General features: G+C 60.7%; 33 protein-coding genes and 1 pseudogene (2 of these 34 cut by a window edge). 13 read left to right on the top strand and 21 right to left on the bottom strand.

The window, feature by feature from the left end:
- On the top strand, positions 1 to 165 hold the 3' end of the coding sequence (fapE, locus tag ACA065_RS12905) for a fibril amyloid subunit FapE (RefSeq protein ID WP_497694845.1). Its footprint begins 585 nt before the window's first position; the window shows 165 of its 750 coding nt (coding positions 586-750); its start codon lies beyond the left edge, outside the window; the stop codon is at positions 163 to 165.
- Positions 166 to 214: 49 nt separating this feature from the next.
- Positions 215 to 1,525 carry a fibril amyloid transporter FapF gene (fapF, locus tag ACA065_RS12900; RefSeq protein ID WP_497694844.1) on the top strand — a complete coding sequence of 437 codons (1,311 nt, stop codon included), beginning with the start codon at positions 215 to 217 and terminating at the stop codon, positions 1,523 to 1,525.
- A 113-nt stretch (positions 1,526 to 1,638) separates the two neighbouring features.
- Here the strand turns inward: fapF and ACA065_RS12895 are convergent, their stop codons facing one another.
- On the bottom strand, positions 1,639 to 2,964 hold the full coding sequence (locus ACA065_RS12895; RefSeq protein ID WP_497694843.1) for a sigma-54 dependent transcriptional regulator: 1,326 nt from the start codon (positions 2,962 to 2,964) through the stop codon (positions 1,639 to 1,641).
- Positions 2,965 to 3,309: 345 nt separating this feature from the next.
- On the opposite strand from ACA065_RS12895, the gene ACA065_RS12890 reads away from it, so the two are divergent.
- Positions 3,310 to 3,570, top strand: a complete 261-nt coding sequence (locus ACA065_RS12890; protein ID WP_497694842.1) for a DUF1652 domain-containing protein — start codon at positions 3,310 to 3,312, stop codon at positions 3,568 to 3,570.
- A gap of 90 nt (positions 3,571 to 3,660) precedes the next feature.
- Here the strand turns inward: ACA065_RS12890 and ACA065_RS12885 are convergent, their stop codons facing one another.
- Genes ACA065_RS12885 through gnd form a run of 3 tightly spaced genes read right to left on the bottom strand, consistent with a single transcriptional unit; the run spans position 3,661 to position 6,985 of the window.
- Positions 3,661 to 4,485: a Cof-type HAD-IIB family hydrolase gene (locus tag ACA065_RS12885; RefSeq protein WP_497694841.1), complete on the bottom strand. Its 825-nt coding sequence runs from the start codon at positions 4,483 to 4,485 to the stop codon at positions 3,661 to 3,663.
- Entirely contained in the window at positions 4,482 to 6,005 is a 1,524-nt protein-coding gene (gene zwf, locus ACA065_RS12880; protein WP_497694840.1) for a glucose-6-phosphate dehydrogenase, read from the bottom strand. Before zwf ends, ACA065_RS12885 begins: the two co-directional genes overlap by 4 nt.
- Positions 6,002 to 6,985: a phosphogluconate dehydrogenase (NAD(+)-dependent, decarboxylating) gene (gnd, locus tag ACA065_RS12875; RefSeq protein WP_497694839.1), complete on the bottom strand. Its 984-nt coding sequence runs from the start codon at positions 6,983 to 6,985 to the stop codon at positions 6,002 to 6,004. Before gnd ends, zwf begins: the two co-directional genes overlap by 4 nt.
- A gap of 284 nt (positions 6,986 to 7,269) precedes the next feature.
- On the opposite strand from gnd, the gene ACA065_RS12870 reads away from it, so the two are divergent.
- From ACA065_RS12870 to ACA065_RS12855, 4 genes are all read left to right on the top strand, one after another.
- Positions 7,270 to 7,431: a DUF6026 family protein gene (locus ACA065_RS12870; protein WP_497695339.1), complete on the top strand. Its 162-nt coding sequence runs from the start codon at positions 7,270 to 7,272 to the stop codon at positions 7,429 to 7,431.
- Positions 7,432 to 7,583: 152 nt separating this feature from the next.
- Positions 7,584 to 9,326, top strand: a complete 1,743-nt coding sequence (locus ACA065_RS12865) for a phosphoethanolamine transferase CptA (RefSeq protein WP_497694838.1) — start codon at positions 7,584 to 7,586, stop codon at positions 9,324 to 9,326.
- 129 nt (positions 9,327 to 9,455) lie between these two features.
- Positions 9,456 to 11,696 carry a TonB-dependent siderophore receptor gene (locus ACA065_RS12860; RefSeq protein ID WP_497694837.1) on the top strand — a complete coding sequence of 747 codons (2,241 nt, stop codon included), beginning with the start codon at positions 9,456 to 9,458 and terminating at the stop codon, positions 11,694 to 11,696.
- Positions 11,697 to 11,837: 141 nt separating this feature from the next.
- Entirely contained in the window at positions 11,838 to 12,059 is a 222-nt protein-coding gene (locus tag ACA065_RS12855; RefSeq protein ID WP_497694836.1) for a hypothetical protein, read from the top strand.
- 128 nt (positions 12,060 to 12,187) lie between these two features.
- Here the strand turns inward: ACA065_RS12855 and ACA065_RS12850 are convergent, their stop codons facing one another.
- From ACA065_RS12850 to ACA065_RS12790, 13 genes and pseudogenes are all read right to left on the bottom strand, one after another.
- Positions 12,188 to 12,679 (bottom strand): GNAT family N-acetyltransferase, encoded by a 492-nt coding sequence (locus tag ACA065_RS12850; protein ID WP_448651617.1) that lies wholly within the window; start codon positions 12,677 to 12,679, stop codon positions 12,188 to 12,190.
- 158 nt (positions 12,680 to 12,837) lie between these two features.
- On the bottom strand, positions 12,838 to 13,944 hold the full coding sequence (zapE, locus tag ACA065_RS12845) for a cell division protein ZapE (protein ID WP_497694835.1): 1,107 nt from the start codon (positions 13,942 to 13,944) through the stop codon (positions 12,838 to 12,840).
- A gap of 15 nt (positions 13,945 to 13,959) precedes the next feature.
- Positions 13,960 to 14,097: pseudogene (locus ACA065_RS12840) on the bottom strand (nuclear transport factor 2 family protein); the annotation flags it as partial.
- Between the two features lie 161 nt (positions 14,098 to 14,258).
- Positions 14,259 to 14,939: an anti-phage Hailong system nucleotidyltransferase HalB gene (gene halB / locus ACA065_RS12835; protein WP_497694834.1), complete on the bottom strand. Its 681-nt coding sequence runs from the start codon at positions 14,937 to 14,939 to the stop codon at positions 14,259 to 14,261.
- Between the two features lie 8 nt (positions 14,940 to 14,947).
- Entirely contained in the window at positions 14,948 to 15,970 is a 1,023-nt protein-coding gene (gene halA, locus ACA065_RS12830; protein ID WP_497694833.1) for an anti-phage Hailong system effector protein HalA, read from the bottom strand.
- 254 nt (positions 15,971 to 16,224) lie between these two features.
- Positions 16,225 to 18,882, bottom strand: a complete 2,658-nt coding sequence (pepN, locus tag ACA065_RS12825) for an aminopeptidase N (protein WP_497694832.1) — start codon at positions 18,880 to 18,882, stop codon at positions 16,225 to 16,227.
- A gap of 13 nt (positions 18,883 to 18,895) precedes the next feature.
- The gene (locus tag ACA065_RS12820; protein WP_497694831.1) at positions 18,896 to 19,726 is read right to left on the bottom strand and encodes a DUF2797 domain-containing protein; all 831 of its coding nucleotides are present in this window, start codon (positions 19,724 to 19,726) and stop codon (positions 18,896 to 18,898) included.
- Entirely contained in the window at positions 19,723 to 19,983 is a 261-nt protein-coding gene (locus tag ACA065_RS12815; RefSeq protein ID WP_497694830.1) for a YeaC family protein, read from the bottom strand. Before ACA065_RS12815 ends, ACA065_RS12820 begins: the two co-directional genes overlap by 4 nt.
- Before the next feature lie 79 nt (positions 19,984 to 20,062).
- The gene (locus ACA065_RS12810; RefSeq protein WP_497694829.1) at positions 20,063 to 20,986 is read right to left on the bottom strand and encodes a tetratricopeptide repeat protein; all 924 of its coding nucleotides are present in this window, start codon (positions 20,984 to 20,986) and stop codon (positions 20,063 to 20,065) included.
- Positions 20,986 to 21,471, bottom strand: coding sequence for a hypothetical protein (locus tag ACA065_RS12805; RefSeq protein ID WP_497694828.1), 486 nt, complete (start codon positions 21,469 to 21,471; stop codon positions 20,986 to 20,988). The genes ACA065_RS12810 and ACA065_RS12805 overlap by 1 nt, the downstream gene beginning before the upstream one ends.
- Complete coding sequence (locus ACA065_RS12800) at positions 21,471 to 22,820, bottom strand: ATP-binding protein (RefSeq protein ID WP_497694827.1); 1,350 nt, start codon at positions 22,818 to 22,820, stop codon at positions 21,471 to 21,473. The genes ACA065_RS12805 and ACA065_RS12800 overlap by 1 nt, the downstream gene beginning before the upstream one ends.
- Before the next feature lie 38 nt (positions 22,821 to 22,858).
- Positions 22,859 to 23,833, bottom strand: a complete 975-nt coding sequence (locus ACA065_RS12795) for a metallophosphoesterase (protein ID WP_497695338.1) — start codon at positions 23,831 to 23,833, stop codon at positions 22,859 to 22,861.
- Entirely contained in the window at positions 23,830 to 24,720 is an 891-nt protein-coding gene (locus tag ACA065_RS12790) for an NAD(+) kinase (protein WP_010210870.1), read from the bottom strand. The genes ACA065_RS12795 and ACA065_RS12790 overlap by 4 nt, the downstream gene beginning before the upstream one ends.
- A gap of 144 nt (positions 24,721 to 24,864) precedes the next feature.
- Here ACA065_RS12790 and ACA065_RS12785 point away from each other — a divergent pair, with 144 nt between their 5' ends.
- A complete protein-coding gene (locus ACA065_RS12785) occupies positions 24,865 to 25,812 on the top strand; it encodes a DUF1853 family protein (RefSeq protein ID WP_497694826.1) in 948 nt (315 codons plus the stop codon).
- On the opposite strand, the gene pvdP is transcribed toward ACA065_RS12785, so the two are convergent.
- Positions 25,805 to 27,424: a pyoverdine maturation tyrosinase PvdP gene (gene pvdP, locus ACA065_RS12780; RefSeq protein WP_497694825.1), complete on the bottom strand. Its 1,620-nt coding sequence runs from the start codon at positions 27,422 to 27,424 to the stop codon at positions 25,805 to 25,807. The genes ACA065_RS12785 and pvdP overlap by 8 nt on opposite strands.
- A gap of 142 nt (positions 27,425 to 27,566) precedes the next feature.
- Between pvdP and pvdM the strand changes: the two genes are divergently transcribed.
- From pvdM to pvdO, 3 genes are read left to right on the top strand one after another with little or no spacing between them, the layout of a single operon-like run.
- Complete coding sequence (gene pvdM, locus ACA065_RS12775) at positions 27,567 to 28,916, top strand: pyoverdine-tailoring dipeptidase-like protein PvdM (protein WP_497694824.1); 1,350 nt, start codon at positions 27,567 to 27,569, stop codon at positions 28,914 to 28,916.
- An 18-nt stretch (positions 28,917 to 28,934) separates the two neighbouring features.
- The gene (pvdN, locus tag ACA065_RS12770) at positions 28,935 to 30,215 is read left to right on the top strand and encodes a pyoverdine-tailoring periplasmic protein PvdN (RefSeq protein WP_497694823.1); all 1,281 of its coding nucleotides are present in this window, start codon (positions 28,935 to 28,937) and stop codon (positions 30,213 to 30,215) included.
- Positions 30,216 to 30,246: 31 nt separating this feature from the next.
- Positions 30,247 to 31,119 (top strand): dihydropyoverdine dehydrogenase, encoded by an 873-nt coding sequence (gene pvdO, locus ACA065_RS12765; RefSeq protein ID WP_497694822.1) that lies wholly within the window; start codon positions 30,247 to 30,249, stop codon positions 31,117 to 31,119.
- A gap of 1,195 nt (positions 31,120 to 32,314) precedes the next feature.
- Here the strand turns inward: pvdO and ACA065_RS12760 are convergent.
- Positions 32,315 to 33,142 carry a N(5)-hydroxyornithine transformylase PvdF gene (locus tag ACA065_RS12760; RefSeq protein ID WP_497694821.1) on the bottom strand — a complete coding sequence of 276 codons (828 nt, stop codon included), beginning with the start codon at positions 33,140 to 33,142 and terminating at the stop codon, positions 32,315 to 32,317.
- A gap of 198 nt (positions 33,143 to 33,340) precedes the next feature.
- Here ACA065_RS12760 and ACA065_RS12755 point away from each other — a divergent pair, with 198 nt between their 5' ends.
- Both ACA065_RS12755 and ACA065_RS12750 read left to right on the top strand, forming a co-directional pair.
- Positions 33,341 to 34,993: a cyclic peptide export ABC transporter gene (locus tag ACA065_RS12755; RefSeq protein ID WP_497694820.1), complete on the top strand. Its 1,653-nt coding sequence runs from the start codon at positions 33,341 to 33,343 to the stop codon at positions 34,991 to 34,993.
- Positions 34,994 to 35,102: 109 nt separating this feature from the next.
- Positions 35,103 to 37,544 carry a TonB-dependent siderophore receptor gene (locus ACA065_RS12750; protein ID WP_497694819.1) on the top strand — a complete coding sequence of 814 codons (2,442 nt, stop codon included), beginning with the start codon at positions 35,103 to 35,105 and terminating at the stop codon, positions 37,542 to 37,544.
- A 209-nt stretch (positions 37,545 to 37,753) separates the two neighbouring features.
- Here ACA065_RS12750 and ACA065_RS12745 read toward each other — a convergent pair whose 3' ends face one another.
- Positions 37,754 to 49,606, bottom strand: coding sequence for a non-ribosomal peptide synthase/polyketide synthase (locus ACA065_RS12745; RefSeq protein WP_497694818.1), 11,853 nt, complete (start codon positions 49,604 to 49,606; stop codon positions 37,754 to 37,756).
- 3 nt (positions 49,607 to 49,609) lie between these two features.
- On the bottom strand, positions 49,610 to 57,671 hold the 3' portion of the coding sequence (locus ACA065_RS12740) for a non-ribosomal peptide synthase/polyketide synthase (RefSeq protein ID WP_497694817.1). 5,987 nt of this gene lie beyond the right edge of the window; the window shows 8,062 of its 14,049 coding nt (coding positions 5,988-14,049); the start codon falls outside the window, past its right edge; its stop codon occupies positions 49,610 to 49,612.

Here is a 57,671-nt window from a genome sequence, read left to right as displayed (position 1 = left end):
ATCGGCGGTGGCAACGTCCTGCAAGGCACGATTATTCAAGGCAACAGCAATTTCGTGAACAACCTGACCCAGCTCAATGTTGTCCTGGGTAACAACGGCTTGAACAACATCACGCAGAACCTGAACCTTGATCAACTCAAGGGCCTTCGCCCTGCAGGTTATTGAACTACGCTGATCCACGACACTTACGCATTAGAAAGGGACGGCTTATTTCATGCATCGATCGTTATCGTTACGTGCCGTGGTTTGTTTGAGTACGCTCCTCCCCGCATCCGTGCTTTATGCCGCGCCGGATACCGACATTGAAAGTTTGAAACAGGAGCTGATGGAGCTCAAGCAACGCTATGAAGTGCAGCAAAAAGCACTGGCCGTATTGGAGCAACGTGTTCGACAAGTAGAAGACCAGCCCGCCACACCCGCCCCGAAACGCTTGGCCAAATCACCTGCCGACTTCCAGAAAGGCGGCACCACGGTGGCCGGTAATACGCGCGGCGTCGGCGCCGCTGCGGCCTCCGGCGGCGCAGCGGGTGGCAGTTCATACGGGCAGAGCCTGAAGGACGACTCCGCCCCGGCGCAAAGCGTGAGCAACTTGTACAACGAAGCCAGCGGCTTTTTTGGCAACGGCAAGTTCAGCTTTGAAACCGGCATCACCTATGCCCGCTACGACGCACGCCAGTTGTCACTAAACGGTTTTCTGGCGCTGGACTCGATTTTCCTCGGCAATATCAACCTGGATCGAATCAAGTCGGACAGCTGGACCCTGGACCTCACCGGCCGTTACAACCTGGATAACCGTTGGCAGTTCGACTTGAACGTGCCGGTGGTCTACCGCGAGTCGACCTACCAATCGGGGGGTGCCGGCGGCAACTCCAACGCCACATCGGAAGGGACGGTCACCCGCGACCCGACCATCGGCGATGTCAACTTCGGTATTGCGTACAAGTTTCTCGACGAAAGCGCCAGCCTGCCGGATGCGGTGGTGTCGGTACGCGTCAAGGCCCCTACCGGCCAGGAACCGTATGGCATCAAGCTGATCGAGCAACCTGGCAACGATAACCTCGCCGTACCGGAAAACCTGCCTACGGGTAACGGTGTGTGGTCGGTGACGCCGGGCATTTCCCTGGTCAAGACCTTCGACCCGGCTGTGCTGTTCGGCTCGCTGTCCTATACCCACAACTTCGAAGACTCGTTCAGCGACATCAGCCCCAACGTCAACCAGAAAATCCCCGGCAAAATCAGCCTGGGCGACAGCTTCCAGTTCGGCGTGGGCGTAGCCTTTGCCCTCAACGAGAAGATGAGTATGTCGTTTTCGGTTTCCGACCTGGTACAACGCAAAAGCAAGGTCAAGCAGAGCGGCCAGGACTGGCAGTCGGTGGTGTCCAGCGATGCCAACGCCGGTTATTTCAACGTGGGCATGACGATTGCGGCGTCGGATAACCTGACGATTGTGCCGAACCTGTCGATTGGGATGACGGATGATGCGCCGGACTTTACGTTCAGTTTGAAGTTTCCGTATTACTTCTAGGGACAGCGGGACGCGGAGCGTCCCAAGCTACATTCCTTTGCTGCGCGTGGGAACGATCAAGGAAAAGCCCCGCAACGATAAGGGTCGTTGCGGGGCTTTTCGGTTTACCCGCCCTAGCGGATCTGGTGTTTGTGCAGCAACCGGTAGAACGTCGGCCGGGAAACCCCCAGCACACGGGCCGCGACACTCAGGTTGTCGCTGTGCCGGTTGAGCACATCGCACAGCGCCTGACGTTCGGCGCGGTGCTTGTAATCTTCCAGTGTAGCCATCGGCGGCGCGAATGCCTGCTCGCCTTGCAGTCCCAGATCAACGGCTTCGATCTGGCGCCCTTCAGCCAGCACCAGGCCACGGCGCACGCGGTTGGCCAACTCGCGCACATTGCCCGGCCACGGGTGTTGCCCCATCGCCACCAGCGCATCTTCGCTGAAACTGCGCGGGCGCCGGCCGGTTTCCTGGCTGTAGAAGCGTGAAAAGTGATTGGCCAGCATCGCCACGTCACCATGGCGCTCGCGCAGCGGAGCGGTGATCACCTGCAGGACATTGAGTCGGTAATACAGGTCTTCACGAAAGGTGCCCTTCGCAACTGCCGCCTCCAGGTCGACGTGGGTCGCCGCCAGTACGCGCACATCCACCGGGATGGGTTGGCTGCCGCCGACGCGCTCGATTTGTTTTTCCTGCAGAAAACGCAGCAGGTTGGCTTGCAGCTCCATCGGCAAATCGCCGATTTCATCGAGAAACAGCGTGCCGCCGTGGGCCGCCTCAATGCGCCCGACTTTGCGCTGGTGCGCGCCGGTAAACGCACCTTTCTCATGGCCGAACAGTTCGGACTGGATCAGGTGTTCGGGAATCGCACCGCAGTTGATCGCGACAAACGGCTTGGCATGGCGCTGGGATTGGCGATGCAGGGTCTTGGCCACCAGCTCTTTGCCGGTGCCGCTGTCGCCGCGAATCAGTACCGGTGATTCCGTGGGCGCGAGCTTAGCCAGCAATTTGCGCAGTTCGCGGATGGGGCGGCTATCGCCGAGCAACTCATGTTCGGGCTCGTCGACCAACGCGTAGCCTTTGCCCCGCAGGCGTGCCATACCGAATGCGCGCCCCAGCGTGACCTGCACGCGTGCGACATCAAACGGTAGCGTGTGGAAGTCAAAAAACCACTCACACACAAAGTCCCCGACATTTTGCAGGCGCAGGACATCCTGGCTGAGCACGGCGATCCATTCGGTGCCGCTGCGGCTGATCAACTCCTTGACCGCTTCAGGGCGCACCAGATGCTCGGGCTGCAAACGCAGCAAGCCCACGTCACAGGACCGATCACCCACTGCGCCTAACGCGCAGCTGTCCACTTCCCAACCGGCGGTGCGCAGGCCGGGCAATAGCTCATGGCAGTCGTCACAGGGATCGACCACCAGCAGGCGACGTTGCACAGGTGTAACGACCATGACTATTCCTTGGCGCCAGAATTATTAAAATTATTTAGAAACAAGGGCTTGTGAAGCCTGGCGCTAACACTAGCAAGGTATTGACGCGCGCCTTGTACCGTTTCGCTATAAGTGTTGGCAAAAAGCCACTTCCGCAATTTTCGGGGTAAAAACTCAAGGCGCGTTAAAACGTTCATTCAGCTTCCAAAACAGGCGCTTACATGACGTTAATCACGAAAAGTTGAAATTTCTTGCTCTAACATGTGACCCGTACCCCGCCATCGTGCATCAGTACAAGTAACTCACCGTTTGGCCCGCCCAACCAACGGCACACACTTGAATGGGCATTTTAGAGAGAAGACCCACATGAACGCCCCGCTCCGCATCAACGAAGCTCTTTTGATCGCAGACCGTGCTTTCCAGCCCTTTCAGTGCGTGGCCTGGCACGATGGCAACGGCGCCCTCAGCCTGAGCGTCATCGACCGTACCAATACCCGTATCGGCAGCAAACAGCTGTCTTCGAGCACCTATACCGACCCGGCGCAACTGGAAGACTTGTTGTTGCAGGCGCGCGCCGAACTCGACAAAGATGGCCACCAGTTACAGTCGTGGGCAATGCCGAAGTAAGTCGATGGGGTAACTTCCGATCATTGCCCTTAACCAGAAACAATGATCGGAAGTTCGCTGTTAGAGCGGCGGTTATTCAACTGGGCGCCGTTATCGCGCCGCGAGAATAAACCGCTCTATTGCTTCTGCCGCGCCATCCTCGACATTACTGCCGGTGACGACACTGGCTTGACGCTTGACCACTTCCTCCGCCTGGCCCATGGCAATCGACAACCCTGCCACGTGAAACATCGCCGGGTCGTTGCCGCCGTCACCGATGGCCAGTGTTTGCTCAAGCGGCACGCCAAGGTGCGCGGCCAGGGTTTTCAAGGCTTCACCCTTGTTGGCGAGCATGGCGGTCACGTCGAGGTACACCGGTTGCGAGCGCGAAACATGCGCCAACCCTTCTACTTTGGGTTGCAACTGCGCTTCCAGCGCTTTGAGCAGCGGCGCGTTGTTACTGGCCGCGACGATCTTGTCGACTCGATCCAGGTAGGGTTCGAAACTCTCCACCACCACCGGCCCGTAACCCAAACCGTCCGCTTCCCGCGCGACCATCGGGCCAGGCGGGTCACGGCGCAGCCAATCACCGTCGGCGAACAGCCAGACTTCTACGTCAGGCTCTGCGCTGAACAGCGCCAACGCCACCAACGCCGCTTCTGCCGGCAGGTGATGCGCCAGCAGGATGCTGCCATCGGGGTTGACCAACGTACCGCCATTAAACCCCGCCACCGGCACATCGATGCCGAACGCCTCGACCATCTGCATCATGGCCTTGGGCGGCCGCCCGCTGGCCAGGCTGAAGAACACCCCCGCATCGCGCAATGCGCGCACCGTGTCGATGGTGCGCTGACTGGGGGTGTGATCGGGACGCAGCAGTGTGCCGTCCATATCACTCAGTACAAACCGGATGGGGTGGATCGCAGCGTCACTCATCCGAGGCTATGCCAGGTACGGCCATCGCGGGCCAACAAGGCATCGGCGGCGGCTGGGCCATCTTCACCGGCCTTGTAGGCCTGGATGCCGTCGTCCTCTTTCCAGGCATCCAGGAACGGCTGCACCGCACGCCATCCGTTCTCGATGTTGTCGGCGCGCTGGAACAGGGTCTGATCACCGGTCATGCAGTCGTAGATGAGGGTTTCGTAACCCGTCGACGGCTGCATCTCGAAGAAGTCCTTGTAGTCAAACCCCAGCTCGATATTGGCCATCTCCAGGGTTGGCCCAGGCTTTTTGGCCAGCAGGTCGAACCACATGCCTTCGTTCGGCTGGATCTGGATCTTGAGGTAAGTGGGCTTGAGCTCATCGACTTCGGTATCGCGAAACTGCGCATAGGGCGCGTGCTTGAAGCAGATCACGATTTCAGTGTCGCGAATGCTCATGCGCTTGCCGGTGCGCAGGTAGAACGGCACGCCAACCCAGCGCCAGTTGTCGATCATCACCTTGAGGGCAACAAACGTCTCAGTGCTGCTATCGGGCGCCACGTTGGCTTCTTCGCGGTAGCCGGGCAGCGACTTGCCGCCGATTTGGCCGGCGGTGTACTGGCCGCGTACCGAGTTGGCCCGCGCATCTTCCAGGGACCAGGGCCGGATGGCACCGACGACCTTGGCTTTCTCGCCACGCACCGCATCGGCGCCAAACGCCGCCGGCGGCTCCATGGCCACCATCGCCAGCAACTGGAACAGGTGGTTGGGCACCATGTCGCGCAGGGTGCCGGTTTTTTCGAAGAAATTACCCCGGGTTTCCACGCCGACGGTTTCGGCCGCGGTGATTTGTACGTGATCGATGTAGTGGTTGTTCCAGAACGCTTCGAACAGCACGTTGGAGAAACGGCTGATAAGAATGTTCTGCACCGTTTCCTTGCCCAGGTAATGGTCGATGCGATAGATCTGCTTCTCGCTCATCACCTTGAGCAGGCATGCGTTCAGCGCTTCGGCAGTGGCCAGGTCGGAGCCGAAGGGCTTCTCGATCACCACACGGCGAAAGCCCTCATCGGTTTCGTTGAGCAAACCAGCGCTACCCAGGCGCTGCACCACTTCACTGAAGAAGCGCGGTGCAGTGGCCAGGTAGAACACCGCATTGGCCGTGCCGCTGTCGGCGATTTTCTTGCCGATATCGGCGTAGGTGCTGTCGTCGAGGAAATCGCCCTCGACGTAGCTGATGCCTTTGGCCAATTGCGCCCACAGCTCAGGGTCCAGGGCGTTATCGCCATTGCCCTTGACCTTGCTCGCGGCCTCGGTGCGAATGAAGTCCTCGAGTTTCTTGGCAAAGTCAGCGTCACTGATGGCGTTGTGATCAACGCCAACAATGCGCAAGCCGTCGCCCAGCAAACCATCACGACTCAGGTTGTACAGCGCCGGCATGAGCAGGCGCTTGACCAGGTCGCCATGGGCGCCAAACAGAAACAGCGTGGTGGGTGGAGCGGGTTCGGCCTTGGGTTTCTTGCCGTTAACGGTCATTTTTTGGAAGTCTCCACATGGCCGCCAAAGCCGAAGCGCATGGCAGACAACATTTTGTCACCGTAGGTGCTCTGCTGGCGGGAACGGAAACGCGCGAACAACGAGGTGGACAGCACCGGCACCGGCACCGCTTGTTCCATGGCCGCCTCGATGGTCCAGCGGCCTTCGCCACTGTCGGCCACGGAGCCCGAGTAGCCGTCGAGTTTCGGGTCGGTGGCTAAAGCGTCGGCGGTCAGGTCCAGCAACCACGACGAAACCACACTGCCGCGGCGCCAGACTTCGGCGATATCGGCGACGTTGAGATCAAAGCGCTGATCCTGCGCCAGGTTTTCCGAGTTCTTGGTCTTGAGGATGTCAAAACCTTCGGCGAAGGCCTGCATCATCCCGTACTCGATGCCGTTGTGAATCATCTTCACAAAATGCCCGGAACCGGCCGGGCCTGCGTGAATGTAGCCATGCTCGGCACGGCTGTCTGCCTGGGCGGAACGGTCCTTGGTGCGTGGGATAGTGCCCAGGCCCGGGGCCAGGCTGGCGAAAATCGGGTCCAGACGCTGCACGGTCTCGGCGTCGCCACCGATCATCATGCAATAGCCGCGCTCCAGCCCCCAGACGCCGCCGGAAGTACCGACGTCGACGTAATGCAGGCCTTTTTCCGACAGCGCCTTGGCACGGCGCACGTCGTCCTTATAATTGGTGTTGCCGCCATCGATGATCACGTCACCGTCTTCCAACAGTTCACTCAATTCATTGATGGTGCTTTCAGTCGGGTCGCCTGCAGGCAGCATGACCCATATGGCGCGCGGCTTTTGCAGGCCGGCTACCAGGGCTTTCAAGTCGGCGACGCCGGTGGCGCCCTCCTCGCTCAAGCCTTTGACGAATGCTTCGTTACGGTCGTATACAACGGTGGTATGCCCATTGAGCATCAGGCGCCGCGCAATGTTACCGCCCATGCGGCCTAGTCCGATAATCCCCAGTTGCATGTGCTGATGCTCCTAACTACTAAATAAATGTGTGACATAGTTTATAGCGCAATGAGGCTAATGAGGGTTAGTCCAGAGCGGATCCGTGTAGTTTCATGACAAAAAATTGCCATCGTTTCAGCATCACTGCTGGAAAAGTCACACGACCATGAAAAATAAAAAAGTTCCATTGATTCAAAAAAGAATTCAGAATTGCTTCCGACTGGTGTCCAGAACCTCCCTTCAAGCGTTCCAGCACCGCGATCTACCGGCTATTTGCGAGGTAAGCAATGAGCACAGCACAGATGACCCGCCCGCCACAGACCCTCTATGTCAGCGTCCGTCGCGATGAATTGCGCCAGTTGAAAGACGAACGCGATCAGCTGCAGCAGGAAGTCCTGCGCCTGCGCTCATCCCTTCAGGCCCAGATCAACCAAACGTCCGGCACCCAGCCCGCACTTTGCTGAACGTGAGCTGAACGAACCGTTCAGGAATAACTCACGAAGTTTTCACACCCTCCTCCCGATACTCCCGCCGAATAGGGCCGCCCACGTGTGACGGCCCCCGTGTTGCGCGCGCTCCTGCGTGGCAACTGGCAATTATTGGGTTGGAGCGCTGGATGGCGATGTTCAAACGCAGCACCACGTCTGCGAAAGGCTTTGATTGGGCCGGCCTTGGCTGGCTATTTCTGTTTTTCTGGTATTTCTCGGGTATTACCCAACTCCTGATCCAACTGACCGGCACCTCCGGGTTCAGTGGCTTTCGCCAAGCCTTCTTCCTGAGTGCGTTCTGGTTGGCGCCGATGTTGCTGTTCCCACGCCAAACACGCGTGCTCGCGGCGTTTATCGGCGTGGTGCTGTGGGCCTGTTCCATGGCCAGCCTGGGTTACTTCTTCATCTATCAGCAGGAATTTTCGCAAAGCGTCATCTTCATCATGTTCGAATCGAACATCTCTGAAGCCGGCGAATACGCGACCCAATACTTCGCCTGGTGGATTGTGCTGGCGTTCATCGCCCATACCGCCTTGGCGGTTTTCCTGTGGACCCGCCTGCGCCCGGTGTATCTGCCGCGCGGCCAGTCGATTCTGGCGGCGACTGCGATTGTATTGGCGGTGGTCGGTTACCCGCTGGTCAAGCAGATTGCGACCAACCCTACGATGGAACTGGCCATCGACGGCTTCGAATCGCGTGTCGAGCCCGCCGTGCCATGGCAGATGATCGTTGCCTACCGCCGCTACACCGAACAACTCAACAGCATGCAAGGCATGCTGAACAGTGCCAGCCAGATCCCGCCCTTGAAGAACCTCAAGGACACCATGGCCGGCCAGCCGTCCACGTTGGTGCTGGTGATCGGCGAATCCACCAATCGCCAGCGCATGAGCCTCTACGGTTACCCGCGCAACACCACGCCGGAACTGGACGAGCTGCGCGACCAACTGGCGGTGTTCGATAACGTCATTACCCCGCGCCCCTACACCATTGAAGCGCTGCAACAGGTCCTGACCTTCGCCGATGAAGAGAACCCGGACCTGTACCTCAAGACGCCGTCGATTGTCAGCGTGATGAAGCAGGCCGGCTACAAAACCTACTGGATTACCAACCAGCAGACCATGACCAAGCGCAACACCATGCTCACAACCTTTTCCGAGCAGGCCGACGAGCAGGTTTACCTCAATAACAACCGCAATCAGAACGCTCGCCAATATGATGGCGACGTGCTGGAGCCCTTTGCCAAGGCCATGGCCGATCCCACCGAACGCAAGTTCATCGTGGTGCACCTGCTGGGCACCCATATGAGCTATCAGTACCGCTACCCGCCGACCTTTAACAAGTTCACCGATCGCCAAGGCGTACCGGCCGGCATCAGCGATGAACAGTTGCCGGTCTACAACAGCTACGACAATGCGGTGCTGTACAACGACTTCGTGGTGTCGAGCCTGATCAAGGACTACGCCAAAACCGACCCGAACGGCTTCCTGCTGTACCTGTCGGACCACGGCGAGGACGTGTACGACTCGGTCGGCCACAGCACCCTGGGACGTAACGAGGGTAAGCCTACCGCGCCGATGTACACCATCCCATTCATGGCATACGCCTCGCCGAAGTGGCGGGAAACCCACGACTGGAGCTTCGCAAGCAGCCTGCAGCGCCCCTCCAGCAGCTCGCAATTGATTCACACCTGGGCGGACCTCGCCGGGTTGAGCTTCGATGAGTGGGACCGCAGCAAAAGCCTGGTCAATGCCAGCTTCAAGCCACGCCCACTGATGATTGGCGACCCCTATATAGCCCAGAAAAAAGGCCTGATTGATTTCAGCATGATCAAGCCGAAGAAACCGGATGCGGCTGAGGTGGTTGCCAAGTAGGCAAGGCTTTCGAAACACTAAGATAACAATCATTCTCGTTTAAACCTAAAGTTCCACGCCTCCTTTCGTCTTTGAGCCAAGGCCTTTTCTTACTGAGAAGGTCGCAAAGACGACAAGGAGTCTGCCGCGATGTTCGTGCCCTTTACCCGTTCCATGACCCTCACCCTTGGCCTGTTCGGCGCCGTTTTGAGCCCGGAGCTGCTGGCTGAAACCGACCCCGAACACCCGCCGCCCCAAACCCTTGAGCTGGGCGCTACCCGCATCACCGCCGAAGGCCTGGGCGCCACCACCGAGCACACCGGGGCCTACACCACTGGCTCGATGAGCACGGCCACCAAGCTGAACCTGTCCATCAAGGAAACCCCGCAGTCGATCTCGGTGATCACCCGTCAGCAGATGGATGACTTCAACCTCAATACCCTGACCGACGTGCTGCGCCAGACCACCGGCGTCAACGTCCAGCACTATGACTCCGACCGCGTCTACTACTCCTCCCGTGGCTACGGCATCACCAATTACCAGATTGACGGGATGCTCAATACCTTCGGCTATATGAAGTCGGACGCTGACACCATCATCTACGACCACATCGAGGTCGTACGCGGCGCCACGGGCTTGACCACCGGCGCAGGCGACCCCTCGGCCACGGTCAATATGGTACGCAAGCGCCCCACCGCTCAATGGCAGGCGCAAACCGGCGTGAGCGGTGGCAGCCATGACAACTACTACAGCTACGTGGACGTGGGTGGCCCGCTGGCATTTGACGGCCGCTTGCGCGGGCGTAGCGTGCTGGCTTACCGCGACAGCAAGTCGTTCCGTGACAACTACGGACTGCAGCGGGCGGTGGGCTACGGCATTCTGGAGGGCGATCTTTCAGACGACACCGTGCTGGCCGTAGGCTTTGACTACCAGGACAAGCACGTGCAGGGCACCTCCTGGGGCACCATTCCATACTGGAACAGCCAGGGCGGCAAGGCCGGGCTGTCGCGCTCCACCAACATGGCGGCGCACTGGAGCTCCTGGCCGCTGACGGACAAAACCACCTTCGCGACGCTGGACCATCGGCTCACCGGTGACTGGCATCTGAAGGCGGCCTATACCCATCGGCAAAGCGACACCGACGGCAAGGTGTACTACGGCGGTGCAGGCTTCCCCAATGCAGATCGCAGCGGCATGAACGCCTGGAACAGCCATATGCTCGGCACCTCGCGAATGGAGGCGATTGACCTCAACCTCGCCGGGACTTATGCGCTTCTGGGTCGCGAACATAAGCTGATGGTGGGTTATGGCGAAGCCGCACAACGCGACACCTCACCGTTTATGCGCCCAGGCAAAACACCTGCCGGGTACAACAACATCGACGATTGGAAATACATGGGCGGGATCGGCAAGTTTCCGGACACGGTCACACAGCTCAAGGGTGAGCACAGCAATAAAAAACAGAAGGCGGGTTACCTGGCCACTCAGTTGAACCTGACGGATCGCCTGCATGCGGTGCTGGGCAGCCGCTATGGCAGTTGGGAATACGCAAAAGCCGCTCCGACCTATGACGCCAATGACCAGCGGACACAGAACGACACGTCCCGCCAGACCCATAACGATATGTGGACGCCTTATGCCGGGCTGCTCTATGACCTGACGCCGGAGTACACGGTCTACGCCAGCTACACCGATATTTTCAAACCACAGGATTCCGTCGACGTGGGTAAGAAATATCTGGAGCCCGTCGTGGGCAGCAACTACGAGGTAGGTCTCAAAGGCAGCCTGCTGCAAGAGCGCCTGAATGTGGCCGCGGCTTATTTCTGGAGCACCCAGGACAACGTGGCAGAACTGGACGACTCCGTGCCGCGCAACCCGACCACGGGTGAGGAGTATTACAAATCAGGGGGTAAAGGTAACAAGGTGAACGGCTTCGAACTGGAAGTCGCGGGTGAGGTGATGCCCGATTGGAATGTGACCGCGGGCTACACCTACACCCACTCGCTGAATGGCTCGGGCAAACGCAACAATACCCAGCAACCGCTCAACCTGCTGAAGGTCTCCAGCGCCTACCGGCTGCCAGGCGAATGGCGCAACCTCACAGTGGGTGGCGCGGTGAATTGGCAGAGCGACATGTATGACTTCAGCAATCGGCCGACCGGCGCGCGGGATGGCGAGGGCAACCGGATCACCGAGCGGGCGAAGATCACCCAACAGGCCTACACCGTGGTCAACCTGATGTCGCGCTACCAGTTCGACGAACATGTTTCGGCGTCGATCAACGTGAACAATCTATTTGATAAAAAATATTACGAACGTGTCGGGTTTTATAATGGCGTGTATTGGGGAGATCCGCGCTCCCTCACGCTTGCCTTGGACTGGCGGCTTTAAACCCGGCCCAGAAGTTAACAAAAACGTTAACTTCTGGGCCGTTCCACGTTAATTCCCACTTAATAAGACACCGCCATAGTCGCCCCATGAACCGGATCAAGGAGTGATCGGACACCTTTCACTCTTAATGGGAATACTGCCATGAAACTTTCTACCTTGATGCTCGCCAGCCTGATGACCCTGACCTCCGTTGCCGCCTTTGCAGAAGGCGGTTCAGAGCGCTCCAAGCAGTTTTACAACGACTTCACCTTCATGCAGCAAAAGACTCACGGCAAAGCCGATCCAACGGCGATTGCCGATGGCAAGAGTGTAAAGTCGAACACTGGAGAACAATCCAATACAGAGAAACAGCCGAACAGCTGATTTAATACTTAGTTAATCCGCATTACCCTGTGCCCTTCCGCTCCGTTGGCAAAGGTTAACTTGGCGCCATTTAATGGCGCCTTTTTTTTGCGCTGCTTTTTAATAACGTCGGCTATTAACGGCAACTATTAAAGCGGTTTATTCCAGAACAGCATGCGCCCGTGAGCAGGGTCAAAGATCGAATCATCAAAACCGAACTTGCGATACGCCGCCTGAGCCACGTCATTGCCCTCGAGCACCTCCAGGGTGATCTTGCAGCAACCTCGCTGGCGGGCGATTTCCTCGACCTTCTGCAACATTTTCTGACTCAAACCCAAGCCACGAAACTGATTCATTACCACCACGTCGTGAACATTCACCAGCGGGCGGCAGGCGAAGGTCGAAAACCCTTCAAAGCAATTGACCAAACCTGCCGGCTCGCCACCGACAAACGCCAGTACGCTGAACGCGTGGGGGCGCTTGGCCAGTTCGGCGGGCAATTGCTGCAGCAGGTCGGCAGGCAACGTGTGACCGCCACCCATCGGATCTTCGGCGTAATGGTTAAGCACCAGGCCAATCGCCTCGGCATGCACAGGGTTGGTGTAGCTGGCTTGCAGCACCAGGATGTCTGGGGTGTCCATTTCCTTCCTCAATAACGACAACAAGGGAATAGGCTCCCTTTGAGGGGAACGATTGTAAGCGCCTAGTCGACAGTAGATGAAGGAGATTAACTACAAATACCCGACGGAAAGCGCGAAGGGTCTGCGCATTAATAGGCCCCATCAGGTAGGGATTTGTCCTATGCGCCGAAACGCAGAAGCTGCATCTCTTGTAAGCGGCTCAAGGTGCGTCGAAATGCAAACTCCAGATAGCCTTCGGTGTAGAGATCTTCCAGCGGCACGCGGGCCTCGATAAACAACGGCACTTTGCGGTCGTAGCACTCGTCCACCAAGGCGATGAAGCGCCGCACACTGTCATCGTGCACCGACAATTGTGGCAGCTCACGATCACCCGCCACCACACGCTGGGCAGCATCTTCAGTGCCTCGGGCAATGCGGCCGGGGCGTGCTTGCGCACTCAAATTGGGTACTTCACCCAGCAGGATGGTGTGGAAGCGATCACACAGCAGCATAAAGTCCATCGCGGCCAGCGGCTGCTCGCACAAGTCACAGTAGCGGCACCAGAGCACCGTATCGCTGGCCTGCCCCGCCACAATCGAGCGAAAGCCGACACTGACCGGCCCACTGCTCACCGCCTGCCCTTCACTCAGCTGTTTGAACACCGTGGCAAGGGCGTCCGGCTGGTCGACCCAGTAACGCTGCAGGCCCACACTGGGACGCAAACGGTGATCTTCGCCACCGTCTACTGCCACCACCTGCATATGCTGCTTGATCGCCGCAATGCCCGGCAGGAAGCGCTCACGATTGAAGCCGCCGGCGTAGAGCTGATCGGGGGGCTGATTCGACGTGCAGACCATCACCACGCCTTGCTCGAACATCACCTGGAACAAGCGGCCGAGAATGATCGCGTCACCGATGTCACTCACAAACAGCTCGTCGAAACACAGCACCCGCACCTCCTGGCTGAGTTCCCGGGCCAAGGCCTGCAGCGGGTCGTGAATACCGCTGAGCTGGAACGAACGCTGATGCACCCAGCCCATGAAGTGATGGAAATGCTGACGCCGCGCGGGCACTCGCAGGCTTTGGTAGAACTGGTCCATCAACCAGGTTTTGCCCCGCCCCACCGGCCCCCACAGGTAAACACCGGTGATCGGTGAACAGCCTTGATGCAAGGCTTCGTGGCAGTGTTGCAACGCGTCAACCGCCCGGCGCTGGGCGTCGTCGGGCACGAAACCTGGCTGGGCGATGGCGTGTTGGTAAGCGGCGAGAGGCGAGTCGAAAGTCATGCGCGCCAGTATGACTTAGACGGAGATATCCAGCCGCGAAATCTTGCCTTGCTCGTTCAGGCGAAAGGTGTAGCGCAGCTCAAGCGGGCTGCCGGGAAAATTGCCGGAAACCACGTTACTGACCAACACCTTGCCGGTACGATGCTGCACGTTGTAGGGACAGCAGCTTCGTACAACTATCTAAAAAACGAAAATAATGAACACGCTTTAACTCGACACAACGAAAACGCTCCCCACGAAAAATAACCCCCCCAGATCTAAAGCAACCCAAAACATTCTAAAATACGCATTACCCAACACAACACAAACCAAAGTCAAGTATAGTCATTCCCATCCAAATTTTTAATTATGCTATAGATAGTTTTTTTCGCCATAGAGTTTCCTTGTTCCGTAAAATACCTCAACTGCCCAAAAAAATCGTTAGGAATCTCTGCAAAATTAGTTTTTCCATACAGCGCGATTTTTTGCTTAAAGATTTTATAAACATCAGGCACATACCCTGGCTCCCTCTTAGCAGCCAAGAGCAGTTCAATATCTTCATCATCAAACATAGAGACAAGCTCTTTCGTGGAAAAAACTGGGGTTCCGCGCTCCGCACTCAAAGCAATCAATATTGTGCGAAGACACCAAACCAACCTCTTATTTATATAAAAATAATTTTTAAAATTTTCGATATTTAAAAGTAGAGCAAACCCTAGGTCCGAAGCTCTTGAGATCTCTATATTGTAGTTGGGCCGCAACTTGAAGGCCGACCGCACTCTATCGAAACTCGAATCCGGATCATATATAACTATCGCTTCGCGCACAATATGAAGAAAAAAAAGATCACCACCTTCAGCTCTACTCATAGCTAAATCAAATGGATAACAGGCAACATTCGTTGCCCCATGAAAGACCATTCGGTATCGATCATCATTAGTTATGGCAAATAAATCAGTATCGGAGCTTAGCGTATGATCATTACGAGCTCGACTACCATACAAAGCCATAGACATTATAGCCATTACATTACCCGACTTATACGATTTACCAAAACCGGTACCATGATCGCGTACCACCACAATCCCAGAAAAGCGTTTCCTGCATAAAGCAACTGTTTCCCCATGCAAGACTCTAGCGTTGAGTGCTTTGTATAACCTATTAGAAAAGTAATATCAAAAGCTTTGATCAACCCGAGCGCAATACTGCTTTGCTCCCAAGCATAACCCATCGCAAAGATAAGCGTCATGGCAAGACCAAATATAGCTGGCTTTGCAATACTCTGCCCCCAACCATTAAGCCAGCCTGACAAACTAAGTATCATTAACTCAAAAGACAATACCCACCCTACGACTTTATTAAACTTCTTTTTTGGCCCATTGACTGAATTAAATCGCGCTTTGCTACGTCCGGCCTTTACTGCCTGAGTGAGATAGGATTTCACCCCAGTATAATAAGCATTATCATCACCGTGATGCTCACCACCCTGCATTAACATTCTGGACAATTTCGCTTTAGATTGATCAAGGCGCCAAACCTGGTACTCTGCGGTCACACCTTCTTTATCAAGAACAGCACCATCTAAATTTGTATATCCAGAGTTCACAAGCCCACAAGCGTCAGAAACCAATGTATTAACTAGCTGGGTTCCGCCATTAAAAGTCGTATTCTCCCACGTGCATTCGTGAAAGAAGCAGTCCTTGAACTCCGCCAAAGTAAAAGAACAGCTTACAAACTTGCAATCATTGAACTTTGCCTTACTCCATACGGATCCGTTCCCCAGATCACACTTAGTAAAACTGCATTTTGAAAACTTTATTTGGCCATGTTCAAACTTCCCAGAAAAATCACACGTATCAAAATTTATCTCCCAAAAGGAAATTCTCTTCTCTTGTCCGATTTTTTTTTGATGCGCATCGAGTGTGACAGCATCAAATTTAAACTTCGTCGGCCCCTTATTATTCGTAAAATCCCAATTACCAGGATTTAGCTGGATATTTTTTTGGGTGTACAAACAATCCCACCATGCGTATATCCTTTTACTCATAAAATCACATTCCGTATGCAAGCTATAAATAGTCGGGGCGTAAGCCATTCGCGCCCGGGATCATACATCGATTCCGAGAGAATGTGTCCGGAAGGCGGTGATAGATCTTCTCGCTTACCAAAATTTGCACCGCTCGCTTTTCCTTGCCTAATAGTTAGCCGTGCCAGCAGCAAAATATCAACTCCTCCTCGCCCACCGGTTATCTGAGACGAAAAAAAACGGCCTGATCAGGCCGTTTTTTTTAACCGCAGAACTTAGGCGAGGCTCTTGCTGACCACCTCGAACACATCACTCGAAAGCTCGCCGGATGCACGAATGCGCTCCAACTGCGCCTTCATCAACGCCTGACGCGCGCTGTCGTATTTGCGCCAGCGGGTCAACGGTGCCAACTGGCGCGAAGCGATCTGCGGGTTGAACCCGTTCAACTGGATCACCAGGTCCGCGAGGAAACGGTAGCCCGAGCCATCTGCTGCGTGGAAGTTGATCAGGTTTTGCCCGGCAAACGCGCCGATCAGTGCGCGCACCTTGTTCGGGTTCTTGATGTTGAACGCCGGGTGTTCCATCAACGCTTTGACCCGTGCCAGCCCGCCCGGCAAGGTGCTGCCGGCCTGAACGCTGAACCACTGGTCCATGACCAATGGGTTGTCTTTGAAGTTTTCGGCAAACACCGCCAGTGCCTTGGCCTTCTCCGCCTCGAACGGTGAATTCACCAGTACGGCCAGCGCGGTCAGGCGCTCAGTCATGTTGTCGCTGGTGTCGAACTGGTCCAGCGTCGCCGCCAGCACTTCAGGCTTGCCGCTGAGCATCAGGTACGACAGCGCGATGTTCTGCAAGGCGCGGCGCGCAAAGTGCTCGGCCGCCGCCATGTATGGCGTTTGCTTGGACAGCTCGCGATTGGCCTGGTAGCGCAGCCACAGCGATTCGTACACGTTGTCGGCCAGTTGCTTACGGGCAAACTCACGGGCAGCGTGGATCGCGTCGACATCCGCCAATTCGCTGATTTCGGTCAGGTAGGCCTCACTCGGCAACGACAACATTTCAGCAACCATCGCCTGGTCCAGGCTTTCATCACTGAGCACCGTGCGCAGCGCATCGATCAGGCGCTGATCGAGCTTCAACGGCCGACCTGCCTGATGCTGACCAATCAACTCCTGCAACACCTGCACCGACAGTTGCTGGCCGGCGTCCCAACGGTTGAAACCGTCGCTGTCGTGCTGCATCAGGAACATCAACTGGTCGCGGTTGTACGGGAAGCTCAGCTTCACCGGCGCCGAGAAGCCACGCAGCAAGGACGGCAAAGGCTGTTCAGCGATATCGACGAAGGTGAACGTCTGCTCGGCTTCAGTCACCGAGATCACCCGCGACGTGCCACCTGCAGTCGCTTCACCGGCCAGGCGCAAGGCAATGCCGGCGCCCTGCGCGTCCAGCAAGCCCAATTCCACCGGGATCACGAACGGCAGTTTTTCGACCTTGTCCGGGGTTTCCGGGCAGCTCTGGCGGAAGGTCAGGCTGTAGGTCTTGGCAGCAGCGTCGTAGGACTCGCTTACCGCCAAACGTGGCGTGCCGGCCTGGCTGTACCAGCGTTTGAACTGGCTGAGGTCGGCGCCGTTGGCATCTTCCATGGCCTTGATGAAATCGTCACAGGTCACGGCCTGGCCGTCATGGCGTTCGAAGTACAGGTCGCTGCCTTTACGGAAGCCCTCAGCGCCGAGCAAGGTGTGGATCATGCCGACCACTTCCGAGCCTTTTTCGTACACGGTCAGGGTGTAGAAGTTAGAGATTTCGATGAAGCTGTCCGGGCGCACGGCATGCGCCATGGGACCTGCGTCTTCGGCGAACTGGTGTGTGCGCAGGTACGCCACGTCCTGGATGCGCTTGACCGTCGCCGAGTTCATGTCGGCGGAGAAGCCGGAATCACGGAACACCGTGAAGCCTTCTTTGAGCGACAGCTGGAACCAGTCGCGGCAGGTCACGCGGTTGCCCGACCAGTTGTGGAAGTATTCGTGGGCGACGATCGCCTCGACGCGCTGGTGCGCGGCGTCGGTGGCGGTTTCGGCGCGGGCCAGCACGGCGCTGGAGTTGAAGATATTGAGGCCCTTGTTCTCCATGGCGCCCATGTTGAAGTCATTCACCGCCACGATCATGAAGATGTCGAGGTCGTACTCGCGGCCGTAGGTCTCTTCGTCCCAGCGCATGGATTTTTTCAGGCTGTTCATGGCGTGCTGGCACTTGTCGATGTTTTCCGGCTCGACGTAGATGCGCAGCGCCACTTCACGGTTGGTCATGGTGGTGAAGGTGTCTTCAACGCACCACAAATCACCGGCCACCAGCGCGAACAGGTAAGCGGGTTTCTTGAACGGGTCTTCCCAGGTCGCCCAGTGGCGGCCGTCTTCATCAGGGCCGCTGGCAATCGGGTTGCCGTTGGACAGCAGCACCGGGTAGCTGTGCTGCTCGGCGATCACCGTGGTGGTGAACACGCTCATCACGTCCGGTCGGTCGAGGTAATAGGTGATTTTGCGGAAGCCTTCGGCCTCGCACTGGGTGCAGAACATGCCGCTGGATTTGTACAGGCCTTCCAGCGCGGTGTTGGTTTCCGGGTGGATGCGCACGCTGGTGTCGACCGTGAAGGTGTCGCTGGTCGGGTGCAGGGTCAGGTGGCTGTCGGTCAGCTGGTAGTCAGCCTCCGTCAGTTCCTTGTCGCCCAGGTTGACGGTCAACAGCTCCAGCTGCTGGCCATCGAGCACCAGCGGCGGCAAGCCGGCGCCGCGCTCGGGGTTGCGCCGCATCACCAGCTGCGCGTGGACCAGGCTGTGGTCCTCGAACAACTCGAAGGTCAGGTGCGTCTCTTCGATCAGGTAGTCCGGCGCCTGATAGTCCTTCAGGTAAATCATCTTCGGTTGTTCGGTGCGCATGGGTGGCATCCTTTTACTGATGCACGGCGAGCTGGTAGGCCGTGTACTTACGAATGTTGATAACGCCGGTGTCGAAGATCAGGTATTGGCCCTTGATCCCCAGCAGCGTGCCTTCGGCAATCGGGTTCTTGTCCAGATTGAAGCTGACGATCTTGGCGGGATACTGCTCCACCGGGTAACGGATTTCGAGCGGTTCGATGTCGGTCACAGGTTGGATGGCCTGCAGGCCAAAGCGTTCCTGCAAACTCAGCAGGCCTTCGGCGCACGAGGCAAACAACTCATCACGCACCTGCTTGAGGTCAACGGTTTGCGCGTCGCCCTTGAGCAACGCACGCCAGTTGGTCTTGTCGGCCACTTGGCTGCGGAACAGGTCTTCGACGAAGCCGGATTGTTGGCGGGTCGCAACACGCATGATCGGCAGCGCCTGGCTGGCGCCCTGGTCGAGCCAACGGGTCGGCAACTGGGTGGCACGCGTGATACCGACCTTGATGCCCGACGAGTTGGCCAGGTACACCACGTGGTCGGTCATGCAGAACTGCTCGCCCCAACCCGGATCACGGCAAGTGCCGGCGTCGTAATGGCAACGCTCGGGGCTCATGATGCACAGGTCACACTGGGCCAGTTTGGTCATGCACGGGTAGCAATAACCCTGGCTGAAACTGGTTTTGGTCTTGCGGCCGCAATGGCTGCAATGGATGGCACCGAGAAACTCCAGGCGCACGTGAGTGCCGATCAACGGGTTGACCGGCACCTCGGTGTCGCCGAGGCGAAACGCGTATTGAACGGTCGGCTCACCCAGTTGCGCCGACATTTTGCTGACTGCACCGCGACCAATTTCAATCAATGGATCGCATCCGACTTGAACAGAATATTCGCCACCGGCGCCGATTTGGACGCGCATTCCTGCGGGCCCATGTAGCCGGTGCGCTGGTCTTCCGGCAGGTTCTGGATTTCCCAGGCGATCACCGCCTGCAGGGACAGTTCACGCTGCTCGGCGGTGAGCTTGCGGCCATCGGACCACTTGCCGATTTCCACGGCGAGCTTGAGGCTCTCGTAGATGTCCGGGGTGATGTTTTCAATCATTTCAGCAAAAGACGACATGTGCACAACCTCTTGATAACGGTCGCTGGTTCAGCGAATACAATAATGACAATTGACGGCCGGGCTCGATACCGGCGCGTCAGAACTCCTTGGACAACTTGACCTGGACCAGCTCCTTTTCCAGCAAGCGCTTGAAGATCTGCGGCGCCGCGAAGGTATAGGCCGCAAACGCCAGCCACACCCAGTCAATCATCTGGGCCACTTGCGGGTAACCCTGGGCTGCCAGGGTGATGACCACCACACGATAGACCACGAACATAAACAGCAGCAGGACAATGGCGCGGGTGGCGCTGCGCTCGTTCATCCAACTGTTGAAGCGCCACCAGGCGCCGAGAAATATATTGCTGCGGGCTTTTACCGCCGTCAGCAGGTGCAGCGCCGCGACATTCGTGGCGTTTTCCTGCAGGGCCCAGATCGCATGGTCGCGGGCGCCATTGATATCGCCTTCGCGCAGCAGCAAATGCCCAAGCACCACCACTGCACCGGCATTGCTCGGATCGGCCTGTAACGCCTGGCGCGCGAACTGATGGGCCTGGTCCCAATGGCCGCTGGCACGGTGGAACTGCGCCATCGCGACCAGATTGGAAGCGTCGTCGGGGGCCAGCTCCAGGGCTTTTTCCAGCGGCTCGCGGCTCTGCGCCAGGCGGCCGGTCAATTGATACAGCTCGGCCAGGCAGCGGTAATTGATGGGGTTGAGCGGTTCCATATCCAGCAGTTGGGTCAGGTGTTCCTGGGCCAGGCTGAATTTGCGCAGGGCGATCGCCACCTGGGCGGCCGCGTAGTGGGCCAGCGGCATTTGCGCATCGGCTGCGAGAGCCAGCTGCACCTCACGCTTGGCCGCATGCACGCGCCGCATATTCATCAAGCAGATAGCCAGCAACGCATGGGCTTCGGCTGAATGCGGGTCGCTGGCCAGCAGTTGGCGCAACGCATCGATGGCGCCGTCATTGTGGTCAGCCTGCAAACGCTGATAAGCCAGTTGCAGCAGGTAATCGGTATTCATCAGCTCACCACCAGATACCAGAGGGTGCTGGGCACCCATTTGACGACCATGCTCTTGAGCACAAAGCCACCAATCAATGCCAAAGGCAGACCAAAACGGTTGAGGACGCCGCCGTAGTACTGGTAAATCTCGATGGTCGCGTTCTGCTGCATATACAACAGGTAACCGATGCTCAATTTCCACACCACCAGCACCAGCAAGGCATATTGGATCTCGGCCTGGGACTGGATGTAGCCAAAGCCCACCAATTGCAGCAACCCGAAGCCGATCACCACGCTGCCCACCAGCGCCACGCCGGCCAGGACCCATTCGCGCACGCGCGTCGGGCTGCCCACGGCAATCGAGTTGAACACAAACCATGGCAAGCCCAGCCAGGCACCGCCCAGCATCAGGCCCAGCAATGGCCAGAGCGGTGAAACCGCCCACTTCGCCAAGGCACCCGGGCGCGGTTCATCTTCAATGCGGTATCCGCCGTACTGCGCCATCAGCGACCCTTCCCGTGTTTGTCGAGGAAGGCCAGCACCTCGTCATATTGATTGCCTTCATTGGCATATCGCGCGTAATTGCGCGCCGTGGTCAGCCACTCCAAGGTGGTGGCACGCACGTCTTTCAATGCTGCCTTGAAATGACGGTCGCAAATCGCCTGTTCGGCGCCACTCTCGATAGAGGCTTCAATCGCCTCATCGGCAGCGGTTTCCACCAACTCGCTGAGGTCCGCGCCCGAGAACCCCGAGGTGTTCTTGGCCAGGAAGGCAAAGTCGATGTCATCGGCCATCGGCCGCCCTTTCATCATCACCTTGAGCATGCTTTCGCGCGCCGCACGGTCCGGCGGCGGCACAAACAGCACGCGGTCAAAGCGGCCAGGGCGACGGAATGCCGAATCCACCGACCACGGCACGTTGGTCGCGGCGAGAATCAACACCCCGTGGTTGTCATTGGTAAAGCCGTCCATCTCGGACAGGAACTGGCTGACCAGTTTTGACGAGGTCGATTCGCGGGTGTTGGAGCGTTTGCCGCCGAGCGCCTCGACTTCATCGAAGAACATCACCGCAGGCGCCTGGGCCCGTGCCTGTTCGAACAGCGCGTGCAACTTGCGCTCGGACTCGCCGATGTACATGTCCAGCACATCGGAAATGGCCACATTGAAAAACGTCGCCTTGCACTCCCCGGCCGTGGCGCGGGCCAACAACGTCTTGCCGCAGCCCGGTGGGCCGTAAAGCAGCACGCCGCCGCCGACCTTCTTGCGAAAGCGCTGGAACAGCCCGGGTTTTTGATACGGCAGGATGATCTTTTTGTGGATGGTCTTTTTCAGCTCATCCAGGCCACCGATATCGTCAAAGGTCAGGGTTTCCTTTTCGGGCACCAGCAGGCGCACCACTTCGCTCTGATCGGTGTCGTCATTGGAAATCACGCGCAGGCGCGGGCGCCCTTCTGCTGCCGGAAAGTCCAGCACCGACACATTCAAGCGGCGCCACAGTGCCATGTCTTCCAGCGCCGGGTTGGCAGCGACTGCCGCGCGGTATTCCACCTGGGCTTCCTTGAGACGCTCCAACGCCGCCAGTGCGCGCGCCTTGAGCAGCCGGGCGGCAGGGTCTTCACCTTCAACCAGTTGCAAGGCACGCCCAGCATCGCCTGCGGCAAGGCACAGCTGCGCCGCAGCCAGTTTAAGGGCGGCGGCGTCGGGCCACTGTTCAAGGTCGGCCGGCAGCAGGTTAAGCCCGCGCTCATGCTCGCCACGCTCAAGGCTGGCGCCGAGCAGCATAGTCAGCAGCGCGACATTGCCGGGCGCCGCAGACAACGCGGCCTCCAACTGGTCGAACGTCGAATCATCCATGGTGCTTCCTTAAAAGTTCAGTGACGGTACGCGCAGGCTCATGTGATCACCTCCGGCCGTTCAACATCGACCCACACAAACTTGCGCGGATCCAGTTGGGTTTCCTGGTCCAACCGGTACGCCACCAGCTTGCCGTACAGCACGGCGCTGTAGTCCAGGCAGGCCAGGTTTTCGCGGATCGGTGCCGGTTTGCCGCTGCGCCAGTAATGCCCGACGAACAACATCGGTTCGTCGACGCCATAGCGCAGCAGGGAATTTTTTTCGGTCGACGACAGCGGCGTACGCGCCACCGGCTCCGGCAGTGCATCGGGTTGGAACACGATGTCGCCGTAGGTTTTCGGGTCGTCTTCCCAGAATTTAGTGCGAAAGAACGAGCGCGTCAGGCCATCGCCACCGGTCAGCGTCAGGCCATCCGGCAGGCGCATGTCGGTGCCGCGCAACAAACGGTCGAAGGCGTTGCAGGCAAAACTGCCCGGCACGGCGGCGGCCTGCAGGAAGTGCTGGTCGATGCAGCCATCCGGGAATGTCGCGCGCAGCGGCTGGATAAAGCCCTCGTCCCAACATGCATGCACCACACGGAAACGCCCGGCGTCGACAAACAGCGGCATGTCGTAGAACCAGCCGAGGAAGTCGTGCCAGTCGGCCGGGTGATGCTCAAATTGGGTCAGGGTTTCGTGGATCAACCGCGCGTGGCGTGGGTTGTGCTCGCGCACGAACTGCTTGCCACTGCCCGGCGGCGCGGGTGTGCTCCAGCCCAGCGCGTTGAACTCGTGGTTGCCCATGATGCACAGCGCCTGGCCGGCCTCGGCCATGTCGTGGACGATATGCAGCGCCTCGCGAATGCGCGGGCCACGGTCGATGATATCGCCGAGGAACACCGCCATGCGCGACGGATGACGCCAGGTGCCGCCCTGCTTGTGGTAGCCCAGCCGGTCAAGCAAGTGCTCAAGGGTATGAGCGCAACCGTGCACGTCACCAATCAGGTCGTAGCTACGCGCGGGATCGAGCATCAGTCGCCTCCACCCCCCAAGCGGCTGCCCCAGCCCAACTTGGTACGACACACTTCGTAGTAGTTGTGATCCAGTGGGTGGATCAACCGCAACTTCTGCGCCTTTTTGCTCACGGTGATGGTGTCACCGGGGGCGCAGGTGAAATGGTTCTGCCCGTCACAGGAGACTTGCGGGTAGATTTGCATGTCTTTGGACACCACAATTTTCAGCTCACTGTTGCCGTCGACCACAATTGGCCGGCTGGACAACATATGGGGGTACATCGGCACGATCACAATGGCATCCAGCTTGGGGTGCATGATCGGGCCACCCGCCGACAGCGCATAGGCCGTAGAACCGGTGGGCGTGGCCACGATCAAGCCGTCGGCCTTCTGGCTGCACACGAACTGGCCGTCGATATACAGCTCGAACTCGATCATCCGCGTGGACTTGCCGGGGTGCAGCACCACGTCGTTGAGTGCATCGCCCTGGCCGATGGCTTCGCCGTGGCGGCGCACTTCGGCCTGCAGCAGGAAGCGGTTTTCCACCAGGTAATGGCCGTCGAGCACCTTGGCCACTTCGACTTCCAGATCATCCGGGCGAATATCGGTAAGGAACCCCAGGCTGCCCCGGTTGATCCCCAGCACCGGCACGTTATGCCGCGCCAGGGCTCTGGCCGCGCCGAGCAGGCTGCCGTCACCGCCGACCACGATGACCATGTCGCAGACTTCGCCGAGCATTTTGCGCGACGAGGTTTGCAAGCCATGGCCCGGCAGGATTTCGGCGATGGTGTCTTCGAGGATCACGTGCAGGTGGCGCTCGAGCAGAAACTTTTTCAGTCGGCGGACGGTGTCCAGCACCTGGGTACTGCCCAGGCGACCGATAATGCCGATATTGCGAAATTGCTCCATGGGGCTCCTGCGGGATTGGGGTGTGGCGAAAAACAACGATTATGGGCGAAAGGCCGCGTCAGGCAAAATCCTTTGTCGCCGTGAAGGCTTGATGACAATGGTTCTCAGCCACCTGCACTACGCTTAAAAGGCTATGCTCGGACCATGACTGTGTTCCCGGATTTGCACAACCTGCCCCGCCAACTGCGCCACCCCGAAGTGCGCGACTTGGCGTGGGTGATGCTCGCCCCGCCAATGCTCGCGCAAACGCCCTGGCCGCAGCGCCACCCGCTGGCCGGCAGTGACTGGGTGCAGGCCCCGCATCTGCTGGAGAAATGGTTACGTGCGCTCGATCAAGACAGCAGCGCCTTGCAGCATTGGCTAAGCCTTGCCCGCACGCGGCGCCTGGGCCTGTATTACGAGCGCCTGTGGCAATTTGCCGTGCAGCACGCGCCGGGCGTGGAACTGCTCGCCGCCAACCTGCCGATCCGCCGGGCCGGGCATACCTTGGGTGAGCTGGACATGCTGCTGCGCGACCGCGATGGCGTGCACCATCTGGAACTGGCGATCAAACTCTATCTGGGGCCGCAGCACGGCAACGGCCAGGACCCCGCGCAATGGCTGGGCCCCGGCTGCCATGACCGGCTGGACCGCAAGCTGGCCCACCTTGCCCAGCATCAATTGCCGATTTCGGCACGCCCGGAAAGCCGCGAAGCGCTGGCAACGCTGGATATCCAGCAGTTTGATGCGCATCTTTGGCTGGGCGGGTACTTGCTCTACCCCTGGCCCGGCGAGGCTGAATCACCCCACGGCGCCCATCCCCAGCATTTGCGCGGGCGCTGGCTGCATCAGCGCGATTGGCCGGCGTTCGTCCGTGGCAGCCCGTCGGGCCGCTGGCAACCCTTGCCCAGGCACGCCTGGCTGGCGCCAGCGTATTACGCGCAACCTGAAGTATGGAGTGAGGAACAGATGCAAGGCTGGCTGGCGGAGTTGGACCCCATGGCACCCGCGCAGCTATTGGTGCGGCTGGTTCGCAACGGTGAGGATTGGGAGGAAGCCGAACGCCTGTTCCTGGTGGCGGACCTGTGGCCAAACGTCCCAGGCGTTACTTGACCTTCAAGTGCCGCGCATACCAGGGCCGCCTCGGCACACGCTTGAACAACGCCTGCAGGCCCTCGTCTTCGGCCGCGAAGGTAATGCGCAACGCCAGTTTCATGGTCTCCGGGTCCATCTCCATCGACCGGCCCATCTGCAGCCCCGGCGTGGTGCTGCAACCGTGAGTGTCCGGGCCCAGCCATGGGTCGCCCACTTCTACCCAGCGCCCCTGCGCAAACCAGGCCACGCCGTTGACCTCAAGCCGGCTGACTTCGCCTGGATTGAAGCGCTCATGGGCGCGGAACCAGTCTTCGATGCGGTCATCGATCCAGCCGTGAAAATGCCAGAACACCGGGTTTACATGGGATGAAAACGGGTCACCGAGAAAGTCATTCTCCGCCGCGTACCAGCGCGCGGCAAAGTCCGCTGGGTCGCGGGCGAACGGCACCGGCGCACCGTTGGAGGGGTCACGGGGCACCGACGCCCAGCGCATGTGCAGCCAGTCGTGCAGGCCCAGTTCCATCTCGGAACCGAGCTGCCCAAGGGTCAGTTTGGCCAGGTAACGCGGGTCGCGGTATTGCGACTCCCAGACCTGGAAGTTGCTGTGATAGGTCTCGGCCGCCTTGATATCGCCGACCCACTGGGTGTAGTCGGCGTCATCCGGTGCCGACCAACCGGGCGGCAGTGAAAAGCCGTCGTGGTTGTCGAAGTAACGCACAAAGCCCAGGCGATCACGCTCCAGCGCCGGCTGCGGTTCAGGAAATTGCGGCCACGACGGCAGGTCTTGCATGGAGCGTGCAGTGCCGAGCATATGGCGGTGCATGAAAAAAAAGTCGATACCCGAACCGTTGCGGTCCTTGCGCTTGCCACGGGCGTCGCGCTCCTCGCCGCGCGGCCCGGGTTGCCAGCCGATGCCGCGCAGGGCGTCGCGCTTGTCTTGTGAGAGTTTGTGCCACTGGTCACGGGTGGCATGCCACAGCTGGTGAAACAGGCGGTGTTCGGGCGCAATCAGCCAGGCCAGCAGCGTCGGGTTGAGGCCAATGCGTTGGCGGGCTTCAGGAAACAGCTGTTTGTGGGCGATAAAGCGGTTGTCGCGCTCGGTCAACGCCAAGGGGCGGTCGAGGTTGAGGATCTGCCCGCTGAGGGTGCTGCTGCCGGCGTTGGCGAAGTCGGCCCAGACTTCGTCGAGAGTCATCTTGAACTCATAGGCCGGCGCACCGTTGGCCGCATCGCGGTCGATCAGGCGCCAGTAGAGCACGGCGCCCTCGCCGGTCAGCACGTCACCGAGCACGCGGTAGCGCGGCTCACCTTCGGCGCGCAGGTTCTCGGCAGTGTCCAGGTAACCGCGCAGGCCACGCCCGCGCGGGGCGATGTCCAGCAGCAGTTCCAGGCCTTGCAGCGGTAAGCCTTTTAAACCGGCATCGCGGCCTTCCAGGCGCAGGCTCCACACACCACGCAAAATGTTCGCCAGGTGCTGGCCTTCGATGTCGGCCAAATCTACCGTGGCCTCGCCCGGAGTAATGGGGAATTCTTCTTCACGCGTCAGCTCGCGATGGGCATAAAAGGCCGCCGGCACGGCGGCGCCGGTCAGCGCCAGGCCTGCGATGAACCCACGTCGAGAGATCGTCATTGTCTACCTTAGGAAACGGCTTAATCAGAGCTAGAACGTTTGCAACGCCGAGAAATTTACCGCCATGCCACCCAGGCCTAAATTTCCCCCGCCATGGCTCGTTCTTCCCTGATAGCAAAGGCCTCAACTGACTGAGATGGCAATGACAAAATCACGTTCAAAAAAGGCGCTGTTTATCGGCCTGCCATTGGCATTGGCCATCGGCGCCGGGGCTGGCTACCTGGCCTGGGATTACTGGTTGCGCGGCAATGCCGGTTACCCGCTGGAGGTGATCAAGCAGGCCAATGAAATGCAGGACCGCCTGCTGTCGTTCGACAGCCACATCACCGTGCCCATGGATTTTGGCACCGCAGGCAATGAGGCCGATAAAGATGGCAGCGGCCAGTTCGACTTGGCCAAGGCCGCACGCGGGCGGTTGTCGGGCGCGGCCCTGACGATTTTCGGCTGGCCGGAAATCTGGAACGGCCCCAACGCGCCGCACAAACCCACCGAGGGTTTTGTCGAGGAGGCCCGCCATGAGCAGGAGGTGCGCTACAAGATCATCTCCGGCATGGTGCGCGACTTCCCCAACCAGGTCGGCATCGCCTACACCCCGGACGATTTCCGGCGCCTGCATGGTGAGGGCAAGTTTGCGGTGTTTATCAGCATGCTCAACGCCTACCCGCTGGGCAACGACCTGAACCAACTGGACCTGTGGGCGGCGCGCGGCATGCGCATGTTCGGCTTCAGCTATATCGGCAACAACGCCTGGTCCGACTCGTCGCGCCCACTGCCGTTTTTCAATGACAGCACCGATGCCCTCGAAGGGCTCTCGCCCATCGGCCAGCAAGCGGTGCATCGCCTCAATGACCTGGGCGTGATCATCGACGTGTCGCAAATGTCGACCAAGGCCCTGGAGCAAGTGGCGCAATTGAGCCGCACGCCGATGGTGGCGTCCCACTCGGCGCCGCGGGCGTCGGTGGACATCCCGCGCAACCTCAGCGACAAAGAGCTGCAGTTGATCAAAAACAGCGGCGGCGTGGTGCAGGTGGTGGGCTTCCCGGCCTATTTACGCCCGCTGAGCCAGCCGACCCAGGACAAACTCAACGCCCTGCGCGCGCGTTTCGATTTGCCGCCGCTGCCCAACCTGGCCATGGCGTTGATGCCTGGCGACGCAATTATCGCCGCCTGGTCCGAGCAAAAGTTCGGCCAGTACGCCAGCGGGCTGTACGCCATTCTCGACGAAGAACCCAAGGCCACGCTCAAGGACTGGGGCGATGCCATCGACTACACCGTGCGCAAGATCGGCATCGATCACGTCGGCATCTCGTCGGACTTCAACGACGGCGGCGGCATCCAGGGCTGGGAGAACGTCGGCGAGGTGCGCAACGTCACCGCCGAGCTGATCCAGCGCGGTTATTCCGAAGCCGATATCGCCAAGCTGTGGGGAGGCAACTTCCTGCGGGTGTGGGACCAGGTACAAAAAGCCGCCAAACCATTGGCCAACCGCTAACCACCTAGAAGCAAGTCCATGACCGACCGCCGTACATTTCTCAAGCAGGCCGGCGTATTCGCCGCCAGCCTGCCGTTGGGGGCTGCCCTCCTCCCGCAGGCTCTGGCAGCCGAACCGGCAGCCGCTACGAACGACCCATGGACGGGGCTCAAACAGCTGTTCAACCAGGACCCGAACTACCTGCACTTTTCCAACTTCCTGGTCACTTCACATCCAAGGCCTGTGCGCGAAGCGATTGACCGCTATCGCCAACAGATCGATCGCAACCCGGGCCTTGCGATGGACTGGGGCCTTGAGGAAACCTGGCAACGTGAAGGCCAGGTGCGCGAATGGGCCGGCCGCTACCTGAACGCCAAGCCGCCACAGATCGCGCTCACCGGCAGCACATCGGAAGGCCTGGCGATGATCTACGGCGGCATTAAGCTGCGGCCCGGCCAGGAAATCCTGACCACCGAGCACGAACACTACGCCACGCAAAACGTGCTGGATTTTCGCGTCGCCCGGCAAGGCACACAGGTGCGCCGAATCCGCCTGTTCGAGCAGGCCAGCCAGGTCTCCAGCGACGAAGTGCTGGGCAATATCAAGCGCAACATCCGCCCCAATACCCGCGTGCTGGGCATGACCTGGGTGCAATCCGGCAGCGGCGTGAAGCTGCCCATTGGTGAGATCGGCAAGCTGGTCGACGAACTCAACCGCAACCGTGACGAGCAGGATCGCATTCTCTACGTGGTCGACGGCGTGCATGGCTTCGGCGTGGAAAACCTCGACTTCCCGGCCATGCACTGCGACTTCTTTATCGCCGGCACCCACAAATGGATGTTCGGCCCACGCGGCACCGGGCTGGTCTGCGCCCGCGACAGCGAAAACAAATACGTCACGCCGATGGTGCCGACCTTTTCCGAAGACACCAACTTCGCCACCACCATGACACCCGGTGGTTACCACGCCTTCGAGCATCGCTGGGCGGCGGACGAGGCCTTCAAGCTGCACCTGCAACTGGGCAAGGCGCCGGTGCAGGCGCGTATTCACGCACTCAACACCGAGCTCAAAGACCAATTGCTGGCTCACCCGCAGATCGAACTGGTCACGCCGCGCAGCCCTGAGCTGTCGGCAGGTTTCACCTTCTTCCGCGTCAAGGGCCAGGACAGCGAAGCCGTGGTCGCGCACATGATGAAAAACCGCGTGGTGATCGATGCGGTGGACCGCGATGTCGGCCCGGTGATTCGCACCTCACCCGGCCTGCTTAACAGCTCGGATGAGATCCAGCGCTTCATGACCCTGTTGAGCCAACGGTTGTGACCCCACTTTTTCCTTTGAACGAGATGCCCACATGACTCCATCCCGACTCAACCCCCTGACTGCCCTGGCGCTGACCGCCCTGTGCGGTGCACTGCTGCCCGGCTTGGCCCAGGCCGCCGCCCCGCAGCCGGGCAAGGTATTCAAGGACTGCAAGGACTGCCCCGAAATGGTCGTGCTGCCTGCCGGCACCTTCACCATGGGCACCCCGGAAGACGAAGTCGGCCGCGAGCCCGACGAAGGCCCGATGCATGACGTGACCTTCGCCAAACCCTTCGCCATGAGCCGCTTCCACGTCACGGCGGGCGAATGGGACAGATACGTGCGCCAGACCGGCATCAAGATTGCCAGTGGTGATGACCGCCCAGGCCGCGAATGCATCGCCAGCAAGCCGCGCTACCCGCAAGGCCCGCGCCAGCCGGCGGTGTGCATGGACATGGACGACATCAAAAACTACGTGACCTGGCTGTCGAAAAAGACCGGGCAGAAGTACCAGATGGTCAGTGAAGCGCAGCGTGAATACGCCGCCCGTGCCGGCTCAACCGGTCCGTTCCCATTTCCTTTCGATGAAGGCAAGGGCTACAGCATCGCCGAACATGCCAACACCTATGGCCCGGCGGATGGCTACAGCTACTCGTCGCCGGTCGGCAGCTACCCGCCAAACGCGTTTGGCATGTACGACATGCACGGCAATGTCTACGAGCGGGTTGCCGACTGCGAACACCCCAACTACGTCGGCGCGCCCACCGACGGCAGCGCGTGGATCGAACCGAACTGCGAGAGCTACCAGATTCGCGGCAATGACTGGGGCGAAGCGCCGGTGTTTTCGCGCTCGGGCAACCGCAATAACATCTACCCGCAGACGCGCGGTGACTGGATTGGCTTTCGGGTAGTGCGCGAGCTCTAAGAACAGAGCGGGCTTGCCCGCGATGGCCATAGGTATCTACACATCTTTTTTCGGGTTGAGTGCTGTGGTTGTCGTGGGGGGGGGCGCTGGGTGCATATCCGTTGCTGCGGTAACGGCGACTATTGGTTCCGCTCTTACAGCGGGTCACTTTTGGAAAAGAGCCCCAAAAGTAACCAAAAGGGCTCTTGCCCCACCACTCGGCACCTCGCTTAGGCTCGGTGTGCCCTCACGCAGGCTTTGGAGCGGGGGCCGCCGCGATGGGCCATCCTTGGCCCAGCGCGGCTAAACCGGCGTCCTGCCGGTTTACCCCCGCTCCAAAGCCTGCGTTCGGCCAGCGTGGTTTAACGGGGCGCCTAAGATCAAAATCAAGATCAAGATCTACAGCACGGCGGCCTAGTAGCCGACCTGAGTGGTTGAATCAAAAGCAAAAGCAGAGGCGGCCTGACGGCCGACCTGCTCTTGGAAGCTGAACTGGGTTAAATGTGGGAGGGGGCTTGCTCCCGATGGCGGTGTGTCAGTCAGTTTATTTGTAACTGACACACCGCATTCGCGAGCAAGCCCGCTCCCACATTTTGGATCGCAGTACATCAGGTAGATGTGTGTACTCGGTCAAAGGTGGGAGCTGGCTTGCCTGCGAAGGCATCACCTGGGTATGCCTGATGTACCGGGGTGTCCGCATCGCAGGCAAGCCAGCTCCCACAGAAAAGCAGCTCTGCTTCTGATCTGTTTTTGCTGTGCTGTTGCCCTGCTTTTGCTTCAACCACTCAGGTCGGCTACTAGGCCGCCGTGCTGTAGATTTTGATCTTGATCTGACAGGCCCCGTTAACCACGATGGCCGAACGCAGGCTTGAATCCGTGGGTAACCCGGCAGGACGCCGGGTTAGCCGCGCTGGGCCAAGGATGGCCCATCGCGGCGGCCCACGGATTCAAGCCGGAGTGAGGGCATGCCGAGCCTTAGCGAGGCACCGAGTGGTGGGGCAAAGACCTTTTGGTTACTTTTGGGGCGTTTGCCAAAAGTGACCCGCTGTAAGAGCGGAACCATACGAAGCCGTTACCGCAGCAACGGATATGTACTCAATTTACCTAAACCCACCACAGGCTCAGCACCACACAAAAAGTTGCGTAGATACCTATGCCTATCGCAGGCAAGCCAGCTCCCCCATTTTGGATCTGCATGCACCCAATAGGGCTATGTTCAAGCCTGCTTGGCCAACAACGCCAACCCTTCATGCAACGCCGGGAACAGGCTGTTGTTGAAGTTGTTCCAGCGCAGTTCGAGGATGGTGTCCTCGGGCGAAATCTCGGTTTTCAGCACGTCGTGGAACACTTCACCCGAGTCAATGCCATTGTCCACGTAGTGAAACGACGCCCCAGTGAGGTACAACGGCTCCGACGGCGTGGTGGCCTTGGTCGCCCAGTCCACCACCGTTTGCCCACGCGCGCCGTACAACGCATTCCAGGTGGCGTAAGCCCCACGGCGTTCGTAAGGCGATTCGATACGGGTAATGCCTGGGTGAATGTTCATGATGCGTCGCGCAAACGGCGCGCCCGGCCGCACCAGCTCATCCAGAATCACCAGCAAACCATCCAGCACCACGATATCGGCCTTCAACTCCACCAGGGTGTCATGCAGGCGACGCTCGAAATCCTGCTTGCCGGCGATGTGTTCGGCGCTGCCGCGCGGCAGCCGGCGATAGGTAGACGGCACGCTCAGCAACAGGTCGTTGACCCGCTGGCCTTGCACCTGCAAGTCGGCCGGGTACAGCCATTGGCGGCCTGGCTTATAAGCAAAGCCGTAGTCGCGGACCAACTGCTGGTCCCGCGGGTTCTGCTCGTCATCGTCGTAGACCACGCCGACCAGGTTATAGGCCTCGCCCAGCGGTGTGTCGTTCAGCGAACCCACCAGAAATTCCAGCACCGACTTCATGTAGCGCTCGTGGTCTTTGTAGGCCACCGGCTGCCCGGCCTTGTCGGCAGCGGCATTTCTCAGGGACCACACATACACCAGGTTCTTTTTCGTCATTTTTAGCTCTCGCTGAGTGGACTGCGCACAGCGTCGATACACGTGCGCCTACAGCACAAGAACGAACCAGCCCTGCCGCAATTTATCCCTGTGCACTGCCGCCGAGCACATCGCGCTAAATACTCGCGCCGACGCTTCGTTTGTCATGGGTAAGGGTCTGTGTGCCCAGCCCCTCTTTTCACTCTCCGGGATGTATTTATGACCGACCCCAAACGCAGCGCCTTCAAGGGGCTGCTCGCCTTGCTCAGGCCATTTCGTACCATCGTGACGGTTTCCGTCGCCCTCGGCATGGCGGGCGGTTTGGCCATCACCTTGCTGCTGGCCACCATCAATAATGCGCTGCATTCGGCCAACGGCATGACCCAAGGCGTGGTCCTGACCTTTGCGGCGCTGTGCGTGCTGGCCCTGATCAGCTCGATCATTTCGGACATCGGCACCAACTACGTCGGGCAACGCATCATCGCCGCCTTGCGCAAAGACTTGGGCGAAAAAGTCCTCTCGGCGCCCATCGGGCAGATCGAGCGCTATCGCTCTCACCGCCTGATTCCGGTGCTGACCCATGACGTCGACACCATCAGTGACTTTTCCTTCGCTTTCACGCCGTTGGCCATCGCCGCCACGGTCACCCTCGGCTGCCTGGGTTACCTGGCCTATCTGTCGGTGCCGATGTTCCTGATGATGGTGGTGGCGATCATTATCGGCAGTGCCGTGCAGTTCATCGCCGGCGGCAAGGGTATCCAGGGCTTCGATCTGGCGCGCAGCCATGAGGATGAACTGCAGCGCTATTACAACGCGATCGCTTCCGGTGCCAAGGAGTTGCGCATGCACCGGCCACGGCGTTTTCGCATGAACACCCATCGTATCCAGGAAACCGCCGACCGCATCAGTGACATCCAGGTGCGCTCGGTCAACATCTACATCCTCGCCAAGACGTTTGGCTCGATGCTGTTCTTCGTAGTAATCGGCCTGGCCCTGGCGATGCAGGCCTACAACCCGAACCCGGACCCTACCGTGATCACCGGCTTCGTCCTGGTACTGCTGTACATGAAAGGCCCGTTGGAACATCTGCTCGGTTACCTGCCGGTAGTGGGCAAGGCCAAGATCGCGTTTGGCCGTATCAGCGAATTGTCGGAGCGCTTCTCCTCCCCCGAACCGCACCTGCTGATGGATGACAGCGAAGCACCGAAACCGGTGGTCAACAGCCTGGAGCTGCGCGGCGTAAGCTACAGCCCGCCGGCGATTGAAGGCAGCGAACCGTTCCACCTGGGGCCGATCAACCTGAGTATCAAGCAAGGCGATATCGTGTTCATCGTCGGCGAGAATGGCAGCGGCAAAACCACCCTGATCAAACTGCTGCTGGGCCTCTACCCGCCCCAGGCGGGCGAGATTCGCCTCAACGGCGAGGCCGTGACCGACCCCGAGCGCGACGACTACCGCCAACTGTTCACGACGATTTTTTCCGACTACTACCTGTTCGACGACCTGGTGCAGGGCAGCGCCACCCAGTCACTGGACAGCGCCGCCAAATACCTGGAACGCCTGGAAATTGCGCACAAAGTCAGCGTGAAAGACGGCGTTTTCAGCACCACCGACCTGTCCACCGGCCAGCGCAAGCGCCTGGCACTGGTCAATGCATGGCTCGAAGAACGCCCGGTGCTGGTGTTCGACGAATGGGCCGCCGACCAGGACCCGGCTTTCCGCCGAATCTTCTACACCGAGCTGCTGCCGGACCTCAAGCGCCTGGGCAAAACCATCATCGTGATCAGCCACGACGACCGCTACTTCGACATCGCCGATCAATTGGTACGCCTGCGTGCCGGTCAGGTCGTGCACGAAATGGAACCTGCTTGAAAATTCTTTTCCGGTTTTTCCAAGTAGGAACGTCTCACTAGTGGTAATGAGAACAATACTCAATAGACACCTATAACTTGCCCACTTAAACATAGAAGAGAAAGCATCCATGCCAGCAAGACTCGGTCTCAGCCCTCTGAGCAAAGCGCTATCCATGCGCCGGGCCCTGAACATCAATCTTCTTCCGAGCGCCCTGGCCCTGGCGATATCGCTGCCGGTTGCAGGTTATGCGCAGGCGCAGGAGATCGAGCTGGATATTCCTGCACAGTCGCTGGGGAGCGCGCTGCAGGAATTCGGGCGCCAGACCAACGTGCAGGTGCTGTACAGCCCCAGCGATGTGCAGGGCAAGAGCAGCCGTGCGGTCAAGGGCAAGATGCAGCCGCAGCAGGCCATTGATACCTTGCTCGGTGGCACTGAGACGACTCACAGCCTCAACGGCAACTCGTTGACCGTAACCGCTGCCGGTACAACTACAGGGCTGGAGTTGAGCCCTACCCAGGTGACCGGCAACGCGTTGGGCAACATCACCGAGGACTCCGGTTCCTACACGCCGGGCACCATCGCCACGGCCACCCGCTTGACCCTGACGCCGCGGCAAACCCCGCAGTCGATCACGGTAATCACCCGCCAGCACATCCAAGACTTCGGCCTGAATAACGTTGATGACGTGATGCGCCACACCCCGGGCATCACCGTGTCGGCCTATGACACCGACCGCACCAACTACTATTCCCGGGGTTTTTCGGTCAACAGTTTCCAGTACGACGGCATTCCGTCCACTGTGCGCAACGTCGGCTATTCGGCGGGCAACACCCTGAGCGACATGGCGATCTATGACCGCGTCGAGATACTCAAGGGCGCCACCGGCCTGCTTAACGGCGCAGGCTCTTTGGGCGCAACCATCAACCTGATTCGCAAGAAACCCACCTCGCAATTCAAGGGCCATGTACAGCTGGGCGCAGGCTCCTGGGACAACTACCGCAGCGAAGTCGACGTCAGCGGCCCGTTGACCGACAGCGGCAACGTGCGTGGTCGCGCAGTGGCGGCGTATCAAGACAAAAAGTCCTTCATGGACCACTACTCACGCAAGACCGAAACCTACTACGGCATTACCGAGTTCGACCTGTCCCCCGACACCATGCTGACCGTGGGCTTCGACTACCAGGACAACATTCCACAAGGCTCGAGCTGGTCCGGTTCCTTCCCGCTGGTAAACTCCGACGGCAGCATCAACAAGATGCCGCGCTCCTACAACAACGGCACCACCTGGAGTTCCTGGGAGCAAAACACCCGCACCGCGTTTGCCATGCTCGAGCATGACCTGGGCGATGGCTGGGTTACCAAATTCCAACTCGACCACAAGATCAACAGCTACCACGCCGACCTCGGCTCTATCCAGTTCGTCCAGCCGGCAGCCGATGGCACCGCGGATATCAACGGGCAGAAGTACACCGGCGAAACCAAAAGCACCTCCGCCGACCTGTATGCCACCGGGCCTTTCAGCCTGTTCGGTCGCGACCATGAACTGGTGGTGGGCGGCTCGATCGGCACCTCGCGCTGGCAAGGTAAAGGTTATTGGTCGCCGGAATGGCCAGGCGGCAACAAAATCGATTTCTACAACTGGAATGGCAAGATCGCCAAGCCTATCTACGGCCCGGTCCAACAGTACACCGACGACACCATCCGTCAGACTGGTTATTACGTGACCACCCGCTTGAACGTGATGGATGACCTCAACGTGATCATCGGCGGGCGCGTTGCCAACTACCACGTCACCGGCAACAACCCGTCGTATAAAGAAACCGGCAGGTTCATTCCTTATGCCGGTGTGATCTACGACCTGAACGACAACTTCTCGCTGTACACCAGCTACACCGATATTTTCCAACCCCAGGAAAGCACCTATAAGGACCGCGACGAAAAACTGCTGGAACCGGACGAAGGGCAAAACTACGAGTTGGGCCTGAAGGGCGAGTTCTTCGACGGTCGCCTCAACACCAGCATCGCGTACTTCGAGGTGCATGAGACCAATCGTCCGATCTCGGACGATGCCTACAACAACCAGACACCGGCTCCGAGAAACTGGGCGTTCAAGAGTTCCAAGGCCGTCACCAAAGGCTATGAAGCGGAGATCTCCGGTGAGTTGAGCCCAGGCTGGCAACTCCAGGGTGGCTACACTCATAAGATCGTACGGGACGAAGACGGCAAGAAGCTCTCCACTTTCGAACCCGAACACCAGGTCAACCTGAACACCACCTACAAACTCAAGGGCGATCTGGACAAGTTCACCGTTGGTGGCGGCGTGCGCTGGCAGACCAAAGCCTGGAATGAAATCTACAACAGGCCGCTCGATAAAAACCAGGACATCACCCAGTCGTCCTATACGGTGGTGGACCTGATGACCCGCTATCAGGTCACCAAAAACCTCTCGGCGACCGTCAACTTCAACAACATCTTCGACACGACCTACTACACCAACGTGGGCTTCTACGACTCGGCTGCCTATGGCGAGCCGCGTAACGTGATGGTCAGCACCCGCTGGGACTTCTGACCTGATGCACTGATGCACTGATCGCCCAGGCGATCAGCCCAACGCCCGATGAAAGCGCCGCTTTCATCGGGCTTTTTTTGTGCCTGTGTATTGAGGTGTGCTCCCACAGAAAAGCACGTCTGCGGCACTCTTTTTTATGCCTGCCCGGCCTGAAATCCAGCACAAAAAAACCCGGATCGATGATCCGGGTTGTTTCGTGCAGTGGCCCCTTACTCCATGGCGGCCACCAAACTGTTGATGAACTCGGCACTGTCGATAATCCCGTCATGATCGGTGTCGATCATCACTGAACGCTCGATGCGCCCCTGGCCAATCACACCGGCCATGTTTTGCTCGATCAGGTCTTTGAACTGCCCGGCGCGGCTCAACGAGGCCCACCAGCAACTGACCGGCGCCTGGATCGGCTTGAAGTCAGCTGCTGCCAAACGCTCGCTCAACGCACGGTCAACCTCCCAGGAAATCTGCGCCTCGTTGCCGCGCAATAGCTCTTCCTTGATGCCGGTGAAAGCCTCGCCCAAGGTCTGCTCGGCCCAGGCCACAAACGCGTGCCATTGCCCGGCCTCATCCGCAGCCTGTCGCTGGCACTGCTGCCACGCGCCTTCAATCTGCTCGGCAAACGCCGGGAACATCACCCCAAGCAACGCCGCGCGCCGTTCGCTGGCCGACACCTCACGCTCATCCTCAATGACCACCGCGTCCCAATAAGGCTTGAGCCACTGCGGCGGCGCGGAGTCGATCCAGCCGACAAACTCGACCTTGCGTCCTGCTTGCTCCAGCGCGTAAGCGACTTCCATCGCCAGGTTACCGCCCAGCGACCAACCGGCCAGGCGATAAGCGCCCTGTGGCTGAGCCGCCAGCAATTGCGCGGCGTAATCGTCAACCATCGCCTGCCACTGCGGCACCGCCGCGCCCTCTTCCACCAGCGCACGGCAGATCACCCCATACACCGGGCGTTGCTCGCGTAGCGCCAAGGCTATGGCGGTGTAGCAATGCACCGAGCCAAAGCTTGGGTGGAACATGAACAGCGGCGTACCTTGGGTCTGGCTGTTGAGCTTGACGATCAACTCGCTGCGCGCGCTGCCCTGCAGGCAATTGACCTGCCCACGCACGGTGGGGTTGAGCATCAATTGGCTGACGGACAGGTTGACCCCGCTGACCTGCCGGATACGCTCCTTGAGCAACAGCACACGTAACGAATGACCGCCCAACTCAAAGAAGTTGTCGTTCAGCCCTACCCGCTCAACGTCGAGGACCTCGCTCCAGATCGCCGCAATCTGCTGCTCAATCTCGCTGTGCGGCGCCTGATACGCCTCTGCGCCGTTTGCTTCAGGTTTGGGCAGTGCCTTGCGATCCAGCTTGCCATTGGGGCTCAGCGGCATCTGCGCCAACACAACCCATTGCGCGGGCACCATGTAATCCGGCAACTGCGCAGCCAGGTGAGCAGCGACGAGTGCCTTCCAATCCTCACAAGGCGCCTGCAACACCACGTAACCCACCAGGTGCGTGCCGTCCACGGCCAGCACGGCCGCTTCACGCACGCTGGCATGCTCCAGCAGGCGCGCCTCGATTTCTCCCAACTCGATGCGCAGGCCGCGCAGCTTGACCTGATGGTCAATGCGCCCGGCATACTCGATCACACCATCGTCGCGATAACGCGCGAGGTCGCCGCTACGGTACAGGCGCTCGCCGCTGCCGAACGGGTCAGTCACAAAACGTTCAGCGGTCAACGCCGGCCGACGGTGATACCCCCGCGCCAGGCCAATACCGCCCAGGTACAACTCGCCCAACACGCCCACCGGCGCGGGTTCCAGGTTGCTGTCCAGCACGTAGCAGCCCAGGTTGGCGATAGGCCGGCCAATCGGCACGGCATCACGGCCTTCCTCGACACAGGTCCAGTGGGTCACATCGATGGCGGCCTCCGTCGGCCCATACAAGTTGTACAACTGGGCCGCGGGCAGCTTGGCAAATGCCTGTTGCTGGGCGTCCACCGGCAATGCTTCACCGCTGCACACAATGCGTTGCAGGCTATGGCAGGAGCCCACCGCCGCGTCCTGCAAGAAGGCTTGCAGCATGGACGGTACAAAGTGCAGCGTGGTGACTTGCTCGGCGTTGATCAGGCTGACCAACCGGGCCGGGTCGCGATGAGCCCCCGGCGCCGCCACCACCAGGCGTGCGCCGGTCATCAGCGGCCAGAAGAACTCCCAGACCGACACGTCAAAACTGAACGGGGTCTTCTGCAACACCGTATCGCGGCCATCCAGGCCATACGCCTGCTGCATCCAGCAAAGTCGATTGGTCAACGCCGAATGCCGATTGCCGGCGCCCTTGGGCTGCCCGGTCGAGCCCGAGGTGTAGATCACATAGGCGAGGTTTTCGCCATCCACTGCGACATCAGGATTATGCTCACTGTAGCCTTCAAGCCATGTCTCGCCGATCTCCAGCACCAGGCTTCGCACGCCTGCCGGGATCGGCAGTTGCTGCAACAAGTGAGCCTGGGTCAGCAGCAAACTCACACCACTGTCCTGCAGCATGTAGCTGAGTCGATCACGCGGGTATTCCGGGTCCAGCGGCACATACGCACCACCGGCCTTAAGCACAGCCAACAGGCCGACGACCATCTCGATGGAGCGCTCCACTGCCAGCCCCACCAGCACGTCCGGCCCGACACCGGCTGCCATCAAGCGATGCGCCAGGCGATTGGCCCGACGGTTCAGCTCGGCGTAACTCAGCTGCTGCCCGGCAAACGCCAGAGCCGGGGCGTCTGGCGTACGCAGCACCTGGGCCTCAATCAACTGATGCACGCCCTGATGCAGCGGGTAGCTCTGCGTCGTGGCGTTCCAGGCCTGCAGTGTCTGGCGCTCGGCCTGCGTTACCGACGGCAGTGCAGCCAGGCACTGCTCGGCATCCTTAATCAAGGCACTCAGCAACTGCTGGAAGTGCTCGGCCAGGCGCTGGATATGCGTGGCGCTGAAGGCCTGCCGGTCGTAGTTGAATTCAAGCCCCAGGCTGTCGCCCATGCCTAACAGCACAGTCAACGGGTAGTGCGTCTGCTCGAGGCTGTGCACGGCACCAAAGCGCAGACCCGACGGCGCGCCCTGCTCCAACGCCTCGGACACCGGGTAGTTCTCGAACACCAGGATGCTGTCGAACAGCGCCTCGCCACCCAACCCGGCCCAGCGCTGGATCTCGAACAGCGGCGTGTGCTCTTGCTCACGCAAACGCACGTTCTGCGCCTGTATCTGCTGCAGCCATTGGCTGACCGACATCTGCGCCTCAGGCGTGGCCACCACGGGCAGCGTGTTGATAAACAAACCGACTTGCTGCTCGATACCACGCAACTCGGCCGGGCGGCCCGCCACGGTGGCGCCGAAGGCCACGGTGGCCTGCCCGGTGTGATGCTGCAACAGCAATAGCCAGGCGGCTTGCACCAGGGTATTGAGGGTGACCTTGTTGCTTTGGGCGAACGCTTTGAGGCGTTCGGTGTGAGCGGCGTCAAAACTCAGGCGATGTTCGCCATTGGCCGCCAACGCAGCGGGCTCATCGTGCGACGGGTCACGTGCCAGGCGCGTAGGCGCTTGCAGGTTCACCAGCTGCGCTTTCCAGAAGGTTTCGCTGACGGCTTTGTTCTGCGCCTGCAGCCAGGCGATGTAATCGCGATAACGCCCGCTCGGTGCAGCCAGCGGCTCGCCGGCATAGTGTTGCAACACCTCACCAAACAGCTGCGAACCGCTCCAGCCGTCCATCAGGATGTGGTGATTGGTGTAGATCAGGTGATAACTCGACACACCCGTGCGGATCACCGACAGGCTCAACAGCGGCGCCTGTTCCAGCACAAAACCCTGAGCCCGCGCCGACTCGGCCAGGCTGTCGAGTGCCGTGAGGCAATCTGCGCGGCCCTGCCAGTCAAGTTCCTCGAGCGGCATGCGCCGCTGCTTGTAGACCACCTGCAACGGCTGCTCCACATCGGTCTGCCAGAGGAAGCCGCTGCGCAGAATCTCATGCCGGTCGACAGCCGCCTGCCAGGCCTGGCGGAAGCGCGGCACGTCCAGGCCGTCCACATCGATGCGCATTTGGTTGATGTAGTCGCCCGAACCTTCGCCATACAGCGACTGGAACAACATGCCTTGCTGCATCGGCGACAGCGGGTAGAGGTCTTCAACCTCAGAGACGCTCAGTGGCAACGCATCCAGCTGGCCTTGAGACAAGCGCGCCAGCGGGAAGTCCGACGGCGTTACGCCTTGGTTGGCCGCCGCGCAGCAATGCTCGATCAAGCTTTTGAGTTCCAACGCGTAGTCATCCGCCAACTGCTGCACGGTCGCTTGCGCGAACATTTCCTGGCTGAAGCTCCAGTTCAACTTCAGCTCACCGCCATAGACCTGGCCATTGATTTCCAGCCAGTTACCCAGCGGCGCATCCAGGCTTTGCTCGGCACCACTGCCATCACCGGACGGCGCGAACAGACCTGCCTGTTCGCCGCCCTCGAAACTGCCGTCAAACTGCCCCAGATAGTTAAAGGTGATACGCGGGCGCGGCAACGCGCCCAATGCTTGTTGCGCCTCGGCATTGCCCAGGTAACGCAAGGCACCAAAGCCCAGGCCTTTATCCGGGACGGCGCGCAGTTGTTCCTTGATCTGTTTGAGCGAGCCTGCCAGGGAGTCGGTCGGTGTCAATTGCAACGGATAGAGGCTGGTAAACCAACCGACGGTGCGGGTCAGGTCGATCTCATCGAACAGGTCCTCGCGGCCGTGGCCTTCCAGGCGGATCAGCATCGACGCGTCACCGGTCCAGCGCACCATCACGCGCGCCAGGGCCGTCAGCAGCAGGTCGTTGATCTGGGTACGGTAGGCGCTCGGGGCGTCTTGCAACAGGCGTCGGGTAAACCCTTGATCCAGGTGCGTCGTCACACTCAGTGCATGACGGTTGCTCACGCTGGCCTGCGGGTCGGCACCCGGCAAACCGGCGCGGCTGCCATGCAACTGGGCCTGCCACCACGCCAACTCCTGGGTCAGCGCTGCAGTGCCGGCGTACGTTTGCAAGCGCTCGGCCCAGGCGCGGGTGGAGCTGGTCTTGGCCGGCAGTGCCACACGCGCGCCTTCAGCCAGTTGGCGGTAGGCGGTTTGCAGGTCTTCCAACAGGATGCGCCACGACACACCGTCCACCACCAAGTGATGGATCACCAGCAGCAAGCGTTGCGAGCCGTCGGCCATGCCGACCAATACCGCGCGCAGCAAGGGGCCTTGGCTCAGGTCGAGACTGCGCTGGGCCTCATCGCCCAGGGCCTCAAGCTCTTCGACAGTATTGAGCGTGGTCTGCCACAGCACCTGTTCGGCCTGATGCTGCTGCGCAGCTCGATACGCCGCGTTCCAGCCCTCTGCGCCTTGTACAAACGTGGTGCGCAGGGCGTCGTGATGCACAACCAACGCCTCTAGCGCCGCCACCAGCACCGGCACCTCCAGCCGTTGGTGCGGTTGCAGCACCACCGACTGGTTCCAGTGCTCACGCTGCGGGATGTCATCGGCAAAAAACGCATGCTGGATCGGCAGCAGCAATAACTCGCCGGTCAGCGCTGACTGATCCAACACCACCGCGCCCTCGCCTTCGCGGGCGACCGCCGCCAGGCTTTGGACGGTCTGATGCTGGAACAGGTCTTTGGGCGTGAACCGCACACCCGCTTGGCGGGCACGGCTGACCACCTGGATCGAGATGATCGAGTCGCCACCCAACTCGAAGAAGTTGTCATGCAAGCCCACACGCGGCAGGCGCAGCACGTCCGACCAGATCGCGGCGATCTTCTGCTCCAGGTCACTCTGCGGCGCAACGTACACCTGCTGCATCTGGCTCACGTCGGGCAGCGGCAAGCCTTTGCGATCCAGCTTGCCGTTGGGGGTGAGCGGCATGCGCGCCAGGAACATCAAGTGCGTGGGCACCATGTAGTCCGGCAGCCGCGTTTTCAAGGCGCGGCGCAACGCTTCGCGGCCGTTCGATTGCGCCACGGCATCGTCGATCAATGCCGCGTCCAACGGCACCACATAGGCGACCAACTGCTTACCGTTCGGGCCTTCCTGGGCCACCACCACGGTTTCACCGACACTGTCCTGCTCGCGCAAGCGGGCTTCGATTTCACCCAGTTCGATACGGAAACCACGGATTTTCACTTGGTGGTCGACACGGCCCAGGTAGTCCACCACGCCGTCCGGGCGGCCACGCGTCAAGTCGCCGCTGCGGTACACACGGCTGCCGGGTTTGCCGAACGGGTCCGGCACAAAACGCTCGGCGGTGAGTGCCGGGCGCTCCAGGTAACCCCGCGCCACGCCCTCACCGCCCAGGTACAGCTCGCCGGCCACGCCGATGGGTTGCAGGTTGAGTTGCGCGTCCAATACGTAGCCGCTGCGGTTGCCCAACAACGTACCAATCGGCGCGTAGACGGCGCCGCACGGGTCGCCCTTGCGCGCCTTCCACAACAGCGGCGTCACCACGGTTTCGGTGGGGCCGTAGCCGTTGAACAGGTAGGTCGGTTTGAGCGCACGCCAGGCCAGGTCGTAGCTCGCCTGCGCCACCGCGTCACCGCCAAAGCAGTAAACGCGCACTGCCGGTGGGTTGCCGTCGCGCTCGGCGTGTTCAGCCAGTTGTTGCAGGTATACTGGCGGGAATACCGCCATGGTCACGTTGTGGCGGTGCATTTGTGCGTAGGTGTATTCCGGCAGCCACAGGCTGTCATCGCGGATCAGCACGCTGGCGCCGTTGATCAACGGGTGCATCCAGCCTTCGTGCGAGCCGTCGAAGGCGAACGACATGAAGTGCAGTTCGCAATCGGCCGGGCCGGTTTCATAGCGCTCGCCGGTCGCGATGATATGCGCCACCAACGGGCCGTGGGACACCGCCACGCCCTTCGGCATGCCGGTGGAGCCGGAGGTGTAGATCACGTAGGCCAGGTTGTCGCCGTCCAATGCGACCTGTGGATCGGTGTCGTCATCCTTGGCCCAGGCTTCGGTGCGATCAACCGCGAGCGCTTCCAGCCCCTGCGGAATCGGTAGCCGCTGCTGCACAGCCGAGTGGGTGAGCAACAGTTTGGCGCGGCTGTCTTGCATCATGTACAGCAAGCGGTCGCGTGGGTATTCCACGTCCAACGGCACGTACACGCCACCGGCTTTCATCACCGCGAGGAACGCCACCATGATCTCGGCACTGCGCGGCATGGCGATGGCCACGCGTACTTCCGGGCCGACACCGCGGGCAATCAAGGCGTGCGCCAGGCGGTTGGCCTGGCGGTCGAGTTCGCCGTAAGTCAGGGTTTGCGAATCGAATTTAACCGCCACGGCATCCGGGGTTTCCCGGGCGCGGTCAGCGACCCTTTCGTGCACCAGGCGTTTGGCCGAGAAGCCCGAATCAGTGCAAGTCCACAGGTGCAGAATCTGTTGCTGCTCTGCGCTGTCCAGCAGCGGCAGTTGGCTGAGGGTTTGCTGCGGGTTGGCGACCATGCCCTGCAACAGGTTCTGCCAATGGCGAGCCATACGCTGCACGGTGGCGGCTTCAAACAGGTCCTGGGCATAACCGAGCGTGGCCCAGATGCCTTCGGTGGATTCCTGGATATCCAGGTCCAGGTCGAAATGCGCGGTCTTGCTCTCCCAGTCCAGCCCTTCCACCCGCAGGTGCGGCAGTTGGTGTTGGACCTGCGCCTGGCCCACATCGGTCTGATGGTTGAACATCACTTGGAACAACGGGTTGTGGCTCAGGCTGCGTTCCGGCTGCAAGGCCTCCACCAGTTGCTCGAACGGCAGGTCCTGATGCGCCTGGGCATCCAGCGCGCGCTGACGCGTGTGCTGCAACAACTGCTCGACGCTCATCTGGCCATGCAGGTCGGCCTTGAGCACCTGAGTGTTGACGAAAAAGCCGATCAGGCGCTCGGTCTCGCTGCGATTGCGGTTGGCAATCGGCACGCCGACGCGGATCTCTTCCTGGCCGCTGTAGCGGTGCAGCAAGGTCTGGAATGACGCCAGCAACAGCATGAACAACGTCACGCCTTGCTGCTGGGCCAACGCCTTGAGGTCGTGGGCCAGTGCCGGTGCCAGCTCGATAGCCAGGCGCGCGCCACGGTGGCTTTGCACGGCTGGGCGTGGATGATCGAACGGCAGCTCCAACACGCTCTGCTCACCGCCCAGCACATCGCGCCAGTACGCCAGTTGACGGGTCTTTTCGCCCGCGTCCATCCAGTTGCGTTGCCACACGGCATAGTCGGCGTACTGGATCGGCAGCACCGGCAATTGCACGCCCTGCCCTTGGCTGTAAGCGGCATAGAGCTGCACCAACTCCTCCACCACCAACTGCATCGACCAACCATCGGACACAATGTGATGCTGAACCAGCACCAGCACATGCTCATCAGCGGCCAGACGCAACAGCGTCACGCGCAGCAAAGGCCCTTGTTGCAGGTCGAACGGCTGGGCGATTTCAGCTTCTACGCGCGCCTTAAGCTGGGCTTCCTCGACATCGCCACGCGCTATCTGCACCGACGCCAGCGGGTCAATCACCTGCACCGCGCCGTCGTGGGTCTGGCGCACATGGGTGCGCAGGCTTTCATGGCGGGCCAGCAACGTGTCGAAACTGCGCTGCAGCGCCGCCGCGTCCAACTGCCCTTTCAAGCGCAGGGCGCTAGGTACGTGGTACGCGGCGCTTTGCGGCTCCAACTGCCAGAGAAACCACTGGCGCTCCTGGGCATACGACAACGGCAACGGCTGCTCACGCTCCACCGGCACCAGCGCCGGAGCCTTCGGGGCCGTCGGGGAACAGGCTTCGATGGCGGCGACAAAACCGTCCAGGCGCGGCTGCTCGAACAGAGCCTTGAGTGGCACTTCCAGGTTCAGCGCCTGACGAATGCGCGAGACCACCTGCATCGCCAGCAGCGAATGCCCGCCCAGTTCGAAGAAATGCTGCGTCAGGCCTACACGCTCAGCGCCGAGGATAGCGGCCCAGATCGCGGCAACCTGCTGTTGCAGCGTGGTGACTGGCGCTTGCCAATCGGCTTGCACCGACGTGGCATCGGGTTTAGGCAGGGCCTGACGGTCCAGCTTGCCATTGGGGTTCAACGGCATGTGCGTGAGGAAGATCAGGTGCGCCGGCACCATGTAATCCGGCAATTGCTCGCGCAGCGTGGCCTTGAGCTGTTCACCCGCGCCAACCTGCTCTTGCTCGGACAGCGCCTGCGTGGGCACCACGTAGGCCAGCAGTTGGTTGTCAGCCGCCAGCAGCAGGGTTTCGCGCACGCCTGCTTGAGCCAACAGCAACGCCTCGATCTCACCCAGCTCAATGCGAAAACCACGGATCTTGACCTGATGATCGACCCGCCCGACATACTCGATGATCCCATCGGCGCGACCGCGGGCCAGGTCACCGGTGCGGTACAGGCGCGCGCCCGAGTGGCCGAAAGGGTCGGCGACAAAACGTTCGGCGGTCAACCCAGGTTGCTGCAAATAAGCACGCGCCAGGCCACTTTCACTGGCGATATACAGCTCACCCACGGCACCGACCGGCAACAGGTTCAAATCGCGATCGAGCACATACAACCCACGCCCACTCAGCGCGCGGCCGATAGGGCTGGCGCTGGCGCCGATTACGGTGGTGTCGTCGCTGCAATCCAACACACTGGACACCACGGTCGCCTCGGTAGGCCCGTAGGTATTGAGCAGGCGTACATGCCCAAGCCCTGCTTGACACCACAGCGCCGGGCCATCCAGCGGCATGGCTTCGCCGCCGATATGGATCTGGCGCAGTGCGCCGTAAGCGCGTGGGCCGGCTGCCAGGCAATCCTGCAAGAAAAGTTTCCAGTAGGCCGTGGGCAAGTCGGCCAGGGTAATGCCCTGGGCAATAATCTGCCGGTACAGCTCGGCACCGTCCCACAGTTGCGGGCCACGCAGCACCACGGTGGCACCGAGGGTCAGCGCCGGGTACAGCTGCTCGACGAAACCGTCGAAGTTCAGGGTCGCGAACTGCAACACCCGGTCATCCGCGGTCAGGCACGAATAGTCGGCGGCAATGCGCGCGAACTCACTCAAGGCGGCATGATTGATGGCCACGCCCTTGGGTTTGCCGGTAGAGCCTGAGGTGTAAATCACGTAGGCCAGGCTGCGCGGTTCGAAGTCGAGCCGCAGATTGTGCTCGGCACACTGCGCCCATTGAGCATCGGCCAAATCGATGTCCAGGGCCGACACGTGCTCAGGCAACGGCAGGCGCTCACGCAGCGATGACTGGGTCAGCACCAACCGCACGCCGCTGTCTTCGAGCATGTGCACCAGGCGCTCACGCGGGTATTCAGGGTCGAGTGGCACATAGGCGCCGCCCGCCTTGAGCACCGCCAGCAGGCTCACCACCATCGCAAACGAGCGCTCCACGGCGATGCCGACCAGCACTTCCGGGCCTACGCCCTCGGCAATCAGGTAGTGGGCCAGCCGGTTGGCCTGGCGGTTCAACTCGCCATAGCTGATGGCCTGCTCATCCAACGCCAAGGCTTGGCGTTGCGGGTGCTGCTCAGTCTGTACTTCGAACAGCTGATGCACCGCGTGCAGTTCAAAACCGGTGGCCGGCGCGTTCCACTCCTGGCGTATCACCTGGTGTTCGGCGGCGCTGAGCATCGTTATGTCGCTGAGACGGCTATGAGGTGCACTCACCACCGCGTGCAGCAGGTTCTGCCAATGCTGCGCCAAACGCTCAATCGTTGCGGCGTCGAACAAGTCGGTGGCGTAGGTCAGCGCCGCCCAAATGCCTTCTGCGGATTCATGGGTGTCCAGGCTCAAATCGAAGTGCGTGGTCTGGCTGTCCCAGTCCAGTTCCGAAACCCGCAGGCCCGGCAATTGCTGACCTTCGCGCCTGCCCTGGGCGTCCGTCTGGTGGTTGAACATCACTTGGAACAAAGGGTTGTGGCTCAGGCTGCGCTCGGGCTGCAACGCCACCACCAGTTGTTCGAACGGCAGGTCCTGATGGGCCTGGGCTTCCAGGGAGCGGCGCTTGGTCTGTTGCAGCAGTTCGACGAAGGACATCTGCCCGTCAAGGTCGGCCTTGAGCACCTGGGTGTTGACGAAAAAACCGATCAGCCGCTCGGTTTCGACACGGTTGCGGTTGGCAATCGGCACGCCGATACGAATGTCCGACTGCCCGCTGTAGCGATAAAGCAAGGTCTGGAACGCGGCCAGCAACAGCATGAACGGGGTGGCGCCCTCTTGCTGCGCAAGGCGCTTGATACCGCTGACCAGTGCCGCTGGCAGGTGCACCTGCAAGCTGTTGCCGCGATGGCTTTGCTGGGCCGGTCGCGGGTGGTCGAGGGGCAATTCCAGCACAGGCTGCTCGCCGCCCAGCAGGGCCTGCCAGTAAGCCAACTGGCGGGCTTTCTCGCCTGCCTCCATCCAACCGCGCTGCCACAGGGCATAGTCAGCGTACTGGATCGGCAGGTCCGGCAATTCCAGGCTTCGGCCCTGGCTGCAGGCGGCATAGAGCTGCACGAGTTCCTCGACCATCACCTGCATCGACCAGCCATCGGAAATGATGTGGTGCTGCACCATCACCAGCACATATTCATCGTCAGCCAGTTGCAGCAGCGTCACGCGTAGCAGCGGCGCCTGGAGCAGATCGAAGGGCCGCGCAACCTCGGCTTCCACCTGTGCCATCAGGTGCTGTTCGTCCGTGCGCCGCTGCACAATTTCAACGCGGGCCTCAGGCATTACGGCCTGCAACAGTTGCTCGCCGTCCTGCACCAGGCGGGTACGCAGGCTTTCGTGGCGGGCCAGCAAACGGTCAAAACTGTGTTGCAGCGCCGCCAGGTCCAGCTGGCCTTGCAGGCGCAGCGCACCCGGAATGTGATAAGTAGCGCTGTCAGGGTCCAACTGCCAGAGAAACCACTGGCGTTCCTGGGCGTAAGACAAGGGCACTGCGTCGACATCGTGTCGGGTTGGCGCAATCGGCAATTGCGCAAAGCTCATGCCGCGCGCTTGCAGGCGCTGATAAAACTGCTGACGTTGTTCAAGCGGCAGGCGAAGAAAGCGCGAGACCAGATCGATATTAGGGTTGGAAAGCATGGTTCAAATCGCCTCTAGTTCGCTCAAAAAGTCACGAAGATCATCAAAATCTTCCGCGCTGCCGGCGCGGAAGGTGGCTGCAGCCTGCACATAGGCGCGCAGCGTTTCGGTCTGGAACACCTCGACCAGGGGCACTTCCAGGCCCAGCTCGGACTGCACCCGCGACGTGATCTGGATCGCCAGCAAAGAATGGCCGCCGACTTCGAAGAAGTTGTCGTCCAGGCCCACTTGCGGCAGGCGCAACACTTCGGCCCAGATCGCTGCAATCTGCTGTTCCAGTTCAGTTTCGGGGGCCACATAACGTTGCTGCATCAGGCTCGCATCCGGCGCGGGCAAGCCCTTGCGGTCGAGCTTGCCGTTGGGGGTCAGCGGCATCTGCGCCAGGAACATGAAGTGCGTGGGCACCATGTAGTCCGGCAGTCGAGTCTTAAGGGCCCGGCGCAAAGCGTCACGGAACTCGGCCTGGTCGATCAGGGCTGGGTCGGCCGGCACGACATAGGCCACCAGTTGCTTGCCGGTCGGGCCTTCGTGGGCCACCACCACGGTTTCACCGACACTGCCCTGCTCGCGCAAGCGGGCTTCGATTTCACCCAGCTCGATACGGAAACCACGGATTTTCACTTGGTGGTCGACACGGCCCAGGTAGTCCACCACGCCGTCCGGGCGGCCACGGGTCAAGTCGCCGCTGCGGTACACACGGCTGCCGGGTTTGCCGAACGGGTCCGGCACAAAACGCTCGGCGGTCAGCGCCGGGCGCTCCAGGTAACCCCGGGCCACGCCCTCACCGCCCAGGTACAACTCGCCGGCCACGCCGATGGGTTGCAGGTTCAACTGGGCATCCAACACGTAGCCGCTGCGGTTGCCCAACAACGTACCAATCGGTGCGTAGACGGCGCCGCACGGGTCGCCCTTGCGCGCTTTCCACAGCAACGGCGTCACCACGGTTTCCGTCGGGCCGTAGCCGTTGAACAGGTAGGTCGGCTTGAGCGCCCGCCACGCCAGGTCGTAGCTTGCTTGAGCGACAGCATCGCCACCAAAGCAGTAAACGCGCACTGCCGGTGGGTTGCCGTCGCGCTCGGCGTGTTCAGCCAGTTGTTGCAGGTATACCGGCGGGAATACCGCCATGGTCACGTTGTGGCGGTGCATTTGTGCGTAGGTGTATTCCGGCAACCACAGGCTGTCATCGCGGATCAGCACGCTGGCGCCGTTGATCAACGGGTGCATCCAGCCTTCGTGCGAGCCGTCGAAGGCGAACGACATGAAGTGCAGCTCGCAATCGGCCGGGCCGGTTTCATAACGCTCGCCGGTGGCGATGATGTGCGCCACCAATGGGCCGTGGGACACCGCCACGCCTTTGGGCATACCGGTGGAGCCGGAGGTGTAGATCACGTAGGCCAGGTTGTCGCCGTCCAGTGCGACCTGTGGCGCGGCGGCGCTGCAGTTGGCCCAGTCCTCGGTGCAGTCGATTGCCAGGGTGTTCAAGCCCTCCGGTATCGGCAATTGCTGCAAGGCACGGGTGTGCGTCAGCAGTAATTGGGCGCGACTGTCGTCCATCATGTAGAGCAGGCGATCACGCGGGTACTCAATGTCCAGCGGCACATACACGCCACCGGCTTTGAGCACGGCGAGGAACGCCACCATAATCTCGGCACTGCGCGGCATGGCAATGGCCACGCGCACTTCCGGGCCCACGCCACGGGCGATCAGCGCATGCGCCAGGCGATTGGCCTGGCTGTCGAGTTCGCCGTAGGTCAGGGTGTGCGCATCGAATTTTACCGCCACGGCATTTGGGGTTTCCCGCGCACGGTCAGCGACCATTTCGTGCACCAGACGCTGGGCCGAGAAGCCCGAATCGGTGCAATCCCACAGCTGCAAAATGTGCTGCTGCTCATCCGGGTTCAGCAGGTTCAGTTGCCCGATGGCCTGTTGCTGATCGTCGACCATGGCCTGCAACAGGTTTTGCCAATGCCCGGCCATGCGTTCGATGGTGGCGTGGGCAAACAGGTCGGTGGCGTAACTCAGGGACGCACGCAGCGCCTCGCTGGATTCCTCCACATCCAGCGCCAGGTCGAACTGGGCAACCCCTTCATCGCCGTTCAACACCTCGACCTGCAGGCCCGACAAACGCTGCAAATGGCTGCCCGCCGAGGTCACGCGGTGGTTGAACAGCACTTGGAACAATGGGCTCAGGCTCATGCTGCGTTCCGGCTGCAGCGCCTCCACCAATTGCTCGAAAGGCAGGTCCTGGTGCGCTTGAGCATCCAGGGAGCGTTGACGCACTTGGTGCAACAGGTGCGTCACGCTCATCTGGCCGTTGATGTCGGCCTTGAGCACTTGGGTATTGACGAAGAAGCCGATCAGGCCTTCGGTTTCAAGGCGGTTGCGGTTGGCGATCGGCACGCCGACGCGTACGTCTTCCTGGCCGCTGTAGCGATGCAGCAAGGCCTGGTAGGCCGCCAGCAACACCATCGGCAACGTCACCCCGGCCTTATTCGCCAGGCTGCGCAAGCCGGCCAACAATTGCGGGGGCAGTTCAATGCCCAGGCGTGCACCGCGATGGGTCGGCAACGCCGGGCGCTGGTAATCAAATGGCAACTCCAGTACCGGCTGCTCGCCACCCAACTGCTCACGCCAGTAAGTCAGCTGGCGCGCTTTCTCGCCGGCTTCCATCCAATTGCGTTGCCACACGGCATAGTCGGCGTACTGGATCGGCAAGGCGGGCAGCTGCGGTGTGTGGCCATCACTGAATGCGGCGTAGAGTTTCACCAGCTCCTCGACCATCAGCTGCATCGACCAGCCATCGGAGACGATGTGGTGCTGCACCAGCGTCAGGACGTGATCGTCCTCGGCAAGACGCAACAACTTGACCCGCAGCAACGGCCCACGCAGCAGGTCGAACGGCTGCGCAACCGCCTCGGCCAGCTGCGCCTTGAGCCCGGCTTCATCGGTATCGCAACGTTCGATTTCGATCAGGCCCAGTTCTTCGATCACTTGCACCGCGCCGCCGGCCTCCTGGCGCAGGTGCGTACGCAGGCTTTCATGGCGCGCCAGCAACGTATCAACACTGCGTTGCAGCGCGGCTACGTCCAGCATGCCTTTCAAACGCAGGGCGCTGGGGATGTGGTACGCCGAGCTTTGCGGGTCGAGTTGCCAGAGGAACCATTGGCGCTCCTGGGCGTAAGACAGCGGCAACGGTTGCCCGCGGTCGGCCTTGAGCAGGGCCGGCGCGGTGACGCCCTCCTCGCCCAATGCGCGCACGAAATCAGCCAGCACAGGCTGTTCGAACAGGCGCTTGAGCGCCACCTCCAGCCCCAGTGCCTGGCGTACTCGTGACACCACACGCGTGGCCAGCAGCGAATGCCCGCCCAGTTCAAAGAAGTGGTCGTCGAGGCCCACTTGCGGCACCTCGAGCACTTGCGCCCAAATGGCCGCGACGTGTTGTTCGCGTTGACTGACAGGCGCCACAAAGGCTTTGAGCAACAGCTCGGCATCTGCCTTGGGCAGCGCCTTGCGGTCGAGCTTGCCGTTGGGGGTCAAGGGCAGGCTATCAAGAAATACCAGCTGTGCAGGCACCATGTAGTCCGGCAAGCGCTCGCGCAGATCAGCCTTGTACTGGTCACGCAGGGTCGCCTGCTGTTCGGCGGTGAAGGTCACCAGATAGGCGATCAAACGGTCGTTGTCGGCCAGTACCACGGCTTCGCGCACCGCCGCGTGTTCACGCAGGCAGGCTTCGATCTCACCCAGTTCGATACGGAAACCGCGCACCTTGACCTGATGGTCCACGCGGCCGATGTACTCCACCACGCCGTCAGGGCGATAGCGCGCCAGGTCGCCGGTGCGGTACAGGCGCTCACCGGGTGCACCATAAGGGTTGGGCACGAAGCGTTCGGCAGTGAGCGATGGCCGCGCGTGATAACCGCGCGCCAGGCCGACCCCGCCGATCAGCAATTCACCGGCGGCCCCCTGCGGGCAGGGCGTCAGCCCGGCGTTAAGAATAAACAACGAGGTATTGGCAATCGGGCGCCCGACAAAAGGCTGCGCCTGCGCCAGACGATGGGCCGCCGACCAGATGGTGGTTTCCGTCGGGCCATAGAGGTTCCACACCGGGCCCTGCAGGTCGAGCAGCCGTTGAGCCAGATCGACCGGCAGCGCTTCGCCGCCACACAGGCACTTGATGCCCTGCAGCAGAGGCGCGCGCGGGCTTTCCAGCAGCATGCGCCAGGTCGAAGGCGTGGCTTGCAGCACACTGACGGATTGGCCGTGTACCAGATCGAGAATCGCCTCCGGGTCGAGGGCCAGTTCCTGACCGCTCAGCAACACCGTGGCGCCGACGGTCAGCGGCACGTACAGCTCGAGGGCGAAGATGTCGAACGAGAAGGTGGTCAGCGACAGCACCCGCGCATCACTGGCAATTTCCAGGGTGGCGGCCATGCCAGAGGTAAAGCTGCACAGCGCCTGATGACGCACCATCACGCCCTTGGGCTTGCCGGTGGAACCGGAGGTGTAGATCACGTAGGCCAGGTGTTCCGGCGTGACATTGACGTGCGGGTTGTGTTCGTCGCCGACGGCATCATCGACCAGCAACACGTGCAGGCCGTGCGGTTGCGCCAAGCGGCCGACCAGCTGTGGCTGGGTCAGCAATACCCGAGCCTGGCTGTCTTCAAGCATGAACGCCAGGCGGTCCGCCGGGAACTGCGGATCAAGCGGCACATAGGCGCCACCGGCCTTCAGGGTTGCCAGCAGGCCCACCACCATGTCCAGCGAGCGCTCGACATGCACGGCCACCAACACGTCAGGGCCGACGCCGGCCGTAATCAGGCGATGAGCCAGGCGGTTGGCGCGGCGGTTGAGTTCGCGGTAACTCAGGGCGTCACCATTGAACTGCAGCGCGCTCGCGTCCGGCGTTGCCAGCACTTGCGCTTCGAACAGTTGATGCACGCAACGCGTGTGCGGGTAATCGGTGTGGCTGTCATTCCAGCTGTGCAGGGTCTGCTGCCATTGCTGCTGGCTGAGCATCGGCAGGTCATCCAGCGCTTGCGAGGCGTCATTCACCACCGCACGCAGCAGGTTCTGCCAATGCTGCGCCAGGCGCGCCAACGTCGCGGGCTCGAACAAGTCCGTGGCGTAGGACAGCGAGGCCCAAAGGCCTTCGGTGGACTCTTCGGTTTCCAGGTTCAAATCAAATTGGGTGGTGTGACCTGCCCAATCCAACGGCTGCAAGGCCAGGCCCGGCAGCTGCACCGGGCCGGCACGCAGGGTGTCCTGGTGATTGAACATCACCTGGAACAGCGGGTTGTGGCTGAGGCTGCGCTCTGGCTGCAGCGCTTCCACCAGTTGTTCGAACGGCAGGTCTTGATGGGCCTGGGCCTCCAGGGCGCGCTGCTTGACCTGGGCGAGCAATTGGCTGAAGGCCATCTGCCCGTCAAGGTCGACCTGGATGACCTGGGTGTTGACGAAGAAGCCGATAAGTCGCTCAGTTTCAAGGCGGTTGCGGTTGGCGATTGGCACCCCGACACGCAGCCGGTTCTGGCCACTGTAGCGATGCAGCAGGGTTTGGAACGAGGCCAGCAAGAGCATGAACACGGTCACGTCTTCGCGCTGGGCCAACGCTTTCAGGTCGGCCAACAGCGCAGGCTCAAGCTGAACCTGCTGACGCGCGCCGCGAAAGCTCTGCACTGCCGGGCGCGGGTGGTCCAGGGGCAGTTCCAGCAGCGGATGCTCATCACCCAGGCGTTGTTGCCAGTAATCGAGCTGACGCTGCTTTTCACCGGCCGCCATCCAATTGCGTTGCCACACGGCATAGTCGGCGTACTGGATCGGCAGCGCCGGCAACGGCGCCTGGCCCTGATACAGCGCCACCAACTCATCCACCATCACCTGCATCGACCAACCGTCGGAGATGATGTGGTGCTGGGTGATGACCAGCACATGGTGATCGGCCTCGATCACCAGCAGTTTGACGCGCATCAGCGGGCCGCTGCGCAGGTCGAACGGGCGCTGGATTTCCTGCTCAACACAGGCCTGGATCGCCGCCGCCTCTGCCCTCGCCTGCTCGACAGGCATCGCCAGGGTGGGTTGGATCACCTGCCAGGTCTGCTCACCGTCTTCCACAAAGGTGGTGCGTAACGGTTCATGGCGCAACACCAAGGCCTGGACCGCGCGCTCCAGCGCGGTGATGTCCAGATGGCCGCGTAGATGCAGTGCTGTGGGCACGTGATACGCGGCGCTGGTTGGGTCCAGTTGCCACAAAAACCACTGGCGTTCCTGGGCGAAAGACAGTGCCATCGGCTGCCCCCGTTCCAGGGCCACCAACGGCTGAGCACTCTGCTGATGCAACCCCGAACAGGCCGTGGCAAACGCTTGCAACGTCGGCTGCTCAAAGAGTGCCCGCAATGGCACTTCCAGCTTCAACGCATGCCGCACGCGGGAAATCACCTGAGTGGCCAGCAACGAATGGCCGCCCAGTTCAAAGAAGTGATCCGTGAGGCCGACCTGTTCAACCTGCAGCACCGCTTGCCAGATCGTCGCCAATTGCATTTGCAGCGGAGTTTGTGGCGCCACATAGGCCTGTTGACGCAGATTCAGGTCAGGCGCCGGCAGCGCACGGCGGTCAAGCTTGCCGTTGTTGTTCAGTGGCAAGGCGTCCAGCACTTGCCAGTGCCCCGGCACCATGTAGTCCGGCAGCGACTCGCGCAAGGTGGCCGCCAGTGCCAAAGCATCCAGCGTTTGACCGTGGGCGGGCACCACATAGGCGACCAATTGCAGGCCGATTGCACTCGGCAGGGCGATGACCGCGGCTTCACGCACCTGCGGCAAGGCTTGCAGGCAGGCCTCGATTTCGCCCATTTCGATGCGGTAACCGCGAATTTTTACCTGATGGTCGATACGCCCCACGTACTCCAGCGCCCCGGTGGCGTTGTAACGCGCCAGGTCACCGCTGCGGTACAGCCGAGCGCCCGGTACGCTGGAAAACGGGTCAGGCAAGAAGCGCTCGGCGGTCAAGGCCGGGCGGTCGAAATAACGCTGGGCCAGGCCTGCTTCGGCGCCAATGCACAGTTCGCCGACGCCGTCGGTGGCGAGCAGTTCGAAACCACTGTCGAGCACATACAGCGAACGGCCGGCGATGGCGCGGCCAATCGGCACGCCGAACGCATCACTGGCGTCCGCCAGTTGGCAGTCGTGCACGCTGGACACCACCGTCGCCTCGGTCGGCCCATAGGTGTTAACCAGGCGCACGTGGCTGAGCCCCGCAGCGTGCCAGGCCCGTACGCCTTCCACCGACATCGCCTCGCCTCCCACATGCACTTGGCGCAAGTTGCCCAAGGAGCGGCGGTCGACGGCACACTCCTTGGCCAGCAAATACCAGTAAGCGGCCGGCAAGTCGGCCAGGGTCACGCGCTGCTCGACGATCTCGCGCGCCAGTTGCCCGGCGTCCCACAGCTCATCGCCGCGCATGATCAAGGCCGCGCCCACGCACAGTGGCGGGTAGCACTGCTCGACAAAGCCGTCGAAGCTGAAGGTCGCAAATTGCAGCACGCGGTCTTCTGCACTCAGCCGGCTATAGGCCTGGGCGCTGTCGCAGAACTGGCCGAGGGCGCCATGGTCAATGGCCACGCCTTTGGGCAGGCCGGTGGAACCGGAGGTGTAGATCACATAGGCGAGGTCGGCAGCCGTTGCGGAGTTGGCTGGATTGGTCGCCGGGTAGCTGTGCAGCTCCTCACCGGTCGCACTGAAATCCAAACAGGCCAACCCTTGCGGCAGCGGTAGATCGGCGAGCAAACCGGTTTCGCAGAGCAGCAGGTCCAGGCGACTGTCCGCGAGCATGTAGGCCAGGCGTTCGGCTGGGTATTTCGGGTCCAGCGGCACATAGGCAGCGCCGCTTTTGAGCACCGCCAGCAAGCTGACGATCAACTGCGGGCCGCGCCGACTGGCCAGGCCCACGCGCTGGCCCGGCCCCACACCGAGTGCCAACAGGCGATGAGCCAGGCGATTGGCCCGCGCATTGAGCTGGGCATAGCTCAGGCGCTCACTGCCCGCCTGTACCGCCAGCGCGTCAGGCGTGGCG

This window comes from Pseudomonas sp. LBUM1640, from assembly GCF_059716225.1.
The sequence above is the reverse complement of the archived record's forward strand: the minus strand, read 5'-3'. Positions and strand labels throughout refer to the sequence as shown.

Excerpts from the sequence above, each read along its gene's own strand:
- fapF (WP_497694844.1), top strand. The coding sequence starts at position 215 with ATGCATCGATCGTTATCGTTACGTGCCGTGGTTTGTTTGAGTACGCTC.
- ACA065_RS12895 (WP_497694843.1), bottom strand. The coding sequence starts at position 2,964 with ATGGTCGTTACACCTGTGCAACGTCGCCTGCTGGTGGTCGATCCCTGT.
- ACA065_RS12890 (WP_497694842.1), top strand. The coding sequence starts at position 3,310 with ATGAACGCCCCGCTCCGCATCAACGAAGCTCTTTTGATCGCAGACCGT.
- ACA065_RS12885 (WP_497694841.1), bottom strand. The coding sequence starts at position 4,485 with ATGAGTGACGCTGCGATCCACCCCATCCGGTTTGTACTGAGTGATATG.
- zwf (WP_497694840.1), bottom strand. The coding sequence starts at position 6,005 with ATGACCGTTAACGGCAAGAAACCCAAGGCCGAACCCGCTCCACCCACC.
- gnd (WP_497694839.1), bottom strand. The coding sequence starts at position 6,985 with ATGCAACTGGGGATTATCGGACTAGGCCGCATGGGCGGTAACATTGCG.
- ACA065_RS12870 (WP_497695339.1), top strand. The coding sequence starts at position 7,270 with ATGACCCGCCCGCCACAGACCCTCTATGTCAGCGTCCGTCGCGATGAA.
- ACA065_RS12865 (WP_497694838.1), top strand. The coding sequence starts at position 7,584 with ATGGCGATGTTCAAACGCAGCACCACGTCTGCGAAAGGCTTTGATTGG.
- ACA065_RS12860 (WP_497694837.1), top strand. The coding sequence starts at position 9,456 with ATGTTCGTGCCCTTTACCCGTTCCATGACCCTCACCCTTGGCCTGTTC.
- ACA065_RS12855 (WP_497694836.1), top strand. The coding sequence starts at position 11,838 with ATGAAACTTTCTACCTTGATGCTCGCCAGCCTGATGACCCTGACCTCC.
- ACA065_RS12850 (WP_448651617.1), bottom strand. The coding sequence starts at position 12,679 with ATGGACACCCCAGACATCCTGGTGCTGCAAGCCAGCTACACCAACCCT.
- zapE (WP_497694835.1), bottom strand. The coding sequence starts at position 13,944 with ATGACTTTCGACTCGCCTCTCGCCGCTTACCAACACGCCATCGCCCAG.
- halB (WP_497694834.1), bottom strand. The coding sequence starts at position 14,939 with ATGTCTATGGCTTTGTATGGTAGTCGAGCTCGTAATGATCATACGCTA.
- halA (WP_497694833.1), bottom strand. The coding sequence starts at position 15,970 with ATGAGTAAAAGGATATACGCATGGTGGGATTGTTTGTACACCCAAAAA.
- pepN (WP_497694832.1), bottom strand. The coding sequence starts at position 18,882 with ATGCGCACCGAACAACCGAAGATGATTTACCTGAAGGACTATCAGGCG.
- ACA065_RS12815 (WP_497694830.1), bottom strand. The coding sequence starts at position 19,983 with ATGTCGTCTTTTGCTGAAATGATTGAAAACATCACCCCGGACATCTAC.
- ACA065_RS12810 (WP_497694829.1), bottom strand. The coding sequence starts at position 20,986 with ATGAATACCGATTACCTGCTGCAACTGGCTTATCAGCGTTTGCAGGCT.
- ACA065_RS12805 (WP_497694828.1), bottom strand. The coding sequence starts at position 21,471 with ATGGCGCAGTACGGCGGATACCGCATTGAAGATGAACCGCGCCCGGGT.
- ACA065_RS12800 (WP_497694827.1), bottom strand. The coding sequence starts at position 22,820 with ATGGATGATTCGACGTTCGACCAGTTGGAGGCCGCGTTGTCTGCGGCG.
- ACA065_RS12790 (WP_010210870.1), bottom strand. The coding sequence starts at position 24,720 with ATGGAGCAATTTCGCAATATCGGCATTATCGGTCGCCTGGGCAGTACC.
- ACA065_RS12785 (WP_497694826.1), top strand. The coding sequence starts at position 24,865 with ATGACTGTGTTCCCGGATTTGCACAACCTGCCCCGCCAACTGCGCCAC.
- pvdP (WP_497694825.1), bottom strand. The coding sequence starts at position 27,424 with ATGACGATCTCTCGACGTGGGTTCATCGCAGGCCTGGCGCTGACCGGC.
- pvdM (WP_497694824.1), top strand. The coding sequence starts at position 27,567 with ATGACAAAATCACGTTCAAAAAAGGCGCTGTTTATCGGCCTGCCATTG.
- pvdN (WP_497694823.1), top strand. The coding sequence starts at position 28,935 with ATGACCGACCGCCGTACATTTCTCAAGCAGGCCGGCGTATTCGCCGCC.
- pvdO (WP_497694822.1), top strand. The coding sequence starts at position 30,247 with ATGACTCCATCCCGACTCAACCCCCTGACTGCCCTGGCGCTGACCGCC.
- ACA065_RS12760 (WP_497694821.1), bottom strand. The coding sequence starts at position 33,142 with ATGACGAAAAAGAACCTGGTGTATGTGTGGTCCCTGAGAAATGCCGCT.
- ACA065_RS12755 (WP_497694820.1), top strand. The coding sequence starts at position 33,341 with ATGACCGACCCCAAACGCAGCGCCTTCAAGGGGCTGCTCGCCTTGCTC.
- ACA065_RS12750 (WP_497694819.1), top strand. The coding sequence starts at position 35,103 with ATGCCAGCAAGACTCGGTCTCAGCCCTCTGAGCAAAGCGCTATCCATG.
- ACA065_RS12745 (WP_497694818.1), bottom strand. The coding sequence starts at position 49,606 with ATGCTTTCCAACCCTAATATCGATCTGGTCTCGCGCTTTCTTCGCCTG.